50 protein-coding genes, 2 tRNA genes and 1 pseudogene (2 of these 53 only partly in view) are annotated in these 57671 nt (G+C 45.3%); 28 read left to right on the top strand and 25 right to left on the bottom strand.

Annotated features, from left to right (window positions below; genetic code table 11):
* A protein-coding gene (locus G3M70_13640) for an SGNH/GDSL hydrolase family protein (protein QPJ62861.1) crosses the window boundary here: on the top strand, positions 1 to 850 show its 3' portion. Its footprint begins 401 nt before the window's first position; 850 of the gene's 1251 nt are visible here — the last part of the coding sequence; its start codon lies beyond the left edge, outside the window; its stop codon occupies positions 848 to 850.
* Between the two features lie 228 nt (positions 851 to 1078).
* On the opposite strand, the gene G3M70_13635 is transcribed toward G3M70_13640, so the two are convergent.
* The 4 genes and pseudogenes from G3M70_13635 to G3M70_13620 all read right to left on the bottom strand — a co-directional run bounded on the left by G3M70_13635 (position 1079) and on the right by G3M70_13620 (position 6530).
* Positions 1079 to 1534, bottom strand: coding sequence for a hypothetical protein (locus G3M70_13635; GenBank protein ID QPJ62860.1), 456 nt, complete (start codon positions 1532 to 1534; stop codon positions 1079 to 1081).
* Positions 1535 to 1784: 250 nt separating this feature from the next.
* Positions 1785 to 3221 carry an alginate export family protein gene (locus tag G3M70_13630; GenBank protein QPJ62859.1) on the bottom strand — a complete coding sequence of 479 codons (1437 nt, stop codon included), beginning with the start codon at positions 3219 to 3221 and terminating at the stop codon, positions 1785 to 1787.
* Between the two features lie 161 nt (positions 3222 to 3382).
* Positions 3383 to 5023, bottom strand: coding sequence for a SulP family inorganic anion transporter (locus G3M70_13625; protein QPJ62858.1), 1641 nt, complete (start codon positions 5021 to 5023; stop codon positions 3383 to 3385).
* Between the two features lie 181 nt (positions 5024 to 5204).
* Positions 5205 to 6530, bottom strand: a pseudogene (locus tag G3M70_13620) (sodium:proton antiporter).
* A 249-nt stretch (positions 6531 to 6779) separates the two neighbouring features.
* Here G3M70_13620 and G3M70_13615 point away from each other — a divergent pair.
* Together G3M70_13615 and G3M70_13610 are read left to right on the top strand one after the other, a co-directional pair.
* Positions 6780 to 8153, top strand: a complete 1374-nt coding sequence (locus tag G3M70_13615) for a sensor histidine kinase (GenBank protein QPJ62857.1) — start codon at positions 6780 to 6782, stop codon at positions 8151 to 8153.
* A complete protein-coding gene (locus G3M70_13610; protein ID QPJ62856.1) occupies positions 8134 to 8811 on the top strand; it encodes a response regulator transcription factor in 678 nt (225 codons plus the stop codon). Before G3M70_13615 ends, G3M70_13610 begins: the two co-directional genes overlap by 20 nt.
* A gap of 126 nt (positions 8812 to 8937) precedes the next feature.
* On the opposite strand, the gene lysA is transcribed toward G3M70_13610, so the two are convergent.
* Complete coding sequence (gene lysA, locus G3M70_13605; protein ID QPJ62855.1) at positions 8938 to 10179, bottom strand: diaminopimelate decarboxylase; 1242 nt, start codon at positions 10177 to 10179, stop codon at positions 8938 to 8940.
* 190 nt (positions 10180 to 10369) lie between these two features.
* Here lysA and speA point away from each other — a divergent pair, with 190 nt between their 5' ends.
* Positions 10370 to 12295 carry a biosynthetic arginine decarboxylase gene (speA, locus tag G3M70_13600; GenBank protein ID QPJ62854.1) on the top strand — a complete coding sequence of 642 codons (1926 nt, stop codon included), beginning with the start codon at positions 10370 to 10372 and terminating at the stop codon, positions 12293 to 12295.
* 49 nt (positions 12296 to 12344) lie between these two features.
* On the opposite strand, the gene G3M70_13595 is transcribed toward speA, so the two are convergent.
* Genes G3M70_13595 through rsmD form a run of 3 tightly spaced genes read right to left on the bottom strand, consistent with a single transcriptional unit; the run spans position 12345 to position 14792 of the window.
* Positions 12345 to 13130: an inositol monophosphatase gene (locus G3M70_13595; GenBank protein QPJ62853.1), complete on the bottom strand. Its 786-nt coding sequence runs from the start codon at positions 13128 to 13130 to the stop codon at positions 12345 to 12347.
* A complete protein-coding gene (gene mnmA, locus G3M70_13590) occupies positions 13127 to 14209 on the bottom strand; it encodes a tRNA 2-thiouridine(34) synthase MnmA (GenBank protein ID QPJ62852.1) in 1083 nt (360 codons plus the stop codon). Before mnmA ends, G3M70_13595 begins: the two co-directional genes overlap by 4 nt.
* A 28-nt stretch (positions 14210 to 14237) precedes the next feature.
* Positions 14238 to 14792 carry a 16S rRNA (guanine(966)-N(2))-methyltransferase RsmD gene (gene rsmD, locus G3M70_13585; protein QPJ62851.1) on the bottom strand — a complete coding sequence of 185 codons (555 nt, stop codon included), beginning with the start codon at positions 14790 to 14792 and terminating at the stop codon, positions 14238 to 14240.
* 121 nt (positions 14793 to 14913) lie between these two features.
* Between rsmD and G3M70_13580 the strand changes: the two genes are divergently transcribed.
* Positions 14914 to 14987 (top strand) — tRNA-Gln (locus G3M70_13580).
* Between the two features lie 102 nt (positions 14988 to 15089).
* Here G3M70_13580 and G3M70_13575 read toward each other — a convergent pair.
* Positions 15090 to 15515 carry a response regulator gene (locus G3M70_13575; GenBank protein QPJ62850.1) on the bottom strand — a complete coding sequence of 142 codons (426 nt, stop codon included), beginning with the start codon at positions 15513 to 15515 and terminating at the stop codon, positions 15090 to 15092.
* Between the two features lie 82 nt (positions 15516 to 15597).
* Positions 15598 to 18141 (bottom strand): PAS domain S-box protein, encoded by a 2544-nt coding sequence (locus G3M70_13570; protein ID QPJ62849.1) that lies wholly within the window; start codon positions 18139 to 18141, stop codon positions 15598 to 15600.
* 677 nt (positions 18142 to 18818) lie between these two features.
* On the opposite strand from G3M70_13570, the gene G3M70_13565 reads away from it, so the two are divergent.
* The 8 genes from G3M70_13565 to G3M70_13530 all read left to right on the top strand — a co-directional run bounded on the left by G3M70_13565 (position 18819) and on the right by G3M70_13530 (position 25109).
* Positions 18819 to 19334, top strand: coding sequence for a hypothetical protein (locus G3M70_13565; GenBank protein ID QPJ62848.1), 516 nt, complete (start codon positions 18819 to 18821; stop codon positions 19332 to 19334).
* Between the two features lie 223 nt (positions 19335 to 19557).
* A tRNA-Glu gene (locus G3M70_13560) sits at positions 19558 to 19629 on the top strand.
* Positions 19630 to 19922: 293 nt separating this feature from the next.
* Positions 19923 to 20888 (top strand): protein rep, encoded by a 966-nt coding sequence (locus G3M70_13555; GenBank protein ID QPJ62847.1) that lies wholly within the window; start codon positions 19923 to 19925, stop codon positions 20886 to 20888.
* 26 nt (positions 20889 to 20914) lie between these two features.
* Positions 20915 to 21247, top strand: a complete 333-nt coding sequence (locus G3M70_13550; protein ID QPJ62846.1) for a hypothetical protein — start codon at positions 20915 to 20917, stop codon at positions 21245 to 21247.
* 525 nt (positions 21248 to 21772) lie between these two features.
* Positions 21773 to 21967: a hypothetical protein gene (locus tag G3M70_13545; protein QPJ62845.1), complete on the top strand. Its 195-nt coding sequence runs from the start codon at positions 21773 to 21775 to the stop codon at positions 21965 to 21967.
* A gap of 452 nt (positions 21968 to 22419) precedes the next feature.
* Positions 22420 to 23679, top strand: a complete 1260-nt coding sequence (locus G3M70_13540; protein ID QPJ62844.1) for a hypothetical protein — start codon at positions 22420 to 22422, stop codon at positions 23677 to 23679.
* Positions 23679 to 24011: a DUF2523 domain-containing protein gene (locus G3M70_13535; GenBank protein ID QPJ62843.1), complete on the top strand. Its 333-nt coding sequence runs from the start codon at positions 23679 to 23681 to the stop codon at positions 24009 to 24011. Before G3M70_13540 ends, G3M70_13535 begins: the two co-directional genes overlap by 1 nt.
* A 3-nt stretch (positions 24012 to 24014) precedes the next feature.
* The gene (locus G3M70_13530; protein QPJ62842.1) at positions 24015 to 25109 is read left to right on the top strand and encodes a hypothetical protein; all 1095 of its coding nucleotides are present in this window, start codon (positions 24015 to 24017) and stop codon (positions 25107 to 25109) included.
* Between the two features lie 58 nt (positions 25110 to 25167).
* On the opposite strand, the gene G3M70_13525 is transcribed toward G3M70_13530, so the two are convergent.
* The gene (locus G3M70_13525; GenBank protein QPJ62841.1) at positions 25168 to 25572 is read right to left on the bottom strand and encodes a hypothetical protein; all 405 of its coding nucleotides are present in this window, start codon (positions 25570 to 25572) and stop codon (positions 25168 to 25170) included.
* 61 nt (positions 25573 to 25633) lie between these two features.
* Entirely contained in the window at positions 25634 to 26050 is a 417-nt protein-coding gene (locus G3M70_13520) for a helix-turn-helix transcriptional regulator (protein QPJ62840.1), read from the bottom strand.
* A gap of 373 nt (positions 26051 to 26423) precedes the next feature.
* Between G3M70_13520 and G3M70_13515 the strand changes: the two genes are divergently transcribed.
* Positions 26424 to 27323, top strand: coding sequence for a tyrosine-type recombinase/integrase (locus tag G3M70_13515; protein QPJ62839.1), 900 nt, complete (start codon positions 26424 to 26426; stop codon positions 27321 to 27323).
* A gap of 690 nt (positions 27324 to 28013) precedes the next feature.
* Positions 28014 to 28472: a hypothetical protein gene (locus G3M70_13510; protein ID QPJ62838.1), complete on the top strand. Its 459-nt coding sequence runs from the start codon at positions 28014 to 28016 to the stop codon at positions 28470 to 28472.
* A gap of 51 nt (positions 28473 to 28523) precedes the next feature.
* Here G3M70_13510 and G3M70_13505 read toward each other — a convergent pair whose 3' ends face one another.
* The 8 genes from G3M70_13505 to G3M70_13470 form a co-directional block, all read right to left on the bottom strand.
* Entirely contained in the window at positions 28524 to 29393 is an 870-nt protein-coding gene (locus G3M70_13505) for a transglutaminase family protein (GenBank protein QPJ62837.1), read from the bottom strand.
* 3 nt (positions 29394 to 29396) lie between these two features.
* Positions 29397 to 30137, bottom strand: a complete 741-nt coding sequence (locus G3M70_13500) for a peptidase (GenBank protein QPJ62836.1) — start codon at positions 30135 to 30137, stop codon at positions 29397 to 29399.
* Complete coding sequence (locus G3M70_13495) at positions 30137 to 31129, bottom strand: alpha-E domain-containing protein (GenBank protein ID QPJ62835.1); 993 nt, start codon at positions 31127 to 31129, stop codon at positions 30137 to 30139. Before G3M70_13495 ends, G3M70_13500 begins: the two co-directional genes overlap by 1 nt.
* Before the next feature lie 57 nt (positions 31130 to 31186).
* A complete protein-coding gene (locus tag G3M70_13490) occupies positions 31187 to 32629 on the bottom strand; it encodes a circularly permuted type 2 ATP-grasp protein (GenBank protein ID QPJ62834.1) in 1443 nt (480 codons plus the stop codon).
* 150 nt (positions 32630 to 32779) lie between these two features.
* Positions 32780 to 33733, bottom strand: a complete 954-nt coding sequence (locus tag G3M70_13485; protein ID QPJ62833.1) for a cation transporter — start codon at positions 33731 to 33733, stop codon at positions 32780 to 32782.
* Positions 33734 to 33767: 34 nt separating this feature from the next.
* On the bottom strand, positions 33768 to 35075 hold the full coding sequence (gene mgtE / locus G3M70_13480) for a magnesium transporter (protein ID QPJ62832.1): 1308 nt from the start codon (positions 35073 to 35075) through the stop codon (positions 33768 to 33770).
* Entirely contained in the window at positions 35072 to 35914 is an 843-nt protein-coding gene (locus G3M70_13475) for a magnesium transporter (protein ID QPJ62831.1), read from the bottom strand. The genes mgtE and G3M70_13475 overlap by 4 nt, the downstream gene beginning before the upstream one ends.
* Positions 35904 to 36746 (bottom strand): mechanosensitive ion channel, encoded by an 843-nt coding sequence (locus G3M70_13470; protein ID QPJ62830.1) that lies wholly within the window; start codon positions 36744 to 36746, stop codon positions 35904 to 35906. Before G3M70_13470 ends, G3M70_13475 begins: the two co-directional genes overlap by 11 nt.
* Before the next feature lie 309 nt (positions 36747 to 37055).
* Here G3M70_13470 and G3M70_13465 point away from each other — a divergent pair, with 309 nt between their 5' ends.
* The 11 genes from G3M70_13465 to G3M70_13415 all read left to right on the top strand — a co-directional run bounded on the left by G3M70_13465 (position 37056) and on the right by G3M70_13415 (position 48296).
* Positions 37056 to 38774: a SulP family inorganic anion transporter gene (locus tag G3M70_13465; GenBank protein ID QPJ62829.1), complete on the top strand. Its 1719-nt coding sequence runs from the start codon at positions 37056 to 37058 to the stop codon at positions 38772 to 38774.
* 527 nt (positions 38775 to 39301) lie between these two features.
* The gene (locus G3M70_13460) at positions 39302 to 39442 is read left to right on the top strand and encodes a hypothetical protein (protein ID QPJ62828.1); all 141 of its coding nucleotides are present in this window, start codon (positions 39302 to 39304) and stop codon (positions 39440 to 39442) included.
* A 490-nt stretch (positions 39443 to 39932) separates the two neighbouring features.
* A complete protein-coding gene (gene ndhC / locus G3M70_13455) occupies positions 39933 to 40289 on the top strand; it encodes an NAD(P)H-quinone oxidoreductase subunit 3 (protein QPJ62827.1) in 357 nt (118 codons plus the stop codon).
* A gap of 10 nt (positions 40290 to 40299) precedes the next feature.
* A complete protein-coding gene (locus G3M70_13450) occupies positions 40300 to 40785 on the top strand; it encodes an NADH-quinone oxidoreductase subunit C (protein ID QPJ62826.1) in 486 nt (161 codons plus the stop codon).
* Between the two features lie 22 nt (positions 40786 to 40807).
* Positions 40808 to 41902 carry an NADH-quinone oxidoreductase subunit NuoH gene (gene nuoH / locus G3M70_13445; protein QPJ63816.1) on the top strand — a complete coding sequence of 365 codons (1095 nt, stop codon included), beginning with the start codon at positions 40808 to 40810 and terminating at the stop codon, positions 41900 to 41902.
* Between the two features lie 12 nt (positions 41903 to 41914).
* A complete protein-coding gene (locus tag G3M70_13440; protein ID QPJ62825.1) occupies positions 41915 to 42484 on the top strand; it encodes an NADH-quinone oxidoreductase subunit I in 570 nt (189 codons plus the stop codon).
* On the top strand, positions 42472 to 42978 hold the full coding sequence (locus G3M70_13435) for an NADH-quinone oxidoreductase subunit J (GenBank protein QPJ62824.1): 507 nt from the start codon (positions 42472 to 42474) through the stop codon (positions 42976 to 42978). The genes G3M70_13440 and G3M70_13435 overlap by 13 nt, the downstream gene beginning before the upstream one ends.
* The gene (gene nuoK / locus G3M70_13430; GenBank protein QPJ62823.1) at positions 42978 to 43280 is read left to right on the top strand and encodes an NADH-quinone oxidoreductase subunit NuoK; all 303 of its coding nucleotides are present in this window, start codon (positions 42978 to 42980) and stop codon (positions 43278 to 43280) included. Before G3M70_13435 ends, nuoK begins: the two co-directional genes overlap by 1 nt.
* A gap of 7 nt (positions 43281 to 43287) precedes the next feature.
* Positions 43288 to 45264: an NADH-quinone oxidoreductase subunit L gene (nuoL, locus tag G3M70_13425; GenBank protein ID QPJ62822.1), complete on the top strand. Its 1977-nt coding sequence runs from the start codon at positions 43288 to 43290 to the stop codon at positions 45262 to 45264.
* Positions 45265 to 45267: 3 nt separating this feature from the next.
* The gene (locus tag G3M70_13420) at positions 45268 to 46857 is read left to right on the top strand and encodes an NADH-quinone oxidoreductase subunit M (GenBank protein QPJ62821.1); all 1590 of its coding nucleotides are present in this window, start codon (positions 45268 to 45270) and stop codon (positions 46855 to 46857) included.
* Between the two features lie 2 nt (positions 46858 to 46859).
* Positions 46860 to 48296 carry an NADH-quinone oxidoreductase subunit N gene (locus tag G3M70_13415; protein QPJ62820.1) on the top strand — a complete coding sequence of 479 codons (1437 nt, stop codon included), beginning with the start codon at positions 46860 to 46862 and terminating at the stop codon, positions 48294 to 48296.
* Positions 48297 to 48358: 62 nt separating this feature from the next.
* Here G3M70_13415 and G3M70_13410 read toward each other — a convergent pair whose 3' ends face one another.
* Together G3M70_13410 and G3M70_13405 are read right to left on the bottom strand one after the other, a co-directional pair.
* Positions 48359 to 49486, bottom strand: coding sequence for a PepSY domain-containing protein (locus tag G3M70_13410; protein ID QPJ62819.1), 1128 nt, complete (start codon positions 49484 to 49486; stop codon positions 48359 to 48361).
* Positions 49487 to 49532: 46 nt separating this feature from the next.
* A complete protein-coding gene (locus G3M70_13405; GenBank protein QPJ62818.1) occupies positions 49533 to 51731 on the bottom strand; it encodes a TonB-dependent receptor in 2199 nt (732 codons plus the stop codon).
* An 888-nt stretch (positions 51732 to 52619) separates the two neighbouring features.
* Between G3M70_13405 and G3M70_13400 the strand changes: the two genes are divergently transcribed.
* Positions 52620 to 52940 (top strand): hypothetical protein, encoded by a 321-nt coding sequence (locus tag G3M70_13400; protein QPJ62817.1) that lies wholly within the window; start codon positions 52620 to 52622, stop codon positions 52938 to 52940.
* 63 nt (positions 52941 to 53003) lie between these two features.
* Here G3M70_13400 and tatA read toward each other — a convergent pair whose 3' ends face one another.
* Positions 53004 to 53396, bottom strand: a complete 393-nt coding sequence (gene tatA, locus G3M70_13395) for a twin-arginine translocase TatA/TatE family subunit (GenBank protein QPJ62816.1) — start codon at positions 53394 to 53396, stop codon at positions 53004 to 53006.
* Positions 53397 to 53747: 351 nt separating this feature from the next.
* Positions 53748 to 54395, bottom strand: a complete 648-nt coding sequence (locus G3M70_13390; protein ID QPJ63815.1) for a ribulose-phosphate 3-epimerase — start codon at positions 54393 to 54395, stop codon at positions 53748 to 53750.
* Positions 54396 to 54599: 204 nt separating this feature from the next.
* Here G3M70_13390 and G3M70_13385 point away from each other — a divergent pair, with 204 nt between their 5' ends.
* The gene (locus G3M70_13385) at positions 54600 to 56354 is read left to right on the top strand and encodes a chloride channel protein (protein ID QPJ62815.1); all 1755 of its coding nucleotides are present in this window, start codon (positions 54600 to 54602) and stop codon (positions 56352 to 56354) included.
* A 6-nt stretch (positions 56355 to 56360) separates the two neighbouring features.
* On the opposite strand, the gene G3M70_13380 is transcribed toward G3M70_13385, so the two are convergent.
* Positions 56361 to 57671, bottom strand: the 3' portion of a protein-coding gene (locus G3M70_13380; protein QPJ62814.1) for a copper-translocating P-type ATPase. The gene runs 1170 nt beyond the window's last position; only the last 1311 of its 2481 coding nucleotides appear in the window; its start codon lies beyond the right edge, outside the window; the stop codon is at positions 56361 to 56363.

The raw sequence follows: 57671 nt of genomic DNA, 5'->3' as shown, positions 1-57671 counted from the left end.
ATTTATAAACTTTGGAGTCAATGGGATCGGCACCTGGAAAGAACTTCAAACCTATCACTTAAGAGCACGTCACTATAAGCCAGACCTTACCCTGCTTGTTTTTTACTGGGGAAACGACCTCGACAACTCTTTTTCTGAATTAAAACGTGGGGGCCCCAATCCTTTAAAGGAGGAATACCCGACGCAGTCGTTTAAGGAGAAAGTCCAGGTCTTAAGAAAAAGGTTCAACCAATGGCTCTGGAATAATGTGGCCCTTTATCAGTTCACCCACACCCGTTACCACCTGCTGGAGCGCCGTTTTCACCAGTGGTTTGGACCTGAATGGCGACAACGACCGACCCAAAAAAATGAAACAGAGACACCGGCCCTATCTCAATCAGTTGAAAACCCCAGAATCAACAATCAATTATTAAAAAAGTATCCGGCACTCGACGGTATCACACCACGGTCCACTCCGCTGATAAACGAGCCAACTTCTCTAGACGACCCCTGGTTTTTTGATTCTGATGCCTGGAATCTCGTCAAAAAACTAATCCTTAAAATCAAACAGGAGGTGGAGGAAGATGAGGGTAAATTAATCGTCATGCACTTTTTGGGAGAGACCCAATATATGGAGCGTCACGACCTTCCTGTCAAAGAATTTAATGAGTTTTTAGAGGCAAACAAGATTGGAGTGATCGACCCCAACCCGATATTTTTTAGAATGTCTCGAGAGGAATTACATTCTCACTACGTGCCCCAGGACATTCATTTCAATGAGGATGGGCAACGTCTACTAGCAGAACACTCTGTAGACTTCCTGGAAAGAACAATTCGAAAAATGATAAATTTGCAATCGGAAAGCAAATGACTCTTGCAAGATTGAAGATGTTCAATAAGAAGATCAGCAATTTATTCTGGATGAACAAAGAGTACTGGAACAGGTTTGGCATCGATTCCAAGCAATCTGGAAATAACTATTTACTTCTTATAAAGTGAGCATCAAGGCGTTAAAGCATTAAAGTACGAAACAGATCATCGTCGACTTTAAAAAGATGAGTTAATCCGGAAAGTTTGCCTACAATGCAGAAGCGGTCATTCACGACACCAGAGAAATCTTACCGCTGGAAAGTTCGTAAAGCCCACCAACGATCTGGAGCTTGCCCGATTGCGCTCGTGTCCGAATGATTTCACTGGATTTCATCAGGTGATCGATGGTCAAACGCACGTTTTCTTGCACAGCGTTCGTCAGCAAGTTGCCGGTTTTAGATTCAGTGATATGCACTGCACGAACCATGGGTGTGAACAACCCTGGCAGTTCCCCCGGAAATTTCGCATCATTCTTCACCACTTTAATCGCCGCATCCACTGCGCCACAGTAAGTGTGCCCGAGAACATAGATCAGAGGAGTGCTGAGATATTCGACAGCATACTCAAGTGACGCGATCCCGTAAGCCGTAGCAATATTACCCGCAACGCGCACGACAAATAGTTTGCCAGAGTCCTGATCAAATACAAACTGTGGTACGACCCGGGAATCCGAGCAGCTAAGCACTGCGGCGATTGGCCGTTGCTTATTCAGCTTAATCCGACTTGCCTGAAAATCGTGTTTATGAGTATTGCCATTCAAGTAACGCTCGTTCCCTTCCCGCAGAATGTCAAGCGCCTCATTTGGATTCATTGTCGTCCTCCTTCTCAAAAATAATGATGAGCTGATTAGCCCGGTTTTTCTTTCCAAAAACTCATTGAACTTTATGCAGTGCCCCACTCTTCCAGAAAACCCGTCTCCCAGCCCCGGCTTAAATTTAAAAGCGAAAGGTGAGCATGGAACCCAGGTAAGTTATGTTTTTACCTGGAGTGGTTTGTTTCAAGAACTCTCCCGCTATAAAGTGAACAAAGATTCCTTTCAGATCGACATGTCGATTAAAAGTGTATTTGACCTCCATCTCTGGCTGGGTCCCAACGTAACGGGCGCGACTGGTTCGGCCCGAAACCAACAACCCGTTTCCGATGGAATAAATGCCATCGTTGAGACTATCGCGCCAGATGAATTCGGCGCTGGTGGTGAATGACCAATGCTCGGTTAGCGTCATGGTAATGCGGGGATGCAGGTCACGTTGATTGATTAGGCCGGTAGCAGCAAGCTGACTGATGTGCTTGCCCTTGGGAAAGAAAGGATTGAATGAATTCAAAGTACCGTCTGCCGGATTTTTATCTCCCGAATACAAATCGGCTCGAAGGCTCAAACGTACTTTGCGCGACCCGTTAAAACGCACCGTATACCCCGTATCCGAGGCAAGAACGTAAGCCTGGATATCGCGGGCACCGAAAGTACCAAACTGGTACATGAACTCGAAATTGTAATCGATTGCTTTCCACTGCCCCCACAGCCGGGTTCCAATGACATGCCTTAATTCCTCTGCTGTGCCCTGATCGTAAGTAGAGAAACCATTCAAACCCAGATAATAAACATCCATGCTGACTGGGATGGACAATGGTAATTTGTCACGCACTGCATATAACCCCCAGACTGTATTGTTATTGCTCGACTGGTTATCAAAGTAATCCGGCGAAAGATTTACCGGACGGGCCCCAAAGGCTCGTATATCCCACTTGCCACTATTAAAAATACCCATCACAGCATCGTGGCTGAGGCGCATGTTCGGTCGTTCACGATAGTTAAAAAAACGGCGGCTACCGAAAATAATTTCCTGCCGTCCGGCGCGTACTGTTAAGGCCTGTTGAGTATCCGACAACAAATCGAGATCGACAAATCCTTGATTGAGATCAAAAGGATCTTTATCTACACCGCGGGGACCTCCCCTCCGCCCCGACAAAATGCCACTCATTACTTGCCCAAAAAGCCGCAGTCTTTTGCCAAGATGAAGATCAGCGTGGCCCAAATAACGTTGCAGATAATAACCGTTATTATCCTGAGCACCTGCACCCCAATTGTTATTTTCTATGAATTCGAAATGCTGCCGGGTTTCACCACCCAAGGTTAAAACGATTGATTCAGAATCATTGAGCGGGAAATATTTGAGAGGATCAAATATATCTGTACGCCTGGAGGGATCACGAAGAAACCGGTAATCTTCTTGATAACGGGAAGAGGAAAAAGCTGGGCGTTTGTCGGCCGCCCGGGCAAAGTTTGCGACACAACCGCCAGTCAGAAAAAAGAGCTGGACCCACACCAGGCAATAAAGCCGGAAATGAATATTCTTAGTCTCCGATGTTCCCATTTATTTTCGCTTGCTCATAAATTCGTGCCAATACGCGAAAAGGCCTCTGGTGGTTGCGGAGGACCAGATTTGACAAACCTCCAGGGACGTGAGAGAGAACCGGGGCTGGGACGGGATGATTCCATTCTATAGATACAATCCCACCCTATTGCAAAATATTTTCAGGATGCCATAGCCACTGGTTGATTCTGCAAAAAGCATCTTTGCTCCGGAACCAGTTGCGGCACCACATGAAGTTTCTTGAATAAGCCCAGAGGTTCGTTGTGCACATTGATAAACATCACATCAATACCTTTTTCTCGAAGCCTTGTGATGATTTCTTCAAGGGCATAGACCCCCGTCTGGTCAATGTAGTGAACTCGACCCAGATCAAAAATTAAAAGTTTCACATCGCCCAACGAATCTATTCTTTCCAGTAATTTGCCGGCCAACCCAAAAAACAGCGGACCTTTCACGCTTTCGACGTAAACTTTTCCAGTCATTTCTTCCGGAATATTGAACGTAGCACCAAACGGTTTCTCTCCCTGGTTTGATGCGAATTCAGCCAAAGGAGACATTTTCGTTTCTCTTTCCCCCACTTCAGCAATCTTCTTCATAAAAATGAAAGTGGCAAGCACCATACCCACTGCGACTGCCTTTATCAGGTCCACAAAAACCGTCATCAACATCACCGTAACCAGGACCATAGCCTCACTCCTGGGGATTTTAAACAGGTCCTTTAACCCCTTGTAGTCCACAATGTTGAAACCAATCGTGATCAAAATACCCGCCAGAACTGCAAGCGGAATATGTTCTGCGTATTGGCCGACTCCCAACAGAACGGCTAACAGGAACACCCCGTGTACCGCCCCTCCCAATCGAGTACGAGCCCCTGTTGTAGTGTTAATGACGGAGGTCATTGTTGTTCCAGCACCTGGCAAGCCCCCGATAATGGCAGACATCATATTCCCGATTCCTTGTCCGACCAGTTCCTGATTACTGTCATGCCGCGTTTTACTGATGTTATCCACAATTACGGATGTGAGCAGGGAGTCGACACACCCCAGAAGAGCCAGTGTGATTGCCGGAACCAGGATGAAAATAATATCCTTTAGAGAAATTCCCAGAATCGCTCCCAGGTGAAAATCCGGCAAGCCTTGCGGGATATCTCCGATAACCGGAATATTCAAATCCATAATATGAGCCAGCATTGTAAGGACAATCAGAGCAAATAAGGAACTTGGAACCTTCTTGCTAAACTTTGGAACAAGATAGACTATCCCCACAGTTACCAATGTCATCCACACAGCAGTGAGGTTTGCTTGTGATATTGCTGCGGGAAACTCCATGATAATGTCTATAAACATCTTGGGTCCTGTCAATCCCATTGCAGGAAACAACTGAATCAAAACGGTAATGATGGCAATTCCGGTCATGAACCCGGAAATAACCGGATAGGGGATAAACTTTACTGCATTCCCAAAACGGACCAATCCAAAAACCACTTGCAGGGCACCGGCCAACATGAAAGTAGCCAGGACAAGGGGTAGCGCCGCTTCCAGACTCCCGGTACGTTCAACCGAATGCAGCACGACCATTATGGCAACAACGGTCATAGGACCGGTTGGACCACTGATTTGAGTCTTAGTGCCGCCAAAAAGTGAAGAAAAAACACCTAATGTAATCGCACCGTATACCCCGGCCACAGCTCCGAGGCCGGATTGCACACCAAAAGCAAGAGCAAGAGGTAATGCGACAATTCCGGCTGTCAAACCACCCGAAAAATCCCCTCTCCAATTCGAAAAATCAAATCTGGTTTTCATTGCGGTCCTCCAAAAATACCTGGTAACTTATCTTGTTCTCCTCTTAATTCGTATTTGCAAGATACCTATAAGCCTCTTTTTAAAGAACCCTGAGATTAACGAATAACCACTAGCGTAAATTGGATACTGAGAGTCAAATTTTTTCGAAACTCTTGTAGGAAATTTCCTAGATATGTGATTTTCAGGACATTCCTCCGCATATTAGCCACCAGCAACCGATGCTGGAAGCGTATCCGGCAAGAATAGCCGGAGCCCATTTCAAATGACTGAAGAACGAATAGTCTTTTCGATCTACCCCCATAACCGCGACACCGGCGGCCGAACCAATGGACAACAGGCTACCGCCCACCCCTGCTGTCAAGGTAATCAACAGCCACTGATTTAACCCCATGGCGGGCTCCATTTTGAGAACAGCAAACATGAGAGGAATGTTATCAACCACTGCTGAAAGCACACCCATTAGGATGTTGGAAGCAGTAAAACCCAGGGTTCCGTACAATTGATGGCTGACCAGCACAAGGAATCCCAAATACTGCATAGCTCCGACGGACACCAGGACACCGAAAAAAAACAGGAGAGTATCGAATTCAACTCGCTCTATCTGGTGGAAAATATCGAATCCTTTACGAGGGGTGATCACGACATCGGACCCACAACTTTTTAAAGCAGTCTTGCTCTCCATTCGACTCAGGTAATACGAAGTCAGCATCAAACCAGCCAATCCCATCATCATTCCCAGGAATGGAGGCATATGGAGGAACTGATGAAAGGACACCGCAGTCGCAATAGTGAATGCGAATAATATAGCGATCCATCGGGCTCCTGGTTTTAGTGAAATACTCTCCTGACCAGGTTTTGGCTTTTGGTCAGGGACAAAAGGAAACATTATCAGTGCTGGCACCAGCCAGTTAATCAACGACGGCCCCATAAGATAGACAAATTGATGCGTTTTGACTTTTCCATCCACCCACACCATTAAAGTGGTGATATCTCCAAATGGACTTCAGGCGCCACCTGCATTGGACGCAACCACAATATTTACGAATGCTGGAACAATGAATTTTCTGTTTCCGTCATTTATTGCCAAGGCCACAGAGGCCATAAGCAGGGCGGTGGTCATATTGTCAGCCAGAGGGGACTATACAAAAGAAATACCCCCGGTAGCCCAGAAAACCTTACGAAAACCAAATCCACGTTTCACCAACCAGACACGGAGGACCTGAAATACATTGCGCTCATCCAGGCTATTGATAAATGTCATTGCAACTAGTAGAAAAAAGAACAATCCCCCAATTTCAGCGATCAGGTTTTCTAAAAAGTCATGCGCATGAGAACCCCCTTGACTCGCTTCATATACCCCGATAACAAACCACATGAGACAACCGCCCATTAATACAGGTTTTGATTTTTTCAGATCAGTCTTTTCCTCCAAAATCACCAATGCATAAGCCAACAAAAATATTGCCACCGCCAGAGACCCGGCCCAGGAAAAAGTGATTGAGGTCATCATAGTTAAAATTTAATCATGTCCAAAGCTTTCCACGGACATCCAGGCTTCGGATGGCGGGTCACCAATGAATTTATCTGAATGCATGACGGCAAAACATTACAGAAATTTGGACTTGATTATTTAAATATGTATAAATTTGAATCGAAGAAGTTCGATTGCTCTTGGTTGCTAAAGTAGTTTATTCTTAAAAAATCAAGCACGACTAAGTCCCGCATTAATATTTCATTCGAAACACCAGCCCAACCCATGAAAACACTCCTTTCTTACCCACATGGAAAATCAGGAATTACCCCGAAATGGATTCCGGTCTCACTGGGGATTCTAGCTCTTTTGGTTATCGGTATGGTTGGATTCAGTTTTCAAAAAGGCCTCGACATGATTACAGTGTATGCCCCCCTAATCAACGCGGATACCGAGATCAAACTCAATGTTGCGGTCGCGCATATGTGGGTAGAGGAGATATTGGCTGGAGACACAACCAAAAACACAAAGACCGTCTCAAAATATCTCGACCAGGCAGACGGGCATGCTCAAACCTTGCTGGAAGGCGTAAAAGATAAGGAAATGCGCCGTATTGTAAAAAACGTGATCCAGGAACTAAAAGAGTTTCGCGAAATTGCACAACGCCGTTTTACTCATCGCGCAACCTCCTTAACCGGCTCATCAATAGACCATCATTTTGATGAGGTATACTCAGACTTCACAAGAAATGCGGATCAAATCAAGCTTCGTTTTCAGCAGCTCATTGCAACGGATTTGCAGTACTTTAAAATAACCCAATTCACCTTAATGACGGTGTGTTTTTTAATTAGCCTGGTCACGGGTATTGCCCTTTTTCGCTTTGAACGATTCCGTGACCGTTTGATTAAGGCGCTCCATACCAGCAACGAAAATCTGGAAAATGAAATTGAAGAACGAATTCTTGCAGAGAACAAGTTAATTGAATCGAAGGAACAACTAAGGCGACTCAGCAATCAGTTACAAATAGTGCGGGAAGAAGAAAAAACCCACATTGCCAGGGAAGTGCATGATGAATTGGGGCAAACCCTCACGGCATTGAAGATGGAATTAAGCTGTTTTCACCACGACCTGAAGGCCGGTTCGAGAGAGGCCCGGAACCGGATCGGAACAATGAGCAAGTTAATTGACAATACCATCCAGTCTGTTCAGAGGATAGCCACGGAATTGCGTCCACAAATCCTGGATGTCCTGGGGCTGGCGGAAGCCGTACGCTGGGAAACATCTGAGTTTCAAAAACGGACTGCAATTCAATGCCACCTCGATTTACCACAACTCCAATTTGATTTGAACCGAGACATCACCACCGCGGTCTTTCGCATTTTTCAGGAAGCCATGACCAATATTGCCCGCCATTCCAAAGCGAAAGTGGTCAAGATCGCTTTGGAAATTGATGCACAACAGGTCACTCTCGATATTTTGGACAATGGAAAAGGAATTAACTCTGATGAGATAATAAATAGAAATTCACTTGGGCTTTTGGGGATGCACGAACGCGCACATTTTCTGAACGGTTGTTTTAATATTTATGGAAAACCAACTGAAGGCACCCGAGTTCGGGTGTCGATTCCTCTGGAACTAAATGGCTCGATCCAAAAATAAGATACAGGTTTTCATAGCAGACGATCACTTTGTCGTGCGGCAGGGGCTGAAACATATTCTCCATCAGAATCCGGATATAGAAGTTGTGGGGGAGGCCGAGAATGGCAATCAGGTCCTGGATAAGCTTAAGGATATGACAGCGGATGTCATATTGATGGATATTGAAATGCCCGACAAAAGCGGGTGGGATGTCATGTTGCAGTTAAAAGCCACCCGCCCGGAATTGAAGGTTTTGATCCTCAGTATTTTTTCAGAAGACCACTATGGGCTGCGCCTGATCAAAGCAGGCGCCTCCGGATATTTAACAAAATCCAGCGCACCGGATCAATTGATTCGAGCCATCCGAAAAGTAGCCTCAGGAGGGAAGTTCATCAGTCCATCGCTTGCCGAAAAACTAATTGAGGTTATGGACCATGACATGGACAAATCACCTCACGAGCGCCTTTCCGAGCGAGAATTTCAGGTGTTTTGCCTGATTGCAACTGGAAGAAGAATGAAGAAAATCGCTGAAGAGCTTTCCGTTAGTATTACGACAGTCAGCACCCATCGGGCAAACATTCTGGAAAAGATGGAACTGAATAACAATGCAGAACTGATTCGCTACGCTTTAAATAATGGAATTTTACCGGAAGACCCATCACCTCGCAGGTCAACATAAGTCACTAAGCCTCCGGTTTAAACCTTGCCTTTAAATATATCAAACCTGGCCTGACCTAATTCCACTAAACACCTGACTTGTGATTTGATCTGGGAAAATGGTACCGAAATAACAGGTCGGTCCTGACTAGGAATTGCACTCTTCCTGCAAAATATCATCCAGAGTTTGCCTTCTTCGTGTGAGCAAAGCCTGATCTCCATCGACGACCACTTCAGGCAGCAGGGGCTGAGTGTTGTAGTTGGAAGACATGACATGTCCATATGCACCTGCACCACCCACGACAATAATATCCCCCGGCTCCGGCATGGGAAGTCTCCGTGGCACCGGTTCCTCATTTTCCTGGGTCAACACATCTCCCGATTCACAAACCGGCCCGGCAATAATCAAATCCTGCTCATCACCTAAATTATCACCCGCAAACCAGATGGGGTGATAGGAACCATAAGCCATTGGCCGGAGTAAATGGCAGAAACCAATATTAGTCAGAACGTAATCCAGACGCTTCCCGGATTCATCGAAGGTATGATTGAGGGCCCTTACTTCACCAATGAGATAACCACAACCGGCAACAAAGCGCCTGCCCGGTTCGATCTCACAGGTAATCGGTCGCCCAAAATGTTCTTCCAGTACCTTCACCCGTTCAGCCAAAATAGGCTGGTATTCAGTCACATCCGTCTGGGGGGTATCAGTACGGTATTGATAAGGCAAACCACCCCCAAAATTGATTATCTCCACATCCGGAAATTCTTTCGCATACTCAACAAGCTTTCCTGTGATGCGTTTGAGGTGTTCCATATCCCCCCCGGAGCCAATATGAATATGAACCCCGGTTATTTTCATTCCGTATTCTTTGCAAATTTTCCTGACATCATCCAGGTTTTCATACCAGATTCCATGTTTGCTATAGGGGCCTCCTGTATTCGTTTTCTTGGAGTGCCCGGCCCCTTCCCCGGGGTTGATGCGGATAGAAACACCCTCGCGGCCTCGTCCCAGCTGTTTTAAAGTTTTTCCATATTCTTCAAGCATGCCAAGTGTTCCACAATTGGTGTAAATCCCCTTTTCAAGACAATACTCCGCTTCTTCTCCATGAAAAAACACATCACTGGTAAAGCACACATCGTCAACGGAAAAACCGGCTCGCAATGCGCGCTTCACCTCCAGCACGCTCACCGCGTCAATCTTGATCCCTTTGGCAAGCATTTCCTTGAGCACCCGAATATTCGAACATGCTTTCATGGCATAACGGACAACCGGTGCAAGGGGTTTGATTTCGTCAATAAATTTCCGCAGGGTTTCAAGACTGTATACATACACCGGCGTGCCGTATTCAAGGGCAATTTCCCGGACATCAACCTGTTCTATTTTCATTTTTTCTCCAATGTAAATGCGTTCTATTTTTCCAGGGCCTCCCGACGGGAAAAACCAGATCGGGCCGTTGAATTGTCTCGGTTTTAGTTTGACATTTCAAGCAGTTCTTTATTTAATTCTATTTATCCACTAAACTTGACCCGGAATATTATCTCCATATTAAAAACGTTTTCCAGCTATTCATTTACCCATGGACAAATGGACTATAGAAAACTCGCGAGAACTCTATAACATCAATGGATGGAGTGCAGGGTATTTTGGTATCAACAACCAAGGTCACGTATATGTGAAGCCCGACAAAACCCGGGCCGATACCATCGACCTGAAATCGCTGGCAGACGATATCCAGTCCAAAGGCTACGAACTGCCAGCCTTGATTCGGTTTTCAGACATTTTAAAATCCAGCATTGCCCAGTTGTCTCAGGCTTTTGAAAAAGCTATTGCCGAGCATAACTATACCGGAAGCTATCACGGTGTTTACCCGATCAAAGTCAACCAACAGAGGCAGGTGGTCGAAGAAATTGTCCGTTTTGGACGTGAGCATAATTTTGGCCTGGAAGCCGGATCCAAACCAGAGCTCCAGACCATCCTGGCCATCATGGATAACCCGGAAGCCCTGTTGATATGTAATGGATATAAGGACCAGACTTTTATAAGAATGGCCCTCATGGGGCAAAAACTGGGGAAAAAAGTATTTATCGTTGTAGAACGTCTCGATGAACTGAACATCATTGCTCAAGTGGCTCAAGAGTTGAATGTGCGACCCAATATTGGCCTGCGAATCAAGCTGGTCTCTCCGGGTTCAGGCCGCTGGGCCGCTTCCGGAGGTGAACATTCGAAATTCGGGCTGGGTCCATTGGAACTTGTCCAGGCTATAGAAATCGCCAAAAGAGAGGGCCTACTCGACTGCATCCAACTCATTCATTTTCATCTTGGCAGCCAGATCACCAACATTCGGCAAATCAAAAGGAGCTTGAGCGAAATCGGGCGGTTTTATTCGGAACTGCACAAAATGGGCTGCTCAATCCAATATATAGATGTTGGTGGAGGACTTGGTGTGGACTACGATGGAACAAAGTCGACATTTGCCTCAAGCACCAATTATTCGGTCCAGGAATATGCCAACGACGTGGTTTACCACCTCTGGGAAATTTGTAAGGAAGAAAACCTGCCACACCCCAACCTGATTTCAGAATCAGGCCGCGCAATCACTGCTCATCACGCGATTCTGGTGTTCAACGTGCTGGACGTATCCTCCTTCCCCGAATGGGATGGAGATATTGAAGTTAAAGACGATTCCCCATCAGTAGTTCAAGAACTGCATTATGTCCTCGAACAGACCTCAAACAAGACATTGACAGAATCCTGGCACGATGCTCTCGACCTTAAGGAACAGGCACAGAACCAGTTCTTGATGGGCCTTATTTGTCTGTCAGACAAGGCTCTTTGCGACCGCATTTTCTGGGGCATCAGCCGAAAAGTCCAGGAACTGGCCGATCGTCTAAAATTCTTGCCGGAAGAACTTAAGGATTTGCATCAAAACCTGGCCGATAAATATTTCTGCAACTTTTCCGTATTTCAGTCAGTTCCGGATTCCTGGGCAATCGACCAGGTTTTCCCCATTATTCCCCTGCAACGGTTAAACGAAAAACCGACACGAGACGCTCAGTTGATGGACCTCACTTGCGATTCGGATGGAATCATCGACGAGTTCATTGGAGACCATAAAACTGCACGCACGATGCCCGTTCATCCTATCAACCCAGGTGAACCCTATAGAATCGGTATTTTTCTAACCGGAGCTTATCAGGAAATTCTGGGTGACCTGCACAACCTGTTTGGAGATACCCATGCATTTCATGTCTCATTGAATAAGGATGGAACATGGAATTACGAACAAATCATCGAGGGCGAGGATGTCGCAGACGTTTTAAATTACGTTTCATTTCGTTCAGATGAACTGGCAGGCCGCATGGCCGGCTTCCTCATCCATGCTGTTCAAAAGGGATCGATCACACAAAAAGAATCTGACTGGTTCTTAAAATTTTATCGTGACTCCCTGTCCGGCTACACCTATCTGATCAAACCTTCCCAATCAAGCGGAACAAAAATTTAAATCAGTGCAAAAAGAGTGACTCACCCTACACAGTTGGGGAAATATATTCTTACCCCCGACTGTGCCCGCGCATAAGGACATCAACCATGAGTTGATGGATCAATTTATTTGAAGCGAGAATCTCCCGGTCACCCATTTTAAACGGCTCGTCATCAAACCGGGTCACCTGCCCTCCCGCTTCAGTCACCAAAAGCCAACCGGATCCGTAATCCCAGGGATGAAGGTTTAACTCCCAGAATCCATCGAAGCGTCCACAAGCGACATAGGCCAGGTCCATAGCAGCCGACCCGGGTCTTCGCACCGCCTGGCATTCCATTGCAAAATTACCAAAATGATCCAGATTGTTGTGATCGGTTTCGGCGACATTATAGGCAAAGCCGGTCACCAGCATACTGCGAAGAAGGTTATCCGTTGAAGAGACCTTGATCGTGTCGCCATTCAGTGTGGCCCCTTTCCCGCGCTGTGCCACAAACAACTCATCCAGATTGGGGTTGTAAATCACACCCAGCTCAACCTGTCCCGCCTGCTCCAGCGCAATGGATACGCAGTAACAAGGGTAACCATGAGCATAATTGACCGTTCCATCCAGTGGGTCGATCACCCAGCGCCAGGTATTCCGTTCATCAGACTGACCGGATTCTTCTGCAAGAATTTCGTGGTCTGGAAAATTGCCCCGTATACGGGAGATGATTTCCTTTTCGCACAGAAGATCAACCTCTGTTACGGGATTGATGTCACCCTTGTATTCAATTCGGGAAATCCGGTTGGCATGATCTTTCTGGATTTGGCCTGCTACCTGAGCGGCTTCAATTGCAACTTGCAGGGCTTCGGTCATTCAATCCAGCCCCCACCAGCAATGCAGTCATCGCGGTAAAACACTGCGGACTGCCCCGGCGTGATGGCGGGTTGCGGGTATTCCAGGGCAACGCTGGCGCGTCCCCGCGGCAGTGGCGTTACCCAGCCGGGAACCGCCTGGTGCCGATAACGGATTTGTACCTCCGCTTCAAACGGCTCGCAGAAATCCAGACTCCAGGTGACGTTATCGACAGTGAACTCATCACGAAACAATTCGCTTTTGGGTCCAACCACCACCTTGTTTGCGCCCGGATCTATCCCGGTTACATAATGAGGTTCACTCAGACCCCCCAGGTTGAGTCCCTTGCGTTGTCCTATTGTGTAGGCGGGGTAACCTCGGTGTTCTCCTAACACCTTTCCATTCCCGTTTACAATTTCGCCCGTCTGGAAAACCGTCTCCTCAACATACCCTTCAATGAATCCGGCATAGTTGTTGTCTGGAATAAAACAGATTTCATGCGATTCTTTTTTTCCCGCCACATTTAACTTTAAGGTTTCCGCCAACTGGCGAACTTCACCCTTTTCCATATCACCCAATGGAAACCGGATGCGCGCCAGTTGTTCCTGCGAAAGGTCGAACAAAAAATAGCTCTGGTCTTTCCATCGGTCCTGTCCGCGCTTGACCGTATAGCGGCCGGAATCATCCTGAACGATAGTGGCGTAATGGCCGGTTGCAATATAATCGTAACCATACTCCTCAGCCCGATTCATCAGTTCATCGAATTTCAGTTTTTTGTTGCAGGCCGTACAAGGGATTGGGGTCCGTCCATCCAGGTATTCGCCGACAAAGTAATCCACCACCTTTTCCTTGAACTGCTGCTCCATATTGAGGATATAAAAGGGAATGTTGATACGGTCGGCAACCCGGCGGGCATCCGCCAGATCATCGAGTGAGCAACAGGTTCCAAACCGCTGGTCGGTATCGAAACTGTAATTCCAAAGCTGTAGCGAAATACCGATGACCTCATGCCCTTCGTTTTTAAGCATTGCAGCGGCGACTGAACTGTCGACACCGCCGCTCATTGCGACTACAATTTTGCTGGTTTCTACTGAGGACATTTTAATTTTTCAGGACTTATTAATAGATTTATTCGAACGCATAAAATGAAACGGTTGTATCACCCATACGCCTCTGATCAAACCGGTTAAGTTTACCATAACAGTCTGCAAGCTCTTCCTTATGGAAATGCTCTACCAGGATCCAACTATCGGTTTTCAACAGACTACCTTCACCGACCGTACTTAAAATCGGGTCATAATGCTTTTCATTAAAGGGTGGGTCGATGTAAACAAAATCGAATTGGACCTTTCCCGCCTCCAACTTTTTAAGAGCCTGCAGGGCTTCCAGCCTGAATACTTGTACCGATTGGTCTTTAAATTTGCAGCGGGCCAGGTTTTTAGAAATAATTTCAAGGGCCGCCTTGCCAGGCTCCACCAACATGGCAAGGGTCGCACCGCGACTGACAGCTTCCAGGGAAACAGCTCCTGTACCAGCAAAAAGATCCAGCCAGAACGAACCCTGGATACGCGGACTCAAAATGTTGAATACCGACTCACGTACCCGGTCAAGGGTTGGTCGAAGCTCAGCCTTTCCTAATGAGGCAAGGCGGGTCCCTTTTGCTTTTCCAGAGATTATGCGCATAAATTAGGGAAATAGGAAGGGTCGTTTTCGGACTTTGACCTTGACAATGCCGGTCTGTAAACCCTAAAATTTAGTAGAGTTTAGTGTGTCTTGCAGTCATCGTCAAAATAAAATAAAGCGCTCGGGAATCGTCTAACGGTAGGACGTCAGGTTCTGGACCTGAATGTTGGGGTTCGAATCCCTGTTCCCGAGCCAGCTTCAATACCCTCCCCTTTCAGGATCATTTCCTTCAAAGGGGAGTTTTTTTTGTAATTATTCTGAATGTGTGAAATGAAAGCACCCGAACCTAAATCATTTTCAAGGGTATTCATTGATGCCCCAGCTCTCATGCAAGGTTTTAATAATTCCCCTAAAGACCTCGAACTCTAATGGCTTAACAATATAGCCCGCAATATTAAATTCATGCGCTTTAAGAATATCTTTTTGGTCACTTGAAGTCGTCATTACATAAATTATACTGGTGTGCAGTTCCGGGTCTTTACGAACCTGCTCAAGAAATTCAAAACCATCCATTTTTGGCATATTTAAATCAAGGAGAATAATGCGCGGCAAATCTATTTTTTTTGCCCCGTTTTCCCCTCTTAACATATCCAGTGCCTCCAACCCGTTTCCAGCCACAAAGAGAGGGTTTGTTATATTATTTTTTTTTAAAGCCCTCTTTAAATTGAGGACATCAATCCCATCATCCTCAACCAGTAGAACGTTAATTGGCTTGCCTTCCATACTTTCACCCTTACATACCTTCAGTGAATTCTCTTATTCTATTAAATTAACCTGTCTGTTTCTAAAGTGCAAACTCTTCAAATCAGTCATAATAAGGAGTCACCTTGGGCCATGTGAAAGAAAACTGGCTTCCCTCTCCCATTATAGAGTTGACACTGATATTTCCGCCATAATGCTCCACAATCTTTTTTATAAGAGCCAAACCCAGCCCGGTATTCCTTGTTTTATCCCAAGGCTCCAGGGTTTGAAACATCATAAATATTTTATTAAAATATTCTTCTTTTATCCCTGGCCCGTTGTCACTAACAGAAAACTCGAAATATTCTTCTTTTTCAACACAGGTAATGTCAATTTTTCCATCTTTCTGGCCTGTATTGTGCTTTTTAGCGTTATCAATCAGGTTTTGAAAAACCTGGCTCATTCGAATTTTATCCGTTGCCAGCACAGGGAAGTCCCCTCGGCAAAAAACCTGAAACCCTTCAGGAAATTCAAGTAAATCCACAATTTCTTCGATCAGGTTTTTCACATCCACCGTTTCAATTTTGTTTTGGTTCCGTCCGGCACGGGAATAGGCCAGCAATCCGGTTATCATCACTTCCATTCTCTTGATACGGTCTTTTAATAATTGGAAGTTGCTTTCGACGCTTTCGGTATCATTATCTTTAATGTCTTCTAAAATTATTTCAGACAAACTGTGTATTCCACGAAGTGGCGCCTTTAAATCATGCGAAACGATGTAAGCAAACTGATTAAGTTCTTCTTCCTTACGTTTTCTCTCGGTAATGTCCCTGAAGGTAACAACGGCACCTAAAATGTTTCCATTGCGCATAATGGGGGTGGTTATATACTCTACGGGAAAACCAGAGCCATCCTTTTTCCAGAAATATTCATCCGAAATCAATTGAGTGTTTCCTTCTTTCAAAACCTTATAAATATTGCATTCCGTCACCGGGTATGGGCTGCCATCTGGCTTTTTGTAATGAATCATTTTGTGCTGTGGAACTCCAATCAAATCCTCAGCTTTGAATCCCAACATTTTGCCTGCGACTGAATTCATGAAAGTAGTTTTACCTTCCTTATCCAAACCAAATATCCCATCACCTACGGACTCTAAAATCAGATTGTTTTTTGCTGTGGTCACCTCGAGATCCTTCGTGAGGTTTTTCAGTTCATTTACACGAAGACGCTCCTTAAGAATCAAAAACCATATGGCCCCTACTGCAAAGGAGGTCAAGGCTCCAAACAACAATAGATAAATTGACACTGGAGATGATGTTTTATCTATAAAATGTTTTTTCGGCCAAAACTCGACATCCCAGGAAAGACCAGCCATTTCAAGCGATCTGCTTGTACGCCAGAAGGGTTCGTAATAAAAACCTTCCTCTCCACTAATATGGATCAGGTCGTCCATTTCATTAATTTTGAACGAGAAATTCTTTTGGAACGTCGGATCAAATATCTGATCCAGAAATGCTTTCAATGAAATCGCTGCAACAATAAAACCACCAAACCTTTCATTTCCGACCAGGGGGAATACCATTAAAAACCCTTTTTCTTTTTGTTTAAGCGCCATAACCGGAGTTATTAAAGGTAGATTTAGAAATTGCGATTTTTTAAAAGTATCTAAACGATTTTTATATTTTTTATTATCCAGCCCGACAATTCCCTCATTTCCTCCCAATGGAACGATCCGCCTCACTTTATAGTCTGTATCAACCCATGAAATGGCTCGATACTCCGAATAGTCATTTAAATATGCAAGAGCATCGAACTCCCATCCTTTATGCGAAAAACTTTCATTCCTTTTCCAACGATTGGCCATGCGAGCAAGGCTTCTAATTCTTGAATCCAGCTTTTCAACAAAATTAATCTTCAAGGCATCTATTTTTGAGTTCATTTCATTTCTAATTAATTTTTTCTCATGAATTGAATTCGCATAAAACAAAATCATAGAAATAAATAACAAACTGGTGCTCCATAAAAGGGGAACCCATCTCAACGAATTAAATCGCTCGGCAAAGTTGTTCCAGCCCAGGAAAACAGTCCCTGAACCAGCTATCAGGAATCCAACCGATGTGTGCAAGGCCATTCGGGTGAGCTGACCCCAGCCATAAGCCGTTTCGACTTTCATAAGATAGCCCAGGGTAGCGACTGAACTTAGCACAACTACAAATCCACCAAGAACGACAAAAGACATAATGGAAATAGGTCGTTTTCTAAGCATGCCTCCCAGAAACAAGCTGATCCCTATCAGGGAAAAACATAGCGCTGTATTGGGAGCCATTCTGCCGGGATACGCCGTTTTGACAGTAATGTAATGCTCCATAAACAGCTCATCAATGCCCAGGTTCCATTCAAAAACATATTCCAAAAGGGTAAGATCTCCCACAGTAAAAGCCAGAAATCCAAATATGGATGCAGGAACCCTTCGGTTCAGGTTCAACATCAATAACCCGGCTCCGCAGAATAAAAACCCAAGAGCCGTGTTGTATTGCATTGGAACAAAAGTAGGAAGGACTTGAATAAGGAGAGGAATTTTTAGATACCAACCGAGCAAAACGGCAACGGCTAAAACAATAGCAATAATCCCACAGGATACGGAATAGCGTGATTTGACAAAGGTCATATGTTTATTTTGGGCCAGATATAATAATCAAGTAATCATCCAGGTTATTTGCATACCCGATATTAATGAGATTAACCATTTAGCTATTGAAAACAAGCAATTATTGAATAACGATACAAATTTGGAATGCACCTTTCGACCAGGCTGATATTTTGACTAAAACAGTCTAATTATTCGAATTTATTAGACAACTCAACCATAGCCAGGCTGGAAAACCAAATTCCTCCATAAGGACCATGCCCTCAATTGGAAAACCTCGCACTTGCCCTGGAAAAACCTTTGAAATTTTATTCAATTATAAAAATATAGGTGAACATTTTAACCTGCCTTGACTTCATTAATTTCTAAAACAAAATAGCTGGTTAATATTCCTCTAAGTATTAGTCTCCCAAAATGAGGGGAAAATAAACCTTTGGAAGAATGATATTCAAATTGTTATCGGTTTTTTCTACAAATTCCTGGCATTAAATTAAGGGTTGAGTTTTTATATAATTGAGTAATAATTATGAAATATTAAAGTTATGGGAAATAGAAAACCTTTTTTCATTACGTAAGTCAAAAGCTCGCGGCTCCCTGCTCTTTAGACCTATTGCTCGACTATATTCAGGCCATTGAGCCAGAGCAAATTTTGATAATTCTTCTCCATCAAAGAACAACTTTCTCAGGAATTTTTCCGGATGAGCGATACTGAAACCTCTGATAGTGAAAGCAACAAACCTGCCATTAGAAACCCATTTTTGATTGCCCTGTGGTGCCCACTATATTTACTTGGGTTTGCCATCTGTACCGCAACGGACATGCTTTGGGTGGTCCTGTTTCTCATCATGACACTTGGGCTTTTATTTGCCTACGTGTCCGAATTTAAAATCCTGCCCGGTCTCTATGCCAATGAAGTGATTCATAAAGTCGCCGTGTCTTCATTGCTCGGTATCGTCTTCGGTTTTTTAATCGGGATTGGTATCCGCGCCATGATGGGGATTGACGAAGGAACGGATACTGGTGGAACCCTTTCGGGTGCAAATTATTTAGCCATTACATGGGCAGTAACAGCCATCCCCGGCTATATAGTCTGCGTGTGGCGAATCTCATCCGTAAATAAACGGGACCTTGAAGCGGAAAACCGGGAGCGGGAAGAAAAACGCAAGAACAGAAAAAAAGGCGGCCCGCCTATTATGGAGAAAGACGGTTTTTAGGCAAGCGTTCTGATTTTTTAAAAAATTCAGTGCGCTCAACCTCCATCACTCAACCCCTGTCCGTTAATTGAACAAAAAAAGACCGCCTCACTTCAACCCGTAAGGTGTCGTGAACGACCTTGGTTACTGTCACCTTCTCATCACCGGGTTTTTCGGCAATTCTCAAAATGAGACTGAAACGATTTTCTTTTAATGTGATATTATTTCTGAACCTACGACTCAAGGCCCCATCGTCTAGCGGTTAGGACACCGGCCTCTCACGCCGGGAACGGGGGTTCAATTCCCCCTGGGGTCATTTCTCCTTCTTCTTGTTTTGTTTAGAGTTACCTACCGCAGTAAATCAAAATTCAATTCTCAAAAAGCAAAATAGCAGTTGCCAAAGTGTTGCCTCGTGCAATAGCCGCTTACGGATTTCTCCCTCGCCGTTAAGCGGCTTTTTTTCTTCTTTTCCCTCGGACCAGAGCTACCCGAAAGCCAATTCCATGGGGAAAAGAGGGGCCAAGGGGCGCGCCCCGATCTTGGCGCGCGTAGCGCGCCTGGTCGGGGTTCGCCTTTACTTGATACATAGACAAACATTTTCCGAGTTCAGTGAAGTTTCGGGCAGGTAAAAGACTCCGCCGCAATTCTGATATTGGGGCTGAATTCATTCTATCGGGGATACCTAGATTGGAAAAATTGGGAAAAAGAATAATTGAGTGTGGGGCCTCTTTGGAGGTCAATCTCTACGACGGAAAGCCAAAAATCCATGCCCGAAGGTGTGGTTCCTTCTTTTGTGGGTTTTGTAATTCCATTCAGTTCCTTGGGGTTTCCGAAAGATTAGAACAGATCGACTTTCAGGACGGAAATTGCTATCGGTCCTTTTCTGTAACCGTTCCGAGGGTAGAAATTAAAGAAATGAAAAAAACACTTAATTCTATGGCTTTGTCCTGGAAGAAGTTTTCCGGTTCAAAATATTTCAAACACATTAATGGGTTCTACAAAAAGCTTGAGTTTGAAAAAAAGTTTTCAACCGTTAACCCTCATTTTCATGTTTTGGTTTCCCATCCGGTTATGGATTTGACTTTAAATAAGCGGTTTATTAATCGGATGGAAAAAGAAATCGACTTTACTACTTTTTCGCCACGTGATTGGAATCTCCATTATTTTTTTCTTTCCCAGGGCTTTTATTACGTCAAAACTTTTTCACTTATTCTTAAATTTTTTGGGTTTGGTCAGATCACTTGGATTCGGGAGCCTTTATCGAAAGGGGATCATGAAAAATGCAAAAAGGAATTAACTAAATACATCACGAAAAACGTTCATCTCGAAGGACAGGATTTAATAGATTTATGGGAACAAACTTTAGGTGTTAATAAATTTTCTTTTGGTGGTCGGTTTAGGAAGTTTAAAAAGACTTTTGTTTATGATTCAGAAGGGGAAAAAGCAGGTTTAATCGAAAGGATTGGTACGCCAGAGACTTTCGCCAAACACACATATGAAAATCCCAACGTAGACAATTTAAAGTTTCTAGAATTTCTTATCGAGCATCAATTTGTTTCAGAAGTTAATAATTAAACCAAAAACAACGAAAGGAATTAACTATGTTTAATTTTCAAGGACAAGTTCTTGCTGTTTCTCAGAATCCTGCTGGTAAAAACCCAACAACTGGTGATTCTTGGGAAGCTTCTAATCTTATCCAGGTAATGGCTGAAGAAAAACAACCGAGTGGGGAGAGTAGGCTTCAACTGGTGGATTTACGGGCGCCTATTGAATGGGGTTTACTCAATGAAATGGTTGGGAAGAAATTTATTTTTCCGGTCACCGGCATTAAAAAAGAAAGGCAGAAATATTTCTGCTATTTGTCTTGTAGGGGAAAAGAAGAAATTCTCGAAGTTAAAGAAACAAAAAAGCCAGGTGAACAAAAAGCTGCATAGCTTGGGTTTAAAGAATTGAAGGGTCTAATTTTGAAAGGGATTCTTAATTTTTAAAATTTGTTTTAATTTTTTTATTTTTGAATTTGGACTTTTCCCTTAAGTTTTTTTTGTCTTTTTGTTTTTTGTTTTTTGTTTTTTGTTTTTTCAGCTGTTTTTTAACAATTCGAATTTTTAATTCGAATTTTGAAAAATAGCAATCCGTTGGCAATTGTGCCTCTGCTTATTGGCATATTTAGTTATTTGGATTGGTTTTCCAGGTGAGGTTATGACTGATTTTTCCTTTGCTTTATTTTCAATTTATTTTCTCGGCTTTACGGTCGGGACCATTCTTAAAATGTTGGGGAAATAATGCCTACTTTTACTTTCGATTTGCCTCAAGCCCTGGAGGATCATACTGAACTGGGAATTGCATTAATAACTGTTCAACTAGTTCTCTTTGCCTTCCTCAAGGTCCGGAATACCTTGGGAAGGTAGTATTCACTTAATCCCATTTGGGAAATCTATCAAGAAAGGAGGTAAACACCGATGAAAAAATTTTTAAGTGTTTTGACGTTGGCATTTGTCATGATTTCAGTATCCCTGCCAGCTTGGGCCGTTCCTGTGTTTTCTGTGGACACCACCCAGGCGACTGAAGACGTGACGGCTGGCGGTATTGCAGTTCTAACCGTTTCTGCGCTGATGTTTGGTCTGTCTAAAATTCGCCAAATGCTTAAGGCGTAAAAAAGAGGGGGCCTTGGTCCTGGTTGATCCGGGCCATGGCTCCCCTCTTCCCTTTTAAGAGAAAATTATGTCCGAAACCGAATTATTAACGCAAGCCATCAATGAATTTTCAAATTTTCTTAGGGGAGAGGAATTCGTTTCTGTTCTTTTCTTCTTTCTATTTGTTATGGGGGTAGGCCATGGCAATCGCTAGATTAATAATGTTCCTTCTTTTTTTGATGGTTCCTCAGTTTTCTTTTGCTCTCATTTGTTCAACCTCGACTAGCGGATGGAATGAACACACTTATGGGTCCTGGGCGGCATTTGGGAATGCTGTTGTTAATTCCGATCCTGGTAGATCATGTGACAACTTGAATAGCGGCCCATATGGGAGTCCAGCAAGTTATTTTCATGTACCCACTACAACAGTGAGGAGGATTTTGTGTTCCGGTTGTCCTGCGGCACCGGCTTACATGGGAAAATTGACAGGCGGACACACTCAGGGCGGTGCCTATATTCAGGATGAACATGGCAATAAGCTATTTGATGACGGGACTTTCAATGAAGCTCCACCTGACCCGGGTGAAGAACTGGAAGACTTTATAACCAATGGAGAAGGAAATAATGAGGGGGGTGTTCCCTTCACCCCTCCACCTGGTGAAAACCTTCCACTGACCATGAGCGGGTGTAATCAGGTGAACTACAACCCCTCTTATATTAAGTGTGTCGGTCAGGATTCCGAGAGTCAACAATATGAGACGTATATCGAAATGGGTTCGGATGATCCGACTACTGTTAAAAATTTTTTACAGGATAAGAGGGATGATGGGCTTCTAGTCTTTGATATGCGGGATCGTGAATTTGAAACCCACGCGACGGATGTAACCAGTACAGACCCGTTTGCAATGATGATGGATGAACTTGGCGGGGCGTTCAATAAGACCCCTGGCGGCGGGAGTGGCGGCGGGAATGGCGGTGCTGTTGGTGATATTCATGTTTATTTTCCACCCAATAATTACGATGACACCCCTTATCAAATTACTGATGATATGAGGGACAATTTCATTGGCCCGGTTTTTACAGGTGGATCACATAATGATGCTGTTATTGATGGATTGATTGAGGTGATTGATCAGCTTATAGCTGATGGACCTTGGCAACCAAACCCATGTGTGAATGGTCAACTTTCAATCGGTGGTTCCTCTGTCAATATGGTTTTTGCTGACTCGAACGAACCTATTTGGAATATATCAGTTCATGGCCAGGAGGTAGGAGGGGTTCAACGTGGAGTAATTTCCCAGTCCGTGAATCAGCTATCCAATATCGGAGATTGCGGCGTTGTTACTGGTGATGAGGGTGGGGAAGGTGGTGAAGGTGTTCAATTGCCGGGTGGTGATGCTGAAGAAGCACCTGGAGGAAGTACCGGGTCAACCATTTTAAGTCAGGATGGATTTTATGTTCCTTCCTATCCAGCTGACACTACGTTTTCCATGATAATGCAAACTCATTATTCAACCTGGCAACAAGAGCCATTTATTCAAGCCATAAATTCATTTGTTCCCACCAATATGGGAAATTCCCTTCCCTCCTTTTCATTTGAAACAAACAGTTTTGGTACTGTCTCTTGGGACTTTAACAATTATTCTTCAGTTTTTGACATGATGGGGTATATCGTTCTGATTTGTTCAACGTACATGGGAATTAGAATAATAATCACTCGTGGGGGTGAGTAATGCCAGAAAATACCTTCGATATTGTTGGTTGGATTCAGTACGCTTTCGAACTATTCAAAAATATTATTTATGCCGTATTCAATGATCTTGTCGAGGTTTTAAATGATTTTGCTTTTTTTATTCTTGAACAAATGCTTGGAGTTTTTGACTGGGCAATTGGGTTAGTTTCTTCGTCGTTTCCCGACATAGGAGACGCACCAAACTGGTGGGCCGGTCTTTCACAAGAACTTCTCAATTTGGCAGGGTACATTCATATTGATACAGGGCTTGGGATAGTGATTGGAGCTCTTATTATACGACTTATTTTGAATTTCATTCCTTTCATAGGATAAATAATGCCCATATACGCATTCACTGGATTGATGGGAGCCGGCAAAACTTATCATAAAGTCAGGGATGTGATCATCCCGGCCATTAAAGAAAAAAGAAGAATTTACACAAACATTCCTTTGAGGTTAAACAACATTGAAACTTTCACTGATATTGAGATTTGTTCGACTACACCTCTCGTTACGATTATTGATGGTGAATTTATTAAAAAAATCCACCACCACCAGGAGGAATTGATAGGAGCTCTTGTTGTGATTGATGAACTACACACTTATTTTTATTCCGCGGATGCGATGTGGGACAAAACTCTTCTGGAATTTTTAACCTATTCACGGCATCACGGCATAGACGTTGTGTTTGGAACTCAAAATTTAGAAAACATAAATAAAAAATTCAGGAATTTGGTATCAAATGAATACCGTTTTCGAGCCCAATCCCATTTGGGATTCATAGGAAAAGGACGCTATAAAATGACCAAATATGTTGGAACCGCTGACAGTTATCAGGATCCGGAAATCAAACCAGAAGAAACAAAACATTCATATGATAAAGACGTTTTTAAATTTTATCATTCCGTTGAGCCTGGAGTTCTTAAATCAGTAGGGATTCCAAAACAACCTATTCCTCAGAATAATTCAGTAGCTCGATGGGGTGTATTTACCTTTGGGTGTTTATTATTAACGGGTTTTCTTTTATCTGGACTGGTATCTAAATTCAATGGTGGTGGTCCAGAAGTTGCCCAGGGCGAAGTTAACATTGAAGTTTCAGAAGTTCCTTCCAGTGGTCGCGGGTACGGTAGGCAAAAAGACGTTCCAATTCTGGATGTTGACGAAGAAATAACTGACGAGGAAATTATTGAATTATTCGACGTTGATCGGAGTCAACCAGGACATGATCTTCCAGTGGATCCGGAACCCGGCCGAATCTTTTTTGATGTCAAAGGCCGTGAGATGTTGTTGAAAGGAAAACATAAGGTTATGGGCAAACTTACCACCGGGGGAAGGGTGTTTGTAGTTCTCGAGGACAACGATGGGGCGCAATTCGATATTGAATTTGCGCCGCAAATGGCGGTTAAAGTGGGCCAGGTTTTGGACTTTTAGGGGTGGGGTTTCAAAAAGAATTCCCGGAGGCGGTAAGCCTCCGGGATTTTTTTTTGGTTTAAGACGGGATCTTGTCGAGATCTCGAGGATATGCTTCAACCTCATCAAAGCATTCACAAATTAAATTGCGGTCCGCGGCTTCCTCCATTGCGTTGTTGAATCTTTCCCATGGCCACGGTATGAACGATCTTAAGTGGTTATAAGGGATTCCTGTTACCCAATCCTCCGTGTTCTTCGTCAAGTAATCTTCGTAATGTGAAATTGTTTTAACCAGGTACCTGCAATCGTCTGAGATCGGGAAAAGTTCTATCTGTTCACCTTTCATTGTTACCTCCAGTCGTGGTTGACCCACCCAACGACCGCCCGGCCGCAGGGGGGAAAGATTTTGGAACTCTTCATCAAAAAGAGTCCAATCTTTCTCCCCTGGCCGGGTTCCGACATTCTTGATTTCAACGAGGCGCATCACTCAAGGGGCATGACAAAGTTTCTTCCTTTGGCGTGACCCTTGAGCACCTTTAAATGGATCAGTTTTGCTGGTGTTTTTTTTTATTGCTGGTGGGTGTGTCGAGGCGGGCTTTTAGTTCGGCGATCTCAGCTTTTTGTTCTTCAATGGTCTGTCTGTCACGGTCTCGATCTTCTAGTAAAAGCTTCAATAACAATTCCTTTTCCTCCCTGGATAGTTCCTCTAGCCGGGAATCCTTATTCGACATATTGGGAGAAACAATATCATCTGTCGGATTAAATTTACAGTTGAGCGCTTTTTCAATCCATTGGATAGTTTTTATAGTTGGTTGTGACTGGCCCTTTTCATACCTGCCGATCGATTGGTGATGGCCCTTCCCTCCTAACTCTTTGATTTTTAAGGCTAAATCCCTCTGAGAAAGACGCTTTTTCAATCTTTCAAGGCGAAGCCAATCCCCAAAATTATTTTTTTTGCTCATAATAGTTGACAAAACTCTCAAAATTGATAATATTGGAGTGTTCTAAGGCCTTGTTAGTTAATTAAATACCTTGAAAAAAATTAACATGACAACATATCACAATCCTCTTGAATCTTCTTCTTACTCCTCCCGTTCCGCTCCTTCCTACGTGCTAGAATCCGCCGCAAAATCCAAATTCAATTGGGAGGGCGATTCAATGCCAACAGTTCTAAAAGGTCTCCCCATCCGTCTTAAACAACGCGCTGATGGGGAGGAATGGTGGTACCTGGCTAAAAGAAATAACGGACGTTTTTATGGGCAATGCCTCAATGCCAGGAAAGAAGAAATCGATAAACTTTTAATCAACTTGGGTAGCGAACTTGAAAAAATCAAAATGGGTGAAATTCCCAGCCGGTCGAGGAAAAAAGTTAAAAACCTTGAGAAAGAATATTTTTCATGGATGTTCAAAAACAAATCGGAAGACGTTCAGGAATGGAACACGGGCGCCTGGAAAAAAAGGCTTAATCCCTTTTTTGGTGAATTATTTCTTAAAGAAGTTACCCAGGAAAAAATCTTTGAATACCGTGATATCCGTGAAAGCGATGGTTCTAAAAAAAGCACCATTTCAAAAGAACTTCGCACACTAAAAGAAGCAATCCAACTTGTTGATCCCTCCTTTACACTTCCCGAAAAAATAAAATATAAAAATACTGGTAAGAAAGCGGATAAAGCGCCAACCCTTGAACAAGTTCAAGAGGTTGGTTCCCTCATGGCTCAACACAGAAATCATGCTTCCCTTTTTCGTGCTGTCTACATTGTTCAAGCCGGAACCGGTTTAGATACCAGTGACATTTTGACGGACACTCAAGGCGGTAAAAGAAAAGGTCTTACTCGTAAAAACATTAAACTCGCAGAAGGTGTAATCCGGAAAGAAAGAGGTAAAACCTCTAAGCCCGCCAACATCCCCATACTGCCATTCGTGCGAGAAGTACTCCAAGCCCTGCCGTTTCCCCTAGAAACGTCTCAGTTTCTATTTGAGGGGCCGATAAGGGCTTACAACGTTTCTGTTCAAAGAAACTTTAAAAGAATCGGAGCTGGGGGATTTGGTTCCAAGAGTCTCCGCCACTTTGTGACCTCTACACTTTTCAATTCCGGAGCGGATTGGGAATGGATTCAAGCAGTACTCGGCCACGAGCCCGGATCAAGAAAAACTGCTGATTATGTTCACGTTGATCTGGAGATTGCGAAAAAAAGGTTTAAGAAAGCCTTCAAAAGTTGCCAAACGATTGCCTAGGTAAAATCAAAAATGATGGAAACTCAAAAAAAACAAGAAATTAAAATTAAAGTAACCGTTCTCTCACGCCGGTAACGGGGGTTCGATTCCCCCTGGGGTCACCAAATTCAAATCCAATAAAATCCTAGGAAGTCCATAAACCCATAGAAATATGGGTTTTTTATTGCCTAATCGTCTATTGGGAGCTTATGGCAACCCCTGGCAACATGGGACAATATTGGGGGCAACTGTTGATTTTCGAAAATGAGTTGCCTCCATGGCTTAAACCAATACTTCCATCCGAAACGCCAAACCCGGAATCAAAACCAGGAAACATTTTGATGCACGGGGTTTGTATCTGAAAATTTCAAAAAGAGAGCGTCGAGACGACGCACTGGAACTTGTCGCAAATGGTCTTGATCCAAGTGAAAATCTAAAAGCAAATCTGAGGCCCTATCTTTAATTTAAACATCAAAATTTTCTGCGCATCCTTTTCCTTACTTTAGAAAGCTATTTCAACGTTTTTCACTTTCAGCATTAGTTTACCTCCAATAACCACCTGCTTAATATCGGTTTACGCCGCTAGCCCTGCCCCCATGCAAATGATATATTTTACGCGTGGTCTTGATTGACCCCTCTAGCCCTTGATTGGGATGTTAAGGCTTGAATGCCAAAAGTTGCACGGCAAACTTTTAACAGACAGGAATCGCCATGCCAGGAAAATCTCTCACCTTTCATTCAACTGTCCTCCACAAAAGCATTCGGGAAACTGACTCCACTTTTAATCAGTACCTGAAGTCTCTGGACACCATCAGCAACGACATCCGGAATCTGGAAAACTACCTTCGGGAAAAGGGAGTCACCCACAATTTTTCCTATTTCGCCGGTTCATACCTTCCGGAAGAAAAAGCTTCCTTTATTACCTGGAGGTACTGCGAATCTGCAAAAAAGTATCGATTGTTTTATACGGTAATGGTCTGGAACGATCCGGATGATGAGTTTAACAAGCCTACTCAAGAAAGCATCGAATGGGAAAAGCCCTTGATAGAAACAGAATCGGCCATCCGCATGAGCGTATTCCCTGCCCTGCCAGAATTCATCAAGTCATTGGCAGAGGAAGTGAAAGTCCTGCAGAGGAAGGCGGTTGTTTCAATTCTTGGAACATCCTGAATAAAAAAACAATATGAAATAACACGGTCAGGCTTTTCCGTTCCCAACTATTTATCCAGGGAAAACAAAGTCTGATTTCACCTCTTCCATAGTGATATCGAACTCCAGGGTAGAATCAGCTCCCGTCCCGCGATAGCTCCCTGAAGTTGGGGCAGTTAAAACCGGGTCCGGGCTCGATGCCAGCGCCACATGATGGTCAGCAACTGCTAGCCCAATTGTTGGGTCGTACCCGCGCCATCCTCCTCCCGGAAGGAAAACCTCAGCCCAGGCATGCAACTGCCGATTCGAGAACTCCTCATCTCCGTAAAAATATCCGCTTGTAAACCGGGCAGGCAATCCCAATGAACGACAGGCATCCATAAACAGCACCGTGACATCCCGGCAGGCCCCTTTGCCAGTTTGTAGCAATTCATCCGGGCTGTGTGGTTCACCGGTTGGCCGCAACACTCTTTCTATCATTTCATGAATCTGCGAGCACAATGCCCCCAGAAAGGCTACCGTATCAAAATCAACTTCTTTTAAAATATTTTCGGCGAATGAATTGACCTTGCCAGACACCTCACTTCTAAACAGATACGGCTTAAGAGAAACTTCATAAGGTCCCGAAACCTTCGCTGGTAACTTGCTAAATTCCGGATCTCCCAAAATATAGTCGAAAGGGTTTTCATGAAGAGTCTCAACAAAAGAAGTGGTGTCTATCTTAAAGGAGGTGCGTGTTTCATTGAACCAGACATAAGAACCTGAGTTTCCGTCAAGATCAATCAGGTCGGTAATTCCAGATGGCGGGACATCATAATCATTTTTAAATTCAAGAAGCCTTTGGGTGCAATCCGAGCGAGGTCGCAACCGCACAATCATCGGCTCAATAAAAACGGGCCTGGAATAGGTAAACTCGGTCTTGTGCTTTATGTAAAAAAACAAACGTTAGCGGCCGGGGATGGTGTTAAAGGGTGCCAACACATTATTAGTCCAACTGGCGGGTAATTCCTCAAGAGAAGACCTGAGTCTTTCCCTCCACCAGGCGCAGACCTCTTCCAGGTCATTTTTTTCATACTGATATTCAATGATCTTATATGAATCTTTCGGATAATAAACAACATCAATGGGAAAACCCACATCTGTTGCACTTCGCCTTGTGGCATCGAAGGCAAGGAACCCGACCTTTAGTGCTGTGATGGGGCTGGAAGCATAACACAACCCCAGATCCAATATAGGCTTTCCATAACTACCCTCGCCTATTATCTGATAGGGAGTCTCCTGCGTGACCTCAATCCAGTTCCCCTGGGGGTAGACCAGATAAAGTTTATGCTCATCATCTTTCTCAAGCTGTCCCCCAATAATGGAATGAAGATTAAAAGACAATCCACTGTCTTCAATTGCCGGTTTGTCCTCCTCTGCAACTTTCCTTATTTGCTCTGTAAAATGGTTTACCGCCTTGTAAAGTTTTTCAAATTTTTCGTCCGTTTCACAGAGGGCCTCCTCAAAATAGGTTAGCGCTTTATCTCGAACGGATCGCAGGCCTGAGGTCATTAGAAACAAACTATGGTTTTCTTTTTGATGCACGGTCACTTTGCGGGCAAGCGTTTGTTCCGTCCCGCTTGTGATCCTGGAATCGGATATTGCAACAATTCCACTCTCTATTTTCATTGCTACACAAAAAGTCATTACTGAACCTGAGCTCCTATTGAACTGGAATCTGACACCTTTTTTAAAGCGAAAAAGTTTTCGTGAATTTCTTCGCCCACAGTATTCAGATCATATTGGATTCCATCCAGAAACTGATGAAGGCCAATGTCCATTACTTCATCAATATGAGAATAGTTAACTTTTCCTTTAAGTTTTCCCATAAGCCTGTAAAGGGAACTGCTACTGGATAACTCGTCAGACGCCCCATAAATTTTGGACAAGGACTGCTCTGCGTGGTTGATACAATATAGTACAGAACGGGGGAAAACGCGGTCAAAAATAAGAAAATCGACAATATTATTTGAACTGATAAGGTTGAAACGTTTTCGATACATCTCCAGTGAACTTGTTGATTTTAAAAGGGCTGTCCATTGAACATTGTCCAATGAAGAACCGACATAGTCCACTCTCGGTAAAATAATAAAGTACTTCACATCCAGTATTCGGGAAGTCTTGTCCGCTCTTTCCAAATAACGCCCAAGCTGGGAAAAATGCCAGGCCTCTCCATGCGCCATTGTGGAATACGCAATCCCAATAATAAGGTGGCAACTCATTTTAATATCGTAATAAAATTTGTGAGGACTTCTTCCCGCTTCCTCATCTGCTCCGGGTTCTGCAATCCCAAGGTAAAGGTTGTTTATTTTTTCCCACATTTCCGAAGGAATGATTTCTCTTACCGATCGGGCATTTTCCCGAGCCGCCGTGAGACAGGAAGTGATGGAATGTGGATATTTGTTATCAAAGGTATGAAAGAAAATTACATTTTCCCTGGTGTAATCACCAATATTTTCTGTGAAGTATTTTGCATCTCCGGTAATGTCCACCAGAGGTTTCCATGCATTCGGGTCTTTTCTCATCGAGGGAAGGTCAAGAAGCATGTGGAGTTGGGATTCGATAATACGGGCCGTATTTTCAGCACGCTCCAAATACCGGTTCATCCAATACAAGGCATTAGCTACCCGACTTAACATATCTTTTGCCTTGAAAAGTGTTTATAGTGCATTACAAGTTTCAGGGTTTCCACCATGTCAAATACCGTCATCCGCCATCACCCAGGTATCCTTGCTGCCACCTCCCTGCGAAGAGTTGACAACAAGAGAACCTTTCTTAAGAGCCACCCGGGTGAGTCCTCCCGGAAGAACATAAATATCTTCCCCATAAAGAACATAGGGACGCAAGTCCACATGGCGACCTTCAAAATGGTCTTTTACCATTACGGGAACTCGAGAAAGCTGAATAACCGGCTGCCCTATGTAGTTTCTTGGCTCGCGACGGATGTTGTCCACCATTTCCCTTTGTTCCTTTCGGGTAGAGCTCGGACCAATCAACATTCCATACCCCCCCGATCCGTGAGTTGTCTTGACTACAAAGTTTTCGATATTTTCAATGACATGTTGTTTTTCTTTTTCATTTTCACATACATAGGTCGGGACATTCCGAAGTACAGGTTCTTCTCCTGTATAGTATTTTATTATCTTGGGTACGAACGAATAAATCGCCTTGTCATCAGCTATTCCAGCCCCTGGAGCATTCGCCAAAGCAACCTTACCCTCCCGGTAGGATTTCATAATTCCAGGCACACCAAGTAAGGAGTCAGAATTAAAAACCGTTGGGTCCAGATACTCATCGTCTATTCTGCGATAGATTGCGTGGACCCGTTCAAAACCTTTAGTTGTTCTCATATACACATAACCATCCTGAACAACCAGATCCTGGCCCTCCACCAATTCTTCTCCCATTTGCTGAGCCAGGAAAGAGTGTTCAAAATAAGCAGAGTTATATATACCGGGAGTTAAAATCGCGATATTGGGTTTTACAATGGAATCAGGAATCAAATTTCGCAGGGTGTTTGCCAGCCTGCCTGAATAATCGTCGACGGGGCGTATTGGAAGGGCTTCAAAAATAACAGGCAAAGTCTGCTTCATTACCCGGCGATTTCCAAGAACATAAGAAACCCCTGAAGGGCACCTGAGATTATCTTCCAGAACATAAAATTCGCCGTCTTTGTCCCGAACAAGGTCAATGCCACTCACATGGCACCATATGTCTTTGGGTGGTTTTAAACCCACACACTCCTTGCGAAAGGCAACAGAAGAAAAAATCAATTCTTTTGGAATAACTCCATCATTCAGGATCTTTTGGTCATTGTAAATATCATTAATAAACTGGTTCAATGCGAATACCCGCTGTTTCACACCTCGCTCAATTAAACTCCAATCTTTGGCAGAAATAATTCGAGGCACGATGTCAAAAGGGAATATTTTTTCCAGGCCTTTATTGTCACCGTAAACACTGAACGTGATTCCCATCTGCTTGAAGGCGGCGTTCGCAGACTTCCTCCTGTTTGTCATTTCAGATTTGGGAAAGGAATTGATCCTTTTGATCAGCCTTTCAACTTCGGGGCGGGGCGTTCCAGGCTTGAGGAAAAATTCATCAAAAAAATTTTCTGGATCATAATTTTCAAAGTTCATACGACCTCGTAAAAAGCTTTCTTATTGTAACAAGAATTGTCGACATTTGAACTTGCCCTGTTTTCTTATCAGTAAAACATAAAATTTCTACAAATAAGTTATTAACAATATTTCAAAAAACCATGGGTTAACCTCCTAAAACGGAAAAACTCATGACTGCTCATCTTCCTGATGCAGGGACTGATCAACCCGGTGCCCCTTCAAGCTTTGGACCTCAATAAAAATCCGCTTAATCTGAACAAATCTCTGTTTAATCCTCTGTTCCAGAAGTGAGGTGGTTTTTTCAATTTCTTCTGAAGATATTTTGTCAATAAAATCCAGGCTGATGGTTAGCAGTACGTCGTGCGGTCCGAAATGTAATGTCAGGATTTCATTAATATGAAGGATACGAGAATCGGAGTTTAAAATGCCCCGGATTTCTGACTCAATTTCTTTATTGGCTGATTCCCCTATCAGCAACCCCTTGCATTCATAGGCCAGCAAGGCAGCGGTTGTCGCAAGAATCAGCCCTACCAGAACAGATCCAATCCCGTCAAATAATGGAAGATTGAATTTCTCGCTGACAAAGATACACACTCCCGCAACAATAAGACCTAAAAGCGCGGCTGAATCTTCAAAAAGAACGGTGAATATCGCAGGGTCCTTACTTTTCCTGATAGCCTGAACCCACCCCTGGTTTCCTTTGACTTTTCGAAACTCAAAAACAGCAACGCCCAATGCAGCCCCCTCAAACAACAACGCGAGCCCAATCACAATATAATTTATTGTGGGGTCTTTGATGGGATGTGGTGATTGAATTTTTGAGATTCCTTCATAAATCGATATTCCCGCTCCCAATCCAAATATCAAAATTGCAACCACAAAACTCCAGAAGTAAACCTCCATCCCGTAACCAAAAGGGTGGGACTCGTCCGCTGCTTTTTTTGAAGATTTGAGACCATATAAAAGTAAAAACTGATTTCCTGTATCCACAACAGAATGGATCGCCTCACTGAACATCGTAGAACTTCCCGTGTAGGCTGAAGCCCAGAACTTGGAAATAGCGATCAACCCATTTCCCGCCAAGGCCGCGTAAATTACTTTTTTAGAGGATGGAGATGCCATTGAAACTTAAGCCAAAGAAAATTAAAAAATCGAATTAAAGATACTTTGAAAGCACGGTGGCGGTACCAAGGAAAGAGAAGAAACCCGCAACATCTGTGACTGTGGTTAAAATTATTGATGAAGCCGTAGCCGGATCCTGCCCAACCCTTGTCAGGACAACGGGAACCAGTGCTCCCGCCAACCCTGCCAGTACCATGGAAACAATCATTGAAACCCCGATGACAAGAGTCAACCCAACAGAATGGCTCCAGACATACACCCCCAGGCACGTGGTCATACATATTCCTATCCCATTAATAGCCCCTACCTGAACTTCTTTGAGTGCAACGGGGAGCCATTGACGAACCGTAATTTCTCTTAACGCAAGCCCCCGCATGGTGACCGCAAGAGCCTGGGAACCTGCGTTACCGCTTTGTCCCGCGACGACGGGGAGAAGCACAGCCAGTGCTGTAAATTGAGCAATCAAGTCTTCAAAAAAACCTACCACTGCCGCTGCAAGAAAAGCTGTCACTAAATTTATCTGCAGCCAGGGTTGCCTTTTCTTTACTGCAAGCGACACTTTGGAAAGGGCCCTTTCATCCCCTCCCGCACCAACCATGGTCAAAAGATCCACAGTGGCTTCTTCCTCAACAGCCTGAATTAATATGTCGTGTCGAATAACACCAATCAAACGTCCTGAAATATCAACAACAGGAAGATTTTCAAGTTTATGTTTTTCCAATGCTTCAACAACATCTTCGCGAGGCACCAGAGTATCGACCATTGTCTGGATGGGTCGCGCCACATTTTTTAAAAGAGATTTTGAATCAGCCAGAATCAGGTCTTGATATTCGACTCGACCTGTTAAGCGATGTTCCTCGTCTACAAGAAAAAGATTGCGGGAGGGCCGGGTTTTGAGACCACGCAAGCGTTCAATACTTTCTTGTACCGTCATGTCGCCGCGAAAGGTCCCTATACGGGTGTCCATCAGGCGTCCAGCAGTGTTTTCCGGGTACGCCATCATGCGTTTTAATTCAGATTTAACGGATTTTGACAAAAGTCCAAGCCAGTTTTCACGCTCTTCGTCCTCGCATTGACTTAGAACAGCAGCGCAAAAGTTTGGAGCTAGTTCAGTTAAAAAGCTCTTCAGCAAACTTTTATCAACTTCACGCAGGTAGGTCACAGCATTTTCTGTTGTGAATTGTTCCAGAAGAGGCACAATTACGGAAACGGGATGACTTGAAAGAACATCAACAACCTCTTCAACAGACAAGCTTTCCAGATATCTTGCCGCCTGACGTGAATGCTGTTTTATAAAATTGGATTGAAGTGCATGGGCCACAGACTCGGAATTTCCACTCATCGGTTTCTTTGCCCTGGTTTTCTCTGTTTATATGGGATTGCCGCCAATGTCTGGGTAAACAGAGTCAAACATGATGTATACATAGGAATCAATCCTGATAGAAATGATTCTATAACCATCCCCTGGTTATCAACTTCACCCAGTCCTTCGCGCAACCTTTTATGGCTGATTAAACCCTCAATCTGATTGCGGAAATTCACAATGGGTAAGACCGCATTTTGATTCCACCCGGAATGCCATTTAACAGAGGCCAAAGTGGCCTGGACAGGCAGAGAAACATAAAGAGGGTCCAGTATTTCGGTAACACGCACTTCATTTGAAGTGCTGATCAGCTTTGAAATAGCCACCCCGCCGCGAAAAACCCCTTCTCGATTCACAACACACAAATGATGAGCAAGGTGGTCACTGAGATTACGCGCCAAAACCAGTGACTCCTCCACGGTGGCCTCCTCTGGCACACTTGGAATAAATGTATCCATCCAGGCCCCCAGTGTATTTGCAGGATAGATCATTTGTTTTCGGGCTTCCCGGTTTTTGGATTTTGTAAAACAACCTAGAATTGCAACTCTCGCAGGACGGTCTAGTGCTTTAAGTAAAAGGGCGGACCGGTATGAAGGCAATATTTGAAGCATCTCGGCGGCAGACTCAGGCTTCATTTTATTTAAACATTGCGAAGCAAACCATGGCATTAAGGACCCCAGAACCATGGCCGCATCCTGAGGAGATATCGATTCCAGAAAAGCAGCGGAGTCATCCAGCGGCAAGCTCTCCAAAACCCGGGCGGAATCCACAGGTCTCTCTTTTATATAAGCGGATGCCAGAAAAGATTTATCTTTCATTGTTGTCTTCCATAATCAGAAGGCAGGTAGATTTTTCATTAAACAATTTTGCAGGAATAACCATCCGCCCATCTTTTGTTTCCAGGATAATTGAGGTAGGAGTTATTTCCAGAATAATTCCTTCTGAACCGTCCATTCGAATTCTTTGACCAGGCTTGTATTGTTGTTGAAGATAATGGGAACCAATCAGGTTACTGACAAAAGTCTTCGACCCCAGCCCAAAAGCCAGTGCCAGACTGCCCAACAAGGCCCCCACTGTCACCCCGATCATATTCGCTAAAAAGGAAACATTAATGCCTATCTGATTTAGCCCCATGACAACGGTTGATACCAGTGTTGCAACCTGGGCAATCAGTCCATAGAGCTTATTTTCCGGGAGTTGTGCAGATTCTGCGGCGGCATTTGTCAAATCACGAGCAAGGAAACTAAAGAGAACACCTGCGCCAATTATGATTCCCCCGGCAAGAAACGTGGGCAAATAATCCACCACATCATCTAGCCAGTCCGTTATCGCCTCCAACCCCAACGCGTGGGCGGCAAATTTGACAAAAAACAAAAATACCGCCCAGAAAACCACCTTGCTGAACAAAGAAATAATGGGACTGGAGAAAGTCAGTTTGGCGAGGCCACCCCGTCTCAACATAGTATTGAGAACACGATTAAGAAAAGCAGCTAATCTCGCTGTTCCTCTTTTAAATAATCCAGATACAAACCAACCCAGGGCCAATAAAAGTGCAGCACCTAAAAGGTTGGGAAGAAAATCGATAAACTCTTTTATTAAAGGAAAACCCGAATCTTGTACTTCTTGGGACCATTGCTTCAAGATTTCCATATAGTCACCTGATAGACCCAAAAAGATTTTTTAATTTAATACTCCTTCAACATACTATCATACGAATAGAGCCCAATTTTTCGCGCGCGCTCATTATGCTAGACGAATTGCGGCAATTCTCATTTACGGAGAAATTGGGAACAGTTTTTGACATAAATGCAGATAAAAAATACCGCTAGAACAACTTGATTGGAAACAGCACTCACGAATAAACATTGAACACTTTTGATTTGCCGAACTGGCGGGTTCCCTGCTATTGTTAGGAATTAAACCCCTTAACTAAACCAGATCCTCATAAAATAAAATTTTATGAGGATTATAAATTTTACTTCATGGTCGGGTTCCATCTTGCAAAAATTTACTCTTAAAAACTGGCGCGGTGATGTCGCGGGAGGACTATCTGCCGGAATTATCGCAATTCCCCTGGCCCTTGCCTTTGGTGAGCAGTCCGGCCTTGGGGCTCTGGCTGGGTTGTACGGAGCGATAGCCCTTGGGATATTCGCTTCACTTTTTGGAGGAACCCCCACACAAATAAGCGGCCCAACCGGGCCCATGGTGGTTGTCGCTGCCATGGTCGTTGGCAATACTGTTGAGCAAACCGGCAACCTTGAAAATGCCTTTCCCGTTATCTTTTCCACGTTTATTCTTGCGGGAGTTTTTCAGGTCGTTTTTGGCATCCTGAAGTTTGGAAAATATATACGCTATATCCCCTACCCTGTTGTTTCAGGTTTCATGAGCGGCATTGGCATCATCATCATTCTCATGCAAATTTTTCCTTTAATTGGAAGCGTTTCTCCAAAAGGAATTTTTAATATCTTCATCCATTTGCCTGATGCCTTCAGGGAAATGCAAATGGAATCGGCCATCCTGGGATTTTCTACGATAGCCATCATTTATATGTTTCCAAAAATTACGCGGACTGTCCCCAATATTCTGTTGGCCCTTGTGGTGGTCTCGGCTATTTCAGCATGGGCCGGGTTTAATGTCGCCGTCATCGGCCATATCCCTTCCAAGCTACCTGACTTGACATTGGGAGCAGTGACCAACCTTGCCGTGAATGACCTTCAGCAACTTTACATCCCTGCCATAACGCTGGCATTACTGGGCAGTATTGATTCCCTGCTCACCTCGGTTATCGCGGATAATGTCACCAAATCTCGACACGACAGTAATCAGGAATTGATGGGGCAGGGAATCGGCAATATTATTTCCGGTTCAATAGGAGGACTTCCTGGGGCTGGTACAACCATGTCAACTCTGGTCAATACAAATTCAGGTGCCACCTCCCGCCTTTCAGGAATGGTACATGGTTTCTCGCTCATACTTGTTTTGACACTGGGAGCTTCTTTGGCAGGCAACATACCTATTCCCGTACTCGCCGGGATTCTGATCACCGTTGGGATCGGGATCATAGATTATAAAGGACTCAGACATATTAAAATCCTGCCCCGCACAGAAACCATGGTGATGGGGCTTGTCCTGTTCATGACCGTATTTGCAGACCTCATTCAAGCTGTTGCCATCGGAATGATTTTTTCTACTTTCCTGTTTATGAAAAAAATGAGTGACCTTATGGAACATCAAACGGAAGTCGCGCCACTTGATTCATACCAAAATGAAACCATCTCGGAAAACAAGGACGATTCCGTGTGTCTGATGAACGATATTTCCCAGTTTATCTTTGTAAAAAAATTAAGTGGTCCACTGTTTTTTGGCTTTGCATCGGCCTTTCAAGACATCGCCAAAAAACTGCAAAACATTCCTATTCTGATTTTAAATGTTACCGATGTCCCCTACATTGATCAGACTGGTCTGTACGCTTTGGAAGAAGTGATGCTTGACCTAAAAAGCCATGGGGTCACCGTATTTATTTCAGGCTTGCAGGACCAGCCACGAGATATGCTCACTAAAGTTGAAATCATACCCAGCCTGGTTCCAGAAGAATATCTTTTCACAGACCTGTCCGAATGCTCCGGTTTCCTTAGCAAAAAGAAAAACCTTGATTTTTTAAACGAGGACGAAGATTAACAAATTTGCCAGTCTCCTCGCCTTCATAACCAAACCTTTCTTAACCCACAAATTTTTTTTAAACAGAACCTTTTGGGTAGCCATTAATTTCCCTCCCCTTGCAAAGAGAGCTTTGCAAAGGCGGGCAGTTTTGAAACAAAGTGTTCGTCATTGCCAGGAGCTACTGCAAAGAAGCAACCCAGCAAGCAACGTCCGACATGTAAGTGGATCGAGTTTAATCCTTTCTCAAAGTCGCAAACCTCGAAACTGAACCGGATGCGGACGGGGTATTTGATTTGGGGAAGGGATAAGAAATGATGGCTTCGCCTGTGAACAGCCACGCCTGTCACGGCTCGTGCCGGAGTAATTGAAACGTGGCCCCACTCTGTATGGGTTGGGCTTACGCCCTACATCCGGGTCGCCACTCCCGAACCTGTATCACCAATATAACGCCGGGGCTATAAAAATGAAAAGTGGGTCGGAATTTATTGACGTTATGGTCGATGGCAACGGCCTGAATTAACAGCTGGAAGCACTGCGCAACCAGAATGCTGATCCCCACACCCGTTATTCAGGACATAGGGGAAATCAGTCTGGCCTTGTTCGCCAAATATTTTGAAGAGGGAGGCAGGTATCCCAAAGGGGGGTCGTGGCGCGGTGGGGATAAATATGGAAGCCGCTCTCCCTGATCCCTCTCTTCAGTTTTAAGTGAAAGATTTGTCGAATAAACCACCAATCCTTTTTAAATCAATCCCTTATGGAAAAGATTCACGTTGCTCCCCAAGCGATCTTTACCTTTAAAACAGGTGTTTTTTAATGTTTTCCAGGAAAACTCTCCTAATCCACTTCCCTGGCAAGTAAAACCGCATAAATTCAAACCTCATAATGCTTCCTGCTCCTCCTTATGATAAATCCCCCAAAAGTCCCGAAAAACAGGGAAGTTGCTAAGGTTTTCATTGACAAGGATAGAATCCTTGGGTTAGTATCCCCCGTCACCAATTTCCTGTGGTATTTTGCCCTCCGGAACCTACCGGATCGAATAACACAAGGCCTTATTTTATAAAGCCTTGTAAAATTCAAAGGGATACACAAAACCCCTGAGAAACAAGGGCTTAAATAGAACAGGAAAAAGGAGCAATTTCCCCCTGTGAAAAGGGGCTATTGGCACGAAGGAGACACATGCTCGAACAATATCTCGGAGTCGCAATTCTCATGGTCATCGCGGCCGCAATTGCGATTGGCATGGTGGTGTCAACGACCTTGCTCGGACCAAAACGGAGATTTGCCGACAAGGATGAGCCATTCGAGTGTGGTGAATCTCAAATTGTCTCTCCCTACCAACGATTCTCGGTCAAATTTTATCTTGTGGCCGTCCTTTTCATACTGTTCGATATCGAAGCCGTATTTCTGTTCCCCTGGGCAGTCCTGTACCAACGCCTTGGGTGGTTCGGATTAATTGAAATGATTCTTTTCCTGCTGATTCTGGGCGTGGGTTTGATGTACGTCTGGATTCGTGGCGGACTCGACTGGGAGTGATCGGCAGGCAATGAGCGATACCGTATTAATCGACAAAGTCAAAACCCGGTTTGGCGCGAAAGTCCTTGAAAGTCACGACTTTCGAGGGGACCAAACTTTAACAGTAGAAAAATCCATTATTGTGGAACTTCTGGAGTGGCTGCGGGACGATCCGGAAACCGACATGTGCTACCTGATGGATCTAACCTGTGTTGATTACCTTGACCGGAAAAAAGAACGTTTCGAGGTGGTCTACCACTTGTTCTCGCTCAAGTTTAATCACCGTATTCGCATCAAATGCCCCGTGGATGAGGATGACTGTGAAATTGATTCCGTTTGTCCACTTTTCAAGTCGGCCAACTGGTACGAACGTGAAGTCTGGGATATGTATGGTGTGAAATTCAGAAATCATCCCAAGCTTAAACGTATTCTCCTTTATGAAGATTTTAAAGGGCATCCCTTACGAAAAGATTACCCGGTCAACAAACGACAGCCGTTGATCGGCCCCATGAATTGAGGCGGATTTGGATTTTTTTTCAATCTCAGACGAGTTCCTGATCGAATTGCTGGTCACCCTGATCAAAATTGGGTTTGTGCTTGCGGTGACCGTAGGTTTCTTCGCCCCTGTTCTGACCTGGGTTGAACGAAAACAAAGCGCGATCATGCAGGACCGAATCGGTGCCAACCGTGCCGACATTTTGGGCTTCAAGGCGCTGGGTCTGTTTCACATCATGGCCGACGGCCTGAAAATGTTCACCAAGGAAGATTTTATCCCGCAAGGTGCCAACAAATTTCTGCACACGTTGAGCCCGATTATTGCTCTGGTACCGGCTCTTCTGACATTTGCCGTTGTGCCCTTTGGTGGGAAGTACGAGCTATGGGGAACAGAGGTCAATCTGGTTATTTCCGATCTTGACGTCGGGCTCTTGTTCGTTTTTGCCATCGCTTCCCTGGCAACATATGGATACGTGGTCGCCGGGTGGAGTTCAAACAACAACTGGTCCCTGCTCGGTTCAATGAGAACGGCATCCCAGATGATCTCGTACGAAGTCACCATGGGACTGACCATTATCGGCGTTCTCATGGTTTACGGCACCATGCAGCTCGATGAAATTGGCGCCGCCCAGGAAAACTTCTGGCGCTGGGGGATCTTTTTGCAGCCTCTGGGTTTTTTCATGTTCCTGACAGCTTCCATCGCAGAGAACAAGCGCATTCCCTTCGACGCTCCAGAAGCGGAATCCGAGCTGGTGGCAGGCTATTTTACCGAATACAGTGGTTTGAAATTCGGCATGTTTTTCATGGCCGAGTTTATTGAAATGGTGACCATCGGAGCGATTGTCACCATCCTGTTTTTTGGCGGATGGCACATCCCGTTCGTCGAGACAAAAGACATCATCGATACATTTAATTTTTCCTGGCTGGGATCTTCGTTCGCCAATTTAATTGCGATGGGGATTCACGTTGGGGTGTTCTTTGTTAAAGTCTGTATTTTCATTTTCATTCAAATGACGATCCGGTGGACGCTACCCCGGTTTCGTTATGACCAGATCATGAAGTTGGGGTGGAAAATTCTTCTGCCCCTCTCCCTCGCCAATATCGTGGTGACCGGAATCGTGATCATGGCACTTAATTAAAAGGAGTCGCTTATGGCTTACTACGTCAATAGGAATGTGGAAATGACGTGGTGGGAGCGATCTTATATTCCCGAGATCATTCGTGGAATGCTCATCACGGTTCGTCATTTTTTCAAGAACCTGTTTGGGTTTGTTCCGTTCTTTCTTGGCAAAAAGAAAGAGCGGGAAATTTTTACTGTCTATTACCCGGAAGAGACCATTGACTACCCCGTAGCATATCGCGGGCGTCCGGTTCTTGCGTTAAGAGAAGACAACAAACCGGAATGTGTCGCCTGCGGCCTCTGTGAAATTGCCTGTCCGGCATATTGCATCGACATCATACCGGAGGCCAACAGTGGCAAGCAGAACCAGGACGAGCGTTTTCCGAAAGCCTTCACCATTGATTATGCTATTTGCATCTTCTGTGGATTCTGTGAAGAAGCCTGCCCGGAAGAAGCGATCTTCATGAGTGATGACTGTGAAATCTCAATGCTCGATCGCAAAAAAATGAAATACGATATGGAACAGTTACTGGTACCTGTTGCGGACCTCAAGGACCGCATCGAATTCACCCGCAAAATGTACGGAAAATGGAATTACTGATCTTCTACCCGTTGGCCATTTTTACAGTGCTCCTGGCACTGGGCGTGGTCTTTAATAACAGCCCGATCGGATCAGCCGTGTCGCTGATTGCGATGATGCTCGGTTTGGCTGGCATCTTTGTTGTTTTGCAGGCGCATTTCATCGCCATCCTGCAAATCATCATCTACGCCGGCGCGATCATGGTTCTGTTCATGTTCGTGATCATGTTATTAAACCTGAAGGGGGACGACAAGGCCTGGAAAATGCGGGATCGGAACCTGTACCTTTCCATCATGACCGGGATTCTGGTATTGCTGGCCTTGTACAAGATGATCGACAAAATTCTTGGGACTGAATTTGGTGAAATGGCCGAAGTGCCTGACTCATTCGGTACCACGGTCGCGGTAGGAACTGAACTATTTACTGACTACGTACTGCCCTTTGAAATCGCCTCCATCCTTCTGCTTGCAGCAATGGTGGGAGCGGTAGTGCTCGCAAAAAACAAGGTGGACTGATGATACCGCTTTCGCATTACCTCATTTTAAGCGCGACCCTTTTTTCAATTGGTGTTCTCGGGGTTTTGATTCGGCGCAACGCAATTGTGGTGTTTATGTCCGTGGAAATCATGCTGAATGCCGTCAACATTTCGCTGATTGCATTTGACCGCCATCTCAATCAGCACGATGGACAAATATTCAGTTTCATGGTCATGGCCGTTGCGGCGGCAGAAGTCTCGGTAGGGTTAGCGATCGTAATCGCACTGTTCCGGAATCGACCTACGGTCAACCTGGACGAATTCAACTTAATGAAGTGGTGACACTGTAATGGTAAATCTGGCGTTTCTGGTTCCCCTGTTTCCGCTGATAGGGTCCATCATCAACGGGTTCTTCGGGTTGCGCATAGGCAAAGACTGGGTCAGTAAAATAGCCTGTGGTGGGCCGATCCTGTCTTTCCTGGTGGTTGTTTGCCTGTGGATCAGCTTGTTCTTTCACCCGGAAGGAACCCCCTACCCAGAATTGATCCTCTTCAACTGGATCCCAGCCGGTAGCCTGCAAATCGAATTTGGATTCCAGATCGACCCCCTGTCCTGCGTCATGATGTTGGTGGTGACCGGTGTCGGCTCGGTAATCCATATCTTTTCGATCGGCTACATGTATGAGGAGTACAGCTACTACCGCTACTTCGCTTATCTCAACCTGTTCCTGTTTTCCATGTTACTGCTGGTTATGGGAAACAACTTCCTGGTCATGTTTATCGGCTGGGAGGGTGTGGGCGCGTGTTCCTATTTTCTCATCGGCTACTACTTCGAAAAAAAATCTGCCTGCGACGCGGCAACCAAGGCGTTTGTGGTTAACCGGGTTGGTGACTTCGGTTTTCTCCTCGGAATTTTTTACGTTTTCCAGGCCTTCGGTACGATTGATTTCTCAACCGTGATGACGGCAGCTCCAACGACCCTGATTTATGACAGCGAAACGGTCACCCTGTTGACCATGTTCTTGTTTCTCGGCGCGACCGGGAAATCAGCACAGATTCCGCTATACACCTGGTTGCCAGATGCAATGGAAGGCCCGACCCCGGTATCAGCCCTGATCCATGCGGCGACCATGGTCACAGCCGGCGTTTACATGATCGTAAGGTGTAACGCGCTATTCAACATGGCACCCCTCACGATGACGATCATCGCACTCATCGGGGGAGGTACAGCCTTGATGGCCGCGACGATCGGGTGTACTCAGTGGGATATCAAACGGGTTTTGGCGTATTCCACCGTCAGTCAGATTGGCTACATGTTTCTCGCCTGCGGAGTTGGTGCTTACACCGCTGCGATCTTCCATCTCGTCACACATGCTTTCTTTAAAGCCTGCCTCTTCCTGGGTTCCGGTAGTGTCATCCATGGGATGCACCATGAACAGGACATTAGAAAAATGGGTGGACTTAAAGATCACATGCCAATCACGTACCTTACATTTTTAATTTCGACCATCGCGATAGCCGGAATATTCCCCTTCTCAGGTTTCTTCAGTAAAGATGAAATTCTGTATCACGCCTTGATGGACGGCAACGTCATCTATTGGGGAATGGGAATAAGTGGCGCTTTCATTACTGCCTTCTATATGTTCAGGCTGGTATTTCTGACATTCCATGGCGAGTCGCGTGTTGATCCGCATATTCATCCGCACGAGTCACCTGCAGTTATGACGATGCCATTGATCATTCTGGCCGGCCTTGCATTGGGTGGAGGATTACTTGGTATCCCGCTCATCCACGGATGGCACATCCTGGGCAACTGGCTTGAACCTGTAATTTCTTTCGACTGGACCACGGCATTGCATCATTCTGAAACCGTTCTGGCTTCACATGGCCATCACCAATCATTCACTGAACTGCTCCATTCGAAACAGGCTCACGACCACACCTGGTGGGACATCACATGGGAAATCCTCCTGATGCTCTTTTCAATCTGTGTCGCGCTGGCCGGAATCTTTACCGCCTATATGTTCTATATCAAATTCCCGGATATGCCTGCGAAACTCACCAAGGGCCAATGGGGATTCGATATGGTGCAGAACAAATACTATGTGGATGAAATCTATGACGAGACCATAGTCAAACCTACGGTCGATGCCTCGTACCGCTTATGGAAAGATGCTGACCAGAAAGCCGTAGACGGGGCTGTCAACGGAGTTGCACAATCCATTGGGTTCATGAGTAAAATCGCCCAGTATTTTCAATCGGGGTTCGTTCGCAACTATGCCATGTTCATGGTCATGGGTTTCGTGATCCTTTTAATCGTGATTTAAGACATGTTTTTAACTTTCGTCACATTTCTACCTCTGATCGGCTGTTTTTTCCTGGCCTTCATTCCCGAAGAAAAATCGGAGATGGTCAAACAGGGTGCCTTGGCAATTGCCGTTGCCGACTTCCTGTTGTCCCTTGTTTTTTACCAGGAATTCGACATGCATTCCTCGGCCATGCAGTTCGAGTTCATGGTCCCATGGATTGAAGCCTGGGGAATCGGTTATCACGTAGGGTTGGACGGAATCTCTCTGCTGCTTTACATCATGACCACGTTCCTGACAGCGATTTCCATTCTTGCGTCATGGCACGTCAAAAAACATGTCAAATATTACATGATGTCCATGCTGGCTCTTTCAACCGGCATGCTGGGTGTTTTCATTGCCCTCGACTTCTTCATGTTCTACGTTTTCTGGGAATTCCAGCTCGTCCCGATGTATCTCATCATCGGCGTGTGGGGCGGACCTCGCAGACTTTACGCTGCGGTCAAGTTCTTCCTCTACACCGCTGTCGGCTCCCTGCTCATGCTGGTTGCCATCATCTGGATTTACCTCGACATCCACCAGCAAACAGGCCAGTTCACAACAGACCTGATGTTCATCACCAAGCACCTCGATGTGGGACTGGAAGTCCAGCAATGGCTGTTCCTGGCATTCTTTCTGGCCTTTGCCATTAAAGTGCCGATGTTCCCGTTCCACACCTGGTTGCCGGATGCCCACGTTGAAGCCCCCACGGCAGGCAGTGTCATTCTTGCCGGTGTTCTCCTTAAAATGGGAACTTATGGCTTTCTGCGTTTCAACCTTCCGCTATTTCCGGCCGCCAGTCACGAACTGTTTCCCTATGTAGGCTGGCTTGCAGTTATCGGAATTGTCTATGGTGCTTTGGTCGCCATGGTTCAGGAGGATTTGAAAAAACTGGTTGCCTACTCGAGTGTCAGCCATCTCGGGTTCGTCATGCTCGGTATTTTCGCTTTCAACCATCAAGGGATGTCTGGAGCTTTATTACAGAATATTAACCACGGTATCAGCACAAGCGCCCTCTTCCTGATGGTCGGTATGATTTACGACCGCAGACACACACGACTGATAAAAGAATTTGGCGGATTGACCAAAATTATCCCGGTGTTCTCAATTTATTTCATGATTGTCACACTGTCATCCATTGGACTTCCCGGGATGAACGGTTTTGTGGGCGAGTTTCTGATCCTGATCGGAATGTTCCAAACGGATGTTATATTCGCACTCATTGGAACTTCGGGCGTAATTCTGGCCGCCTGTTACATGCTGTGGATGTTCCAGCGTGTCATGTTCCTCGAGGTCACCAACCCTGAAAACGAAAAGCTGACCGACATGACACTGCGTGAAAAGGTTGTCATGATCCCGCTGATCATCCTGATTTTCTGGATTGGGATTTACCCAACACCGTTTACCAAAACATTTGATCCAACCATTGAGCATCTGATCGCTCACGTAAATAAAAACAGTGGAACCAAGCATGGCCAGGAAGAAGGTGGCCATCACGCAGCAATTCAGAGCAAAGCAACAGTCGCGCACCTTATAACGACACAATCTTCAACAACCCCGTTGGTTAAGGAATAAACGTGGAACCCATTGCCGCACCGATAGTCGATTTTTCAAGCCTGGCCCCCGTCCTGGTTCTGAGTGTTTTTGCCATGATGGTCCTGCTGGTCGACCTATTCATTGGCCGTAACAAATCGGTGCTGGTCTTCATCAGCCTGGTGGGCCTGTTGTGTGCCGCTGTCAGTTCTTTTGCCAAAGGTGCTGAAATCCCCGTTTACTCCTTCAACGGAGCCTATATTGTTGACCGGCTTTCGATCTTTTTCACCATGATCTTTTGCCTGAGTTCCGCCCTGGCCATTTTACTTGCGGTTGAATACAACAAACGGGAAGGCATAAAAGTTGGAGAATATTACAGTCTGATCCTGTTCTGCACAGTGGGGATGATCGTACTGGCCTCAGCAACCGATCTCATCATGATTTTTCTCGGCATTGAGATCGTCTCGATCTGCCTTTACGTACTGGCCGGTATTCGCCGGACCGATCCAAGGTCCAATGAAGCGGCATTAAAGTATTTCCTGCTTGGAGCTTTTGCTACAGGGTTCCTCCTTTATGGCATGACCCTGCTCTATGGCTCAACCGGTACGGTCAAGCTGAGCGCCATCGCGGGCCTCCTGAATTCCGGTGAGGTTTTTGCAAACCCGTTACTGCTTCTTGGAGTTGTCCTGCTCGTTATTGGGTTTGGTTTTAAAGTGGCTGCCGTCCCATTCCATATGTGGGCTCCTGATGTTTACCAGGGCGCTCCCACTCCAGTTACCGCTTTTATGGCAGTAGGGCCAAAAGCTGCTGCCTTCGCAGCTTTCTACCGCGTATTTGCAGAAGGTATTCCCGAACTGGCACCTTCCTGGCAAGTGACATTGAGCATTGTGGCCATCTTCAGCATGTTCTTTGGGAACCTGGGTGCCATTATGCAGACCAATATCAAACGCCTTCTGGCTTTCTCCAGTGTGTCTCACGTTGGCTATATTCTTATTGCGGTTATCGCTAAAGATTCACTTGGAAGTGCCAGCCTGCTCTTCTATATGCTGTCTTACGCGTTCATGACTTTCGGCGTTTTTGGCATCATCATTCTGGTAGGAAGGAAAGGCCACGAGAATCTTGAACTGGAAAACTATTCCGGACTGGGATTCAAACATCCGGTTTTAGCTCTTTGCATGACTATGTTCATGCTCTCTCTGGGCGGTCTTCCCCCGCTTGCTGGATTTATCGCCAAATTCTACATCTTCCAGGCTGCCCTTCAGGAAGGGTTCCTCTGGCTGGTGATCATCGCTGTTCTCAACAGTGCCATTTCCTTTTACTATTACCTGAAGGTTATCGTCTTCATGTACATGAAGGAACCTGTCGGGGAATTCAAAATCTCCCTCACCCCGATCACCCTGCTGGTTGTCGCGATCGGTCTTATTGGTACCCTGGAACTAGGGATCTTCCCCGGACCCGTTATCTTCCTGGCCCAGTATTAAACGGCAACCAAATAGCCTCCAGGAAAAGTCCCGATACCTCTAAAATTAGTCGAAACCTCTTATTATAGTTTTGCTTTTTCTCTTGTTAGCTTTTTCTTCGCCCGGTAAAACCGAACACCCGTTATCAATAGAAACAACGGAACAAAGCCCGACACAAAATACAGAATCCGCCCGGGCATGCCAGCAAACTCCTGGATTTCCCGATGTAGAGGCCATAACAAATCCAAACTAAACTGCCCCAAACTACCTTTTGTTCTATCGTTAATACTCAGAAGTTTTCCTGAATACTGGTCCAGCCAGACGGTCGATAATGGATGATGACGGGAGTAGCTCTCTGGCTGCCAAACTGTGATCTCAAAGACTCCGTCTTTCTTACTGCCTGGTGTTATAATTTTGTAAACCCTGCCATTTGAAAAATGACGGCCCGCTATTTCAGCGGCCCTGTCTAATGTGATCGACTGTTGTAGTGTGCCCCCCGTAGAAAGTAAGCCTGAAGGCTTTTCATAGATGGATGAAAAAAGGGCAACCACAGGTTTAACCTTGGTTGGATGAACAAAGTAAAAACCTGAAACGGCCAGAATTATTAACGGGAGGGAAAAATACAGTCCTACCAAGCGGTGTCCGTCGTAAAGCAATCTAGAATTCGAGGGGTTTTTCTTAAACCACAATTGCCGCGGAAATCGAAACCCCCTGGGGCTCCCCAGATATAATCCGGTTCCAAAAGAAACCAGCCACCCAAGGGCTAAATACCCCACCAGATCCCAACCGAACTTATCCATTTGCAATTCTGCGTGGACATCATAAACCCAGGTCATCAGGGTATCTCCCCAAAACCGGGTATCTATGATTTCACCTGTATAAGGATTTACGGAAATCATGAGCGGAGCCCAGAATTTACCCTCTTTTTCCTTTGGCTTTTGATAATCCGCCCGGAAGGGTTGATCCGGTTCCTCTGGAAGCACAAGCTTCCAGGGTCCCGTTCGAGTTGGATGCGCGGACCGGACAACTTCAAACAATTCCTGAATAGACTTTCTTTCACCTCCCGGGTTTTGAATCACTACATGGGGGTTTAAAAATTGATCAAATTCCCGATAGAAAGTGATCAGGCTCCCTGAAACCCCCTGCAGGGAAAATAACACTCCCAGCGCAAGCGCCAGGCTTAAATGAAAACCCAGAATTATTTTTCGCATGTCCAGTCCCTTTGCCGTCAAGTTGAAGGGTTAACTAACAAATGGATTAATATTCGAACTCCACCCCCCCGAACATGGAAAACTGCTGTCCTGGAAGAAACTGATTGGCATCCATTCCATTCAAATTAACTGCAACGTTTATGGATTCCGCATACCTTTCATCTGTAATGTTATTGGCCTCAAGAAAAAATTTGTAGAAGGTATTCTTCGGAGCATAGCCTGCCCGTAGTCCAAGAAGCGTAAAGGCAGGAGCAGAAAATGTATTGGCAAAATCCACAACCTTGTCAGACTGAATTTCAACATTAGGTCCAAAATAGAAACCAGAATTATGTTTATATAAAACCTCGAGGAGTCCGGCATGCTCAGGAATACCTGGCAGCCGGTTATCGCCAAAGTTCATATCTCCATCAAACCGAAAGTCACTCCAGGTGTAGGTACCACGAATTCGAAGGCTGTCTCCTGAGCAAATGAAACTGAGCGGGATGTTCGACTCTGCGCCGAGTTCAATGCCCGTGTGCAGCGACTCATCAGCATTTCCCAGCAAAAAATTCATACTCTGGGGCGGCGACTCGACAACCAGCAACTCATCCTGGACCCAGGCATGATAAAAACTAGCTTCCCAGGAAAACAGGGAAGAACCACCGCGGGTTCCCACTTCTAACGTGGTTGCCTTTTGGTCACGTACCTTGTTTGCGCCCGTACTGTCTCCAATATTATTCAGCGTTTTAGTTTCAAAACTCCGGCTGACGTTTCCATATAACTGAACTTCTTCCATAGCCTGCCATACAAACCCGCCTTTTGGGTTGATACCCGGGGATTCTTCGGAAACGGACTGAGTGACGGGGAAGGTCTGAGCAAACTCCTGGTTTTTGTAGATCCCCTGAATTCCCAGAACTACGTCGAAGCTATTGGTCAGCGAAATCCGATCCTGGAAATAGGCTTCCACCAAAGTAAAGTAATTATCTTCTCGAAAAACAATGGGCCCTTTTGATTGGTTCACAGAGCTGAAGTTCTCATCCTTGACCCACATGTACTGGGTATTCACCCCCATTTCGAGATGGTTGTTAAATCCCAGCCAGTTCCGATCCTGCTCATTTCGCGCAACCACCCCGACTTCTTCCCAGGTATCTTCGAAAAAACCAAAGGCCCTGAAAGGAAAGTTGTAGTCATTACGCTGATAAAAGGTTCCCAGGGAAAAACTCCCCCAATCCTCCGTCTTCACATTGTGCTTCAGGGAAAACCTCATGTGTGGGATTTCAAAGTTAGGGTCCAGAGGGTTCCTGTTGTTCTGGGCCGGGTTATTTCTCAAGCTGGCAAGCGTCAAAGTACTGCCGTTTTCCCAATCATGATCCTGAATATCTACAATAAACCGTGTTTCATTGTTTTCGTTCCACTGGTATCCCGCGCTAATAAATCCCCATTTTGCGGTACCGGAGTTTGCTGTATCCCGGTTTCCCTGTGTGGAAATCAGCGAAAACGACGTAAAAAAATCCCATTTGTTCTCTGAATAACCATAGCTGACACTTGGGCTGGTGAACTCATTACTGCCAAATGTCAGACGCCCATGAAAACCTGGAGAAGTTCGTCCAGTATGTGTGACAATATTGATTGCTCCCCCCAGAGAAGAACCACCCATAGTCATTGCATTTGCTCCCCGCAAGACTTCCGCGTGGTCCCAAACGAAATAGTTTAAATTCTGTGTATCCGTACCACCATTAGCCCGGGTCATGGGAATCCCGTTCCGAAAAATAGAAACCCCTCTAATAGGGCTATGGATGGACCGGATTCCTGAACCACGGATTTGGATTTTTACTCCCTCCAGCCCCGTATTTTGCCCCGCAATATGAACTCCCGGTGCAAAGAGAAAGGCATCTTCCAATTCCTGCATACTCGTTTCTCGCATTTTTTCGGCATCGATCAAAGTGGTCCCTCCAGGGACTTTTTCCAGAAACTCCTTGCTACGATCAAAGGGACGGGCACCAAGGTCGAAAAACCGCTCTTTACCAATAACTTCCACTTCATCCAATACCATCGTGCCGGGTTCACTCTTCTCTTTTTTCAAAATTTTATTTTCAGCGACCTGAATAACAGGGTCCATCTGAAAAAAATTGGGAGTCAATTTTTGTTCATTGTAGTTCGCCGATTGAGCGAACCCGTCCAGTGGAACTCCCAGGCCCCACCATAAAAAACCTGCAAGAAAAATTAATTTAATCTGGATAGAAACAGCTTGATTGATGAATTTCATGACCACACTCCTTAAGATCGCACACGAGTACAGATCATCCCATTTAGACGGACGAGCAGAATCCTGACGAAACGTGAAATTTTGGATCAGGCAGAAACCAGGACGGAACAACCCATTAGGCGGCGGGTGGAAAAATCACCCAGACCTGATTACTTCCTTTTAAATTAGAAAATGTTCGAAGGAATTAATTTGAACGGGGGGGCCGCTGAGGGGATTCAAGATAAATCAGGAGTAAAATACCACTTGAAGAATTGACCAGGCTGGATAGCCTTTGAATAGATATTCCGCTTCCCACAACTTCTCCAGGTTGAGAGGCACTGCTGGGAGATACTGTTTTATTTGTTAATGGAGAGTTGGTGCATGGGGAAGTAAAATAATAAGGTTTTTCTGATGTTCTATTGGACACGGAAACGTATGAATTGTTTTTCTCTGAGTAATGCGGGCAGGGTTTTTCCAATTGGTGATTGTGCAGAGGGCAATAAAATATGGATTGTTTAACCTTATGAAAAGGATCAGAATGGGAAGACTCAAGGTGACTCGTGGAAGCCAGACTGGATGAAGTCACCACAAGTCCGAAGAATATAGGCAGTAACAATATACAGCTAAACTGTTTTCTCCCAAGCTTTTTCATACCGGCGGATTATAAATCAGGAAATTCCGGTTATCAACCCGGATTCTTAATTTTAAGCTTTTTCACCCATACGAAGGTCGTTAATTCAATGAAACAATAATGTCTCTAAACCTTACGTTTGCCACCATTTAAAAACAGCTCCTGGAATAAAACAAACAATTCAAGATTGACTTTGTTCACCGTCAATTTATTAGTATAATCAACTCAAATAAGCTACACCAACTTCAGTACACTCACCCACCGGAAGGAAAGTTTAGATGAAAATTCATCATCTTGAAGAAGAAGAGATTGGAAATATTCTGGTAAAAGTGAGAGCACTTGTGGATTCTGGCGAATTTCCACCTGACAAAATGGAAGAGATTTTCACCCTGTCCAAGGTGGATGGCGAGAAGTTCCTGGAATGCAAAGCCAACCCGGCGCAATCCCAGCAAGCCAATTTTCAGGTGGATCGTGATAAAGGAATCAAGTTCTTTGACCCGTTCAACTTTTTTACTGGTGGGATATACAAGGATGTGGACGGGTGGACGCTTTGGACGGCAGACCAACTAAAAGAGCCCTGGAAATGGGACGAATCCTGATCCAAGGCTCTCTTATTAAATTCAGTCCAATGTCCGCTAGATAAATTCGCGGGATGCCAGGGTTCAGGCTTTTTCCTTTTTGGCCGCCTGGTCTTCCTGGTCTTTGGCAAAATCGTAACTACCCTTGCGAGGCAGTGATGAAGTGAAAGCTTCTGCGGCATCTTTCATCGCTTTGTCTTTAGCTTCCCCTTCGGCCTGGGCTTTTTCCCGGGCTATTCTTTCTTTTTCCTCGTCGCTTAATTCCTCTTCAGCCTGACCAGCAGGTTGCCCTTCAGCTACCTGAGCCGGGGCCTCACCCTCAACTTGCTCAGCTTCTTCAGCTTCACGCATGGAGGTCTTGAAGTTTTTAATACTTCGGCCAAAAGCACTGCCGATTTCGGGTAATTTTCCGGCCCCGAAGATGATCATGATGATGACCAGAATGATCATCAATTCAGGAAACCCAATTCCCATCATAGCTCGCACCCCTCCAGTTAATTAGTGTCTTCCCCAAAAATGATCTCAAACCCGTTCAAACAGGTATCCTCACTTTCCGAGAGATGGCATATCTTATCCTTTTTCTGCCCCTAAATACAAGAATATTCGTGGATTAAAGCCCATGGAGGCGGAAAGAAAGCAATTCCGGCTCCTGACCTGTAACTAATTGAAAACTTTACAGTGCGAATGCATACTCAGGAAGAGTTCGACCGATCAGATTATGTCTGTCGTTAGAGCCAAATGGAGAGAAAAACAAAAAAAACTGGAAACAGGAAATTATATCAAACAAACATGAGACTAAATATCACCTGGTCATTTTCCGTAGAAAACCTAAGCTTCGCGCAGTGCCTTAATTGCTGTGGCATAATCGTCGCTGCCAAAAATTGCAGAGCCCGCGACTAATACACTGGCACCTGCCGCTTTCACATCACCGGCGTTTTCAGGTTTCACTCCACCGTCAACCTGCACTTCCATCTCAATTCCAGATTGATCGAGCGTCTGCCGGACCAAGTCGATTTTTGAAAGCACCTGCCGGATGAATTCCTGTCCACCAAAACCCGGGTTAACCGACATCAGTAACACCATGTCCACATGTTCGATAATTTCATCCAGCGTGAATACCGTGGTGGCTGGATTGAGCACAACCGACGGACTCACTCCCTGGCTTCGGATGAGTTGCACCGTCCGATGTAAATGAGTGCAGGCTTCGACCTGGACAGATAATATATCTGCGCCCGCCTGGGCAAAGTCTTTGATGTAATTATCGGCGTCTTTGATCATCAAATGGACATCCAGCGGCAGTTTGGTCACTTTACGGACCGCTTCTACGACAAGAGGACCCACCGTAATGTTGGGTACAAACTGTCCATCCATAACGTCGATATGAATCCAGTCGGCACCGGCATCCTCAACCGCTTTGATCTCATCACCAAGTCGACTGAAGTCTGCAGAAAGTATTGAGGGGGCAATTTTTACCATTGGAAAACCGGAGGAAAGAGTTTGGTAGGAAGTTTTCAGAAAACGGGTTTCCGAAAAACCGGAAAGAGAATAGCACAACACCCGCCATCGAGCAACGGTTTGGAACATCCACTTTTCCGAATTTATTCATTCCGAGTATTGCTAAAAGATTCAATGGTTTACTATAATGGGTCTCTTTAACATTTCACCCTTTCCTGGTCATCCATGGATACCCCCCATAGTTCATTTTTTAAGGAAGCCAAAAAATTCCTGGGCCAGGATCACAACCTCCTGTTTCTTGCGGGGGTTATCGGATTCCTTGCAGGAGCGGCTGCCACTCTGTTTCGCTGGATGATTCAGTTGTTTGACTGGGGGCTTTCCGAACAAGGACTGGGTCTTCTCGGTATCCCCTCGTCCGGCCATGGCTATCTGCTCTGGATGATGCCCATGCTGGGTGGTTTGATGATTGGTATCTATGTCCACTTCTTTCCCGATGCCGTCAAGGAAAATGGGGTCCATAAAGTTATCCAGGCGGTTGCTATCAATAACGGAAAAATTCGGAAACGCACTCTCTGGCACACTGCGTTCACCTCGTCTCTCACCATTGGCTCTGGCGGATCAGCCGGACGTGAAGGCCCTACTGTCCAGATCGGTGCCGCCATTGGCTCTGCCCTGGCTCAAATGTTCCACTTGTCCACAGAGCGTGTGCAAGTGCTGGTCGGTTGTGGCGCTTCGGCTGGTATCGCCGCCTCATTTAACGCGCCGCTGGCGGGTGTTCTATTTGCCATGGAAATCATCCTTGGGGAATTCACAGTCCACACCTTCAGTCCTATCGTGGTCGCCTCCGTCATAGGCACGGTCACCGGAAGAGCTCTTGAAGGTAATGAAGTCACCTTCCAAATCCCAATCCACGAGCTGGTCCATTCTGGAGAAATCGTTTTTTATCTCGTTATGGGAATATTATGTGGCTTGATGGCGTGGGTTTTTACTCTCTTTTATTTTTTCAGTTCCCGTTTTTTTGAAAATCATGTCAAGGCACCGCAATGGAGCAAGCCTGCTATCGGTGGTTTAGTGGTCGGGCTCATCTCAATCCTTTTTCCACAAATCCTGGGAAATGGCTATGAAGCCATGGAGGACGCGCTCAATGGCAACCTGTTCTGGGGAATGGCGTTTGGTCTGATCTTCCTCAAAATAATCGCGACAGGCATCACAATTGGTTCTGGTGGCCTGGGAGGAGTGTTCGCTCCTTCATTGTTTGTAGGCGCCATGGTGGGAGCGGCTTTCGGTCACGGGGTGCACACGCTGTTTCCGGAAATGACCGCATCAGCAGAAACCTATGCAGTCGTCGGAATGGGAGCGGTAGCCGGAGCCGTGATGCAGGCCCCCTTGACCAACATCCTAATGTTGTTCGAGATGACCAACGATTACACGATCATTCTGCCAATCATGATCGCCTGTATTGCTGCGACCTACACCTTCAGGAGCTTCAATAAAAATTCAATTTACATTCAGTACCTGCTCAACAAGGGAATCAACCTGAGGCATGGTCGGGTAGTATCCATTCTGAGTTCCATGCATGTTCGCGATGTCATGAACAAGGATGTAGTCACCATTCCCGAAGAAATGCCGTTCCGCAGCATTCTCAACACGGTTTCCTACTCAAAAAATTTCTATTATCCCGTAGTGGATCAGCAAGGCGATATGATTGGTATCCTTTCCTTTTCTGATATTCGGGAAGCGGCTTTTGAAGGCGACCTGGAGCATCTTGTTGTTGCCAGTGACATCGCTACCAAAAATGTAGAAAGCCTGAGGCCCAATCATAACCTGAATGAAGCCATGGAAACGTTCAATCAACTCGATTTGGACCAGTTACCCGTGGTCAAAGTGGGCGATCCCAAAAAAGTAATTGGCCTCGTTAGCAGGCAGGATGTACTGGCCATGTACAATCGCGAAATCCTCATGCACAAAGTGGAAGACTAGAAAAGATTATGTTGCGGCAGGATTAAATCGTTTGATCAAGAGAGAATTACTCACCACACTGACTGAACTCAACGACATAGCAAGTGCGGCCACCATAGGGTTAAGCAAAATACCAAATGCTGGAAACAAAACTCCTGCCGCAACCGGAACCCCCAGGGTATTATAGAAAAAAGCCCAAAACAGGTTCTGTCGAATTTTTGAAAACGTCAACCGACTGAGCTCGAACGCATCCGCCACAGCCATCAGGCGGGAACCCATCAAGGCAATATCTGCGGTTTCCATAGCAACGTCGGTTCCGGAACCCATAGCGATTCCTATATCAGCCTGAGCCAATGCCGGAGCGTCATTGATGCCATCACCCACCATGGCGACCTTTTTGCCTTTGTCCATGAGACGCTTCACCTGATCAGCCTTGTCACCCGGTAAAACTTCCGCCATCACATTGGATATTCCCAGTTGATCTGCGACTGCCCTGGCTGTTACAGGATGGTCGCCTGTCATCATCACCACATCCAGTCCCAACCCTTTCAGACGCTTGATCGCAGCGGCTGCATCTTCTTTGACTGTATCTGCAACTCCAAGAACCGCTACCACCTGGGAATCGATTGCCATAATCATCGGAGTCTGCCCCTGATTGGTCACATCCTCCAAAATGGGCTCCATTGATTCCAGTGGGATCTCCCGGTCCTGCATTAATGATTTATTCCCCAGCACCACCGACTGCCCAGCGACAGACCCGCTGACTCCAAACCCAGGCAGGGCTTTAAACAGATCAACAGGTTGCAATGAGAGTCCCTTTTCCTGAGCCGCATTCAACACTGCCCGGGCAAGTGGGTGCTCGGATCCTTGTTCGAGTGAAGCGGCGATCCCCAGAACCCGCTCTTCTGTATTTTCACTATTTACACAATGCACCTGGAGAAGGCGTGGTCGACCCTCGGTCAATGTTCCCGTTTTATCAAACACAATCGTGTCGAGTTGATGTATGCGCTCGAGACTCTCCCCTCCTTTGATGAGCACACCCATTTCCGCCCCCTTGCCTGTTCCGACCATGATAGCTGTCGGGGTCGCAAGTCCCAGGGCACACGGACACGCAACAATGAGGATGGAAACAAAGATAACCATCCCGAACAATCCGGAGGACATGGGAATCTTTGCAATCGAATCCCCGAACTGCCACCAGAAAATAAAACTTACCGTTGCAACGGCGATCACAACCGGAACAAAAATACCTGCTACTTTATCTGCAAGACGTTGAATCGGGGCTTTTGAGCCTTGAGCCTGCTCCACCATCTGAATAATATGGGACAATACGGTATC

Source organism: Candidatus Nitronauta litoralis (assembly GCA_015698285.1).
Taxonomy (GTDB): domain Bacteria; phylum Nitrospinota; class Nitrospinia; order Nitrospinales; family Nitrospinaceae; genus Nitronauta; species Nitronauta litoralis.
Note: the sequence above shows the minus strand (reverse complement) of the source record. Positions and strands in the feature narration are given on the sequence as shown.

What these genes read in the sequence shown, in the direction of transcription:
- G3M70_13630 (QPJ62859.1), bottom strand. Translation starts at nt 3,221, where the DNA reads ATGGGAACATCGGAGACTAAGAATATTCATTTCCGGCTTTATTGCCTG.
- G3M70_13625 (QPJ62858.1), bottom strand. Translation starts at nt 5,023, where the DNA reads ATGAAAACCAGATTTGATTTTTCGAATTGGAGAGGGGATTTTTCGGGT.
- G3M70_13615 (QPJ62857.1), top strand. Translation starts at nt 6,780, where the DNA reads ATGAAAACACTCCTTTCTTACCCACATGGAAAATCAGGAATTACCCCG.
- G3M70_13610 (QPJ62856.1), top strand. Translation starts at nt 8,134, where the DNA reads ATGGCTCGATCCAAAAATAAGATACAGGTTTTCATAGCAGACGATCAC.
- lysA (QPJ62855.1), bottom strand. Translation starts at nt 10,179, where the DNA reads ATGAAAATAGAACAGGTTGATGTCCGGGAAATTGCCCTTGAATACGGC.
- speA (QPJ62854.1), top strand. Translation starts at nt 10,370, where the DNA reads ATGGACAAATGGACTATAGAAAACTCGCGAGAACTCTATAACATCAAT.
- G3M70_13595 (QPJ62853.1), bottom strand. Translation starts at nt 13,130, where the DNA reads ATGACCGAAGCCCTGCAAGTTGCAATTGAAGCCGCTCAGGTAGCAGGC.
- mnmA (QPJ62852.1), bottom strand. Translation starts at nt 14,209, where the DNA reads ATGTCCTCAGTAGAAACCAGCAAAATTGTAGTCGCAATGAGCGGCGGT.
- rsmD (QPJ62851.1), bottom strand. Translation starts at nt 14,792, where the DNA reads ATGCGCATAATCTCTGGAAAAGCAAAAGGGACCCGCCTTGCCTCATTA.
- G3M70_13575 (QPJ62850.1), bottom strand. Translation starts at nt 15,515, where the DNA reads ATGGAAGGCAAGCCAATTAACGTTCTACTGGTTGAGGATGATGGGATT.
- G3M70_13570 (QPJ62849.1), bottom strand. Translation starts at nt 18,141, where the DNA reads ATGACCTTTGTCAAATCACGCTATTCCGTATCCTGTGGGATTATTGCT.
- G3M70_13565 (QPJ62848.1), top strand. Translation starts at nt 18,819, where the DNA reads ATGAGCGATACTGAAACCTCTGATAGTGAAAGCAACAAACCTGCCATT.
- G3M70_13550 (QPJ62846.1), top strand. Translation starts at nt 20,915, where the DNA reads ATGTTTAATTTTCAAGGACAAGTTCTTGCTGTTTCTCAGAATCCTGCT.
- G3M70_13545 (QPJ62845.1), top strand. Translation starts at nt 21,773, where the DNA reads ATGAAAAAATTTTTAAGTGTTTTGACGTTGGCATTTGTCATGATTTCA.
- G3M70_13540 (QPJ62844.1), top strand. Translation starts at nt 22,420, where the DNA reads ATGGGAAAATTGACAGGCGGACACACTCAGGGCGGTGCCTATATTCAG.
- G3M70_13535 (QPJ62843.1), top strand. Translation starts at nt 23,679, where the DNA reads ATGCCAGAAAATACCTTCGATATTGTTGGTTGGATTCAGTACGCTTTC.
- G3M70_13530 (QPJ62842.1), top strand. Translation starts at nt 24,015, where the DNA reads ATGCCCATATACGCATTCACTGGATTGATGGGAGCCGGCAAAACTTAT.
- G3M70_13525 (QPJ62841.1), bottom strand. Translation starts at nt 25,572, where the DNA reads ATGCGCCTCGTTGAAATCAAGAATGTCGGAACCCGGCCAGGGGAGAAA.
- G3M70_13520 (QPJ62840.1), bottom strand. Translation starts at nt 26,050, where the DNA reads ATGAGCAAAAAAAATAATTTTGGGGATTGGCTTCGCCTTGAAAGATTG.
- G3M70_13515 (QPJ62839.1), top strand. Translation starts at nt 26,424, where the DNA reads ATGGGTGAAATTCCCAGCCGGTCGAGGAAAAAAGTTAAAAACCTTGAG.
- G3M70_13510 (QPJ62838.1), top strand. Translation starts at nt 28,014, where the DNA reads ATGCCAGGAAAATCTCTCACCTTTCATTCAACTGTCCTCCACAAAAGC.
- G3M70_13500 (QPJ62836.1), bottom strand. Translation starts at nt 30,137, where the DNA reads ATGACTTTTTGTGTAGCAATGAAAATAGAGAGTGGAATTGTTGCAATA.
- G3M70_13495 (QPJ62835.1), bottom strand. Translation starts at nt 31,129, where the DNA reads ATGTTAAGTCGGGTAGCTAATGCCTTGTATTGGATGAACCGGTATTTG.
- G3M70_13490 (QPJ62834.1), bottom strand. Translation starts at nt 32,629, where the DNA reads ATGAACTTTGAAAATTATGATCCAGAAAATTTTTTTGATGAATTTTTC.
- G3M70_13485 (QPJ62833.1), bottom strand. Translation starts at nt 33,733, where the DNA reads ATGGCATCTCCATCCTCTAAAAAAGTAATTTACGCGGCCTTGGCGGGA.
- mgtE (QPJ62832.1), bottom strand. Translation starts at nt 35,075, where the DNA reads ATGAGTGGAAATTCCGAGTCTGTGGCCCATGCACTTCAATCCAATTTT.
- G3M70_13475 (QPJ62831.1), bottom strand. Translation starts at nt 35,914, where the DNA reads ATGAAAGATAAATCTTTTCTGGCATCCGCTTATATAAAAGAGAGACCT.
- G3M70_13470 (QPJ62830.1), bottom strand. Translation starts at nt 36,746, where the DNA reads ATGGAAATCTTGAAGCAATGGTCCCAAGAAGTACAAGATTCGGGTTTT.
- G3M70_13465 (QPJ62829.1), top strand. Translation starts at nt 37,056, where the DNA reads ATGAGGATTATAAATTTTACTTCATGGTCGGGTTCCATCTTGCAAAAA.
- G3M70_13460 (QPJ62828.1), top strand. Translation starts at nt 39,302, where the DNA reads ATGCTGATCCCCACACCCGTTATTCAGGACATAGGGGAAATCAGTCTG.
- ndhC (QPJ62827.1), top strand. Translation starts at nt 39,933, where the DNA reads ATGCTCGAACAATATCTCGGAGTCGCAATTCTCATGGTCATCGCGGCC.
- G3M70_13450 (QPJ62826.1), top strand. Translation starts at nt 40,300, where the DNA reads ATGAGCGATACCGTATTAATCGACAAAGTCAAAACCCGGTTTGGCGCG.
- G3M70_13440 (QPJ62825.1), top strand. Translation starts at nt 41,915, where the DNA reads ATGGCTTACTACGTCAATAGGAATGTGGAAATGACGTGGTGGGAGCGA.
- G3M70_13435 (QPJ62824.1), top strand. Translation starts at nt 42,472, where the DNA reads ATGGAATTACTGATCTTCTACCCGTTGGCCATTTTTACAGTGCTCCTG.
- nuoK (QPJ62823.1), top strand. Translation starts at nt 42,978, where the DNA reads ATGATACCGCTTTCGCATTACCTCATTTTAAGCGCGACCCTTTTTTCA.
- nuoL (QPJ62822.1), top strand. Translation starts at nt 43,288, where the DNA reads ATGGTAAATCTGGCGTTTCTGGTTCCCCTGTTTCCGCTGATAGGGTCC.
- G3M70_13420 (QPJ62821.1), top strand. Translation starts at nt 45,268, where the DNA reads ATGTTTTTAACTTTCGTCACATTTCTACCTCTGATCGGCTGTTTTTTC.
- G3M70_13410 (QPJ62819.1), bottom strand. Translation starts at nt 49,486, where the DNA reads ATGCGAAAAATAATTCTGGGTTTTCATTTAAGCCTGGCGCTTGCGCTG.
- G3M70_13405 (QPJ62818.1), bottom strand. Translation starts at nt 51,731, where the DNA reads ATGAAATTCATCAATCAAGCTGTTTCTATCCAGATTAAATTAATTTTT.
- G3M70_13400 (QPJ62817.1), top strand. Translation starts at nt 52,620, where the DNA reads ATGAAAATTCATCATCTTGAAGAAGAAGAGATTGGAAATATTCTGGTA.
- tatA (QPJ62816.1), bottom strand. Translation starts at nt 53,396, where the DNA reads ATGATGGGAATTGGGTTTCCTGAATTGATGATCATTCTGGTCATCATC.
- G3M70_13390 (QPJ63815.1), bottom strand. Translation starts at nt 54,395, where the DNA reads ATGGTAAAAATTGCCCCCTCAATACTTTCTGCAGACTTCAGTCGACTT.
- G3M70_13385 (QPJ62815.1), top strand. Translation starts at nt 54,600, where the DNA reads ATGGATACCCCCCATAGTTCATTTTTTAAGGAAGCCAAAAAATTCCTG.